General features: G+C 64.6%; 42 protein-coding genes. 36 read left to right on the top strand and 6 right to left on the bottom strand.

All coding sequences use genetic code 11. From position 1 onward, the window contains the following. The 17 genes from ACVOKO_RS14490 to ACVOKO_RS14410 all read left to right on the top strand — a co-directional run. A partial coding sequence (locus ACVOKO_RS14490; protein ID WP_346499607.1) for a fimbria/pilus outer membrane usher protein occupies positions 1-1266 on the top strand: 1266 nt, incomplete at its 5' end. Continuing rightward, complete coding sequence (locus tag ACVOKO_RS14485; protein ID WP_346499606.1) at positions 1254-2273, top strand: Csu type fimbrial protein; 1020 nt, start codon at positions 1254-1256, stop codon at positions 2271-2273. The genes ACVOKO_RS14490 and ACVOKO_RS14485, both read left to right, overlap by 13 nt. 312 nt (positions 2274-2585) lie before the next feature. Beyond that, positions 2586-3395 (top strand): 30S ribosomal protein S2, encoded by an 810-nt coding sequence (rpsB, locus tag ACVOKO_RS14480; protein WP_346499605.1) that lies wholly within the window; start codon positions 2586-2588, stop codon positions 3393-3395. Between the two features lie 134 nt (positions 3396-3529). After that, complete coding sequence (gene tsf, locus ACVOKO_RS14475) at positions 3530-4408, top strand: translation elongation factor Ts (RefSeq protein ID WP_346499604.1); 879 nt, start codon at positions 3530-3532, stop codon at positions 4406-4408. A gap of 160 nt (positions 4409-4568) precedes the next feature. After that, positions 4569-6074 carry an HDOD domain-containing protein gene (locus ACVOKO_RS14470; RefSeq protein WP_346499603.1) on the top strand — a complete coding sequence of 502 codons (1506 nt, stop codon included), beginning with the start codon at positions 4569-4571 and terminating at the stop codon, positions 6072-6074. A gap of 109 nt (positions 6075-6183) precedes the next feature. Continuing rightward, complete coding sequence (gene pyrH / locus ACVOKO_RS14465; protein ID WP_057628490.1) at positions 6184-6912, top strand: UMP kinase; 729 nt, start codon at positions 6184-6186, stop codon at positions 6910-6912. 75 nt (positions 6913-6987) lie between these two features. Beyond that, the gene (gene frr / locus ACVOKO_RS14460; protein WP_346499602.1) at positions 6988-7545 is read left to right on the top strand and encodes a ribosome recycling factor; all 558 of its coding nucleotides are present in this window, start codon (positions 6988-6990) and stop codon (positions 7543-7545) included. Between the two features lie 3 nt (positions 7546-7548). Then, positions 7549-8322 (top strand): polyprenyl diphosphate synthase, encoded by a 774-nt coding sequence (gene uppS / locus ACVOKO_RS14455; protein WP_346499601.1) that lies wholly within the window; start codon positions 7549-7551, stop codon positions 8320-8322. After that, the gene (locus ACVOKO_RS14450) at positions 8319-9137 is read left to right on the top strand and encodes a phosphatidate cytidylyltransferase (RefSeq protein WP_346499600.1); all 819 of its coding nucleotides are present in this window, start codon (positions 8319-8321) and stop codon (positions 9135-9137) included. The genes uppS and ACVOKO_RS14450 overlap by 4 nt, the downstream gene beginning before the upstream one ends. 2 nt (positions 9138-9139) lie before the next feature. After that, positions 9140-10333, top strand: a complete 1194-nt coding sequence (locus ACVOKO_RS14445; RefSeq protein WP_346499599.1) for a 1-deoxy-D-xylulose-5-phosphate reductoisomerase — start codon at positions 9140-9142, stop codon at positions 10331-10333. Between the two features lie 26 nt (positions 10334-10359). After that, the gene (gene rseP / locus ACVOKO_RS14440) at positions 10360-11718 is read left to right on the top strand and encodes an RIP metalloprotease RseP (RefSeq protein ID WP_346499598.1); all 1359 of its coding nucleotides are present in this window, start codon (positions 10360-10362) and stop codon (positions 11716-11718) included. Positions 11719-11789: 71 nt separating this feature from the next. Further along, entirely contained in the window at positions 11790-14255 is a 2466-nt protein-coding gene (gene bamA / locus ACVOKO_RS14435; RefSeq protein ID WP_346499597.1) for an outer membrane protein assembly factor BamA, read from the top strand. A 359-nt stretch (positions 14256-14614) separates the two neighbouring features. Then, positions 14615-15637, top strand: a complete 1023-nt coding sequence (gene lpxD / locus ACVOKO_RS14430) for a UDP-3-O-(3-hydroxymyristoyl)glucosamine N-acyltransferase (RefSeq protein WP_346499596.1) — start codon at positions 14615-14617, stop codon at positions 15635-15637. After that, positions 15634-16092: a 3-hydroxyacyl-ACP dehydratase FabZ gene (fabZ, locus tag ACVOKO_RS14425; RefSeq protein WP_346499595.1), complete on the top strand. Its 459-nt coding sequence runs from the start codon at positions 15634-15636 to the stop codon at positions 16090-16092. The genes lpxD and fabZ overlap by 4 nt, the downstream gene beginning before the upstream one ends. An 18-nt stretch (positions 16093-16110) precedes the next feature. After that, positions 16111-16902, top strand: a complete 792-nt coding sequence (gene lpxA, locus ACVOKO_RS14420) for an acyl-ACP--UDP-N-acetylglucosamine O-acyltransferase (protein ID WP_346499594.1) — start codon at positions 16111-16113, stop codon at positions 16900-16902. Beyond that, positions 16899-18119 (top strand): lipid-A-disaccharide synthase, encoded by a 1221-nt coding sequence (gene lpxB / locus ACVOKO_RS14415; protein ID WP_430980791.1) that lies wholly within the window; start codon positions 16899-16901, stop codon positions 18117-18119. The genes lpxA and lpxB overlap by 4 nt, the downstream gene beginning before the upstream one ends. A 29-nt stretch (positions 18120-18148) precedes the next feature. Continuing rightward, a complete protein-coding gene (locus ACVOKO_RS14410; protein WP_430980792.1) occupies positions 18149-18775 on the top strand; it encodes a ribonuclease HII in 627 nt (208 codons plus the stop codon). Positions 18776-18791: 16 nt separating this feature from the next. Here the strand turns inward: ACVOKO_RS14410 and ACVOKO_RS14405 are convergent, their stop codons facing one another. Together ACVOKO_RS14405 and ACVOKO_RS14400 are read right to left on the bottom strand one after the other, a co-directional pair. Beyond that, a complete protein-coding gene (locus ACVOKO_RS14405) occupies positions 18792-19130 on the bottom strand; it encodes a hypothetical protein (protein ID WP_346499592.1) in 339 nt (112 codons plus the stop codon). Positions 19131-19296: 166 nt separating this feature from the next. Next, positions 19297-21531 (bottom strand): winged helix-turn-helix domain-containing tetratricopeptide repeat protein, encoded by a 2235-nt coding sequence (locus ACVOKO_RS14400; RefSeq protein WP_346499591.1) that lies wholly within the window; start codon positions 21529-21531, stop codon positions 19297-19299. A 145-nt stretch (positions 21532-21676) separates the two neighbouring features. Here ACVOKO_RS14400 and ACVOKO_RS14395 point away from each other — a divergent pair, with 145 nt between their 5' ends. The 5 genes from ACVOKO_RS14395 (at position 21677) to ACVOKO_RS14375 (ending at position 28927) form a co-directional block, all read left to right on the top strand. Further along, positions 21677-22324 (top strand): hypothetical protein, encoded by a 648-nt coding sequence (locus ACVOKO_RS14395; RefSeq protein ID WP_346499590.1) that lies wholly within the window; start codon positions 21677-21679, stop codon positions 22322-22324. Positions 22325-22535: 211 nt separating this feature from the next. Next, entirely contained in the window at positions 22536-26126 is a 3591-nt protein-coding gene (gene dnaE, locus ACVOKO_RS14390) for a DNA polymerase III subunit alpha (protein ID WP_346499589.1), read from the top strand. Between the two features lie 76 nt (positions 26127-26202). Next, positions 26203-27162, top strand: coding sequence for an acetyl-CoA carboxylase carboxyltransferase subunit alpha (locus ACVOKO_RS14385; RefSeq protein WP_346499588.1), 960 nt, complete (start codon positions 26203-26205; stop codon positions 27160-27162). A 26-nt stretch (positions 27163-27188) separates the two neighbouring features. Then, positions 27189-27944, top strand: coding sequence for a tetratricopeptide repeat protein (locus tag ACVOKO_RS14380; protein ID WP_346499587.1), 756 nt, complete (start codon positions 27189-27191; stop codon positions 27942-27944). Between the two features lie 215 nt (positions 27945-28159). Then, positions 28160-28927 (top strand): alpha/beta hydrolase, encoded by a 768-nt coding sequence (locus tag ACVOKO_RS14375; RefSeq protein ID WP_346499586.1) that lies wholly within the window; start codon positions 28160-28162, stop codon positions 28925-28927. 137 nt (positions 28928-29064) lie between these two features. Here ACVOKO_RS14375 and ACVOKO_RS14370 read toward each other — a convergent pair whose 3' ends face one another. Further along, a complete protein-coding gene (locus ACVOKO_RS14370; protein ID WP_346499585.1) occupies positions 29065-29520 on the bottom strand; it encodes a CopD family protein in 456 nt (151 codons plus the stop codon). Positions 29521-29583: 63 nt separating this feature from the next. Here ACVOKO_RS14370 and ACVOKO_RS14365 point away from each other — a divergent pair, with 63 nt between their 5' ends. Further along, positions 29584-30180 (top strand): class I SAM-dependent DNA methyltransferase, encoded by a 597-nt coding sequence (locus ACVOKO_RS14365; RefSeq protein ID WP_346499584.1) that lies wholly within the window; start codon positions 29584-29586, stop codon positions 30178-30180. 81 nt (positions 30181-30261) lie between these two features. Then, a complete protein-coding gene (locus ACVOKO_RS14360) occupies positions 30262-31575 on the top strand; it encodes a polyhydroxyalkanoate depolymerase (protein ID WP_430980790.1) in 1314 nt (437 codons plus the stop codon). Between the two features lie 229 nt (positions 31576-31804). Here ACVOKO_RS14360 and ACVOKO_RS14355 read toward each other — a convergent pair whose 3' ends face one another. Both ACVOKO_RS14355 and ACVOKO_RS14350 read right to left on the bottom strand, forming a co-directional pair. Further along, positions 31805-32803 (bottom strand): sensor domain-containing protein, encoded by a 999-nt coding sequence (locus tag ACVOKO_RS14355; RefSeq protein WP_346499583.1) that lies wholly within the window; start codon positions 32801-32803, stop codon positions 31805-31807. Next, entirely contained in the window at positions 32803-33165 is a 363-nt protein-coding gene (locus tag ACVOKO_RS14350) for a PadR family transcriptional regulator (protein ID WP_346499582.1), read from the bottom strand. Before ACVOKO_RS14350 ends, ACVOKO_RS14355 begins: the two co-directional genes overlap by 1 nt. 153 nt (positions 33166-33318) lie before the next feature. Between ACVOKO_RS14350 and ACVOKO_RS14345 the strand changes: the two genes are divergently transcribed. From ACVOKO_RS14345 to ACVOKO_RS14325, 5 genes are all read left to right on the top strand, one after another. Then, positions 33319-34224, top strand: coding sequence for a peptidylprolyl isomerase (locus tag ACVOKO_RS14345; RefSeq protein ID WP_346499581.1), 906 nt, complete (start codon positions 33319-33321; stop codon positions 34222-34224). Positions 34225-34378: 154 nt separating this feature from the next. Further along, positions 34379-34705 carry a metalloregulator ArsR/SmtB family transcription factor gene (locus ACVOKO_RS14340; protein WP_057628515.1) on the top strand — a complete coding sequence of 109 codons (327 nt, stop codon included), beginning with the start codon at positions 34379-34381 and terminating at the stop codon, positions 34703-34705. A 17-nt stretch (positions 34706-34722) separates the two neighbouring features. Next, positions 34723-36135: a DUF2867 domain-containing protein gene (locus ACVOKO_RS14335; protein ID WP_346499580.1), complete on the top strand. Its 1413-nt coding sequence runs from the start codon at positions 34723-34725 to the stop codon at positions 36133-36135. 123 nt (positions 36136-36258) lie between these two features. Then, entirely contained in the window at positions 36259-36660 is a 402-nt protein-coding gene (locus tag ACVOKO_RS14330) for an OsmC family protein (protein WP_346499579.1), read from the top strand. Between the two features lie 6 nt (positions 36661-36666). Continuing rightward, positions 36667-36915: a hypothetical protein gene (locus ACVOKO_RS14325; protein WP_346499578.1), complete on the top strand. Its 249-nt coding sequence runs from the start codon at positions 36667-36669 to the stop codon at positions 36913-36915. Positions 36916-37008: 93 nt separating this feature from the next. On the opposite strand, the gene ACVOKO_RS14320 is transcribed toward ACVOKO_RS14325, so the two are convergent. Further along, positions 37009-37800 (bottom strand): DUF4349 domain-containing protein, encoded by a 792-nt coding sequence (locus ACVOKO_RS14320; RefSeq protein ID WP_346499577.1) that lies wholly within the window; start codon positions 37798-37800, stop codon positions 37009-37011. A gap of 324 nt (positions 37801-38124) precedes the next feature. Here ACVOKO_RS14320 and ACVOKO_RS14315 point away from each other — a divergent pair, with 324 nt between their 5' ends. The 7 genes from ACVOKO_RS14315 to ACVOKO_RS14285 all read left to right on the top strand — a co-directional run bounded on the left by ACVOKO_RS14315 (position 38125) and on the right by ACVOKO_RS14285 (position 44179). Next, on the top strand, positions 38125-39927 hold the full coding sequence (locus ACVOKO_RS14315) for a DUF885 domain-containing protein (RefSeq protein WP_346499576.1): 1803 nt from the start codon (positions 38125-38127) through the stop codon (positions 39925-39927). Positions 39928-40073: 146 nt separating this feature from the next. Then, positions 40074-40877 (top strand): hypothetical protein, encoded by an 804-nt coding sequence (locus tag ACVOKO_RS14310; RefSeq protein ID WP_346499575.1) that lies wholly within the window; start codon positions 40074-40076, stop codon positions 40875-40877. A gap of 168 nt (positions 40878-41045) precedes the next feature. Continuing rightward, positions 41046-42050, top strand: a complete 1005-nt coding sequence (locus ACVOKO_RS14305) for an NAD(P)H-quinone oxidoreductase (RefSeq protein ID WP_346499574.1) — start codon at positions 41046-41048, stop codon at positions 42048-42050. Between the two features lie 134 nt (positions 42051-42184). Next, a complete protein-coding gene (locus ACVOKO_RS14300; RefSeq protein WP_346499573.1) occupies positions 42185-42766 on the top strand; it encodes a TMEM175 family protein in 582 nt (193 codons plus the stop codon). Between the two features lie 77 nt (positions 42767-42843). Beyond that, positions 42844-43311 carry an iron chaperone gene (locus ACVOKO_RS14295; protein WP_346499572.1) on the top strand — a complete coding sequence of 156 codons (468 nt, stop codon included), beginning with the start codon at positions 42844-42846 and terminating at the stop codon, positions 43309-43311. A gap of 51 nt (positions 43312-43362) precedes the next feature. Beyond that, positions 43363-43860 (top strand): hypothetical protein, encoded by a 498-nt coding sequence (locus ACVOKO_RS14290; protein ID WP_346499571.1) that lies wholly within the window; start codon positions 43363-43365, stop codon positions 43858-43860. A 22-nt stretch (positions 43861-43882) separates the two neighbouring features. Then, positions 43883-44179, top strand: coding sequence for a hypothetical protein (locus ACVOKO_RS14285; protein ID WP_346499570.1), 297 nt, complete (start codon positions 43883-43885; stop codon positions 44177-44179). The last annotated feature ends 344 nt before the right edge of the window (positions 44180-44523 follow it).

Genomic DNA, 44523 nt, shown 5'->3' with positions numbered 1-44523 from the left:
ACCCGGGCGACCCAGGCCGTTGTGGCCCGCACCGTGCGGGGGGCGGGCGTGGGCGGGGCGGCCCGGGGGGGGCGCCGCGCCGGGGTGCTCGATGCCTCCTTCAGTGGCAGCCAAGCCAACGGCCAAGGCGGCAACCAGCGCACCCTGGGCTATCAATGGAATGCAGCGGGCTTCAGTATTTCGGCCCGCACCCAGCGCCGCAGCCGGCAGTTCGTCGACGCGCCGGCGCACCTGACCCGGTCACTGCAATCGCGCCGCAGCGATCAGCTGTTTGTCGGCTTCGGCACCGCGCGCAGTGGTCAGTTCAGCCTCAACTACATCCTGCAGGACTATCCCGGCAGCCCGCGCACCCGTCTGCTTGGCGCGGGCTGGTCGCGAAGCCTGCGTGACCATGCCTGGGTCAGCGCCCAGTTCAATCGCGACCTGGGCAGGCAGGGCATGGACAGCGCCAACCTGTATGTCTCCGTACCGCTGGATCGCCGCACCCAGCTCAGCACCTCGCTGCGCCACGGTGCCGATGGCGACGTGCTGGCGGTGGAAGCCAACCGCAGCCAGCCGCTCGACAGCGGTGGCTGGGGCTGGCGGGTGCAGACCCGCATGGGCGCGCAACGCAGCCAGAGCACCGAACTCAATCACCTGGACGAACACGGCCGCTGGCGTTTCGGTGTTGATCATGACAACACCGTGGGCACGCTGGCCTATCTGCAGGGCACCGGCAGTGTTGCCTGGTTCGGCAGCGGCCTGCACATGCTGCGTCGCGCCGACGACGCCTTCGCGCTGGTTTCCACCAATGGCATGCCCGGGGTGCCGGTGCGTCTGGAGAACCGCCTGGTCGGCAGCACCGATGCGCACGGCGAACTGCTGGTGGCGCCCCTGCGTGCCTGGCAGCGCAATCTGCTCAGCATCGACCCGCTGGCGCTGCCCTTGGATGTGCAGGTCGACGTGGTGCAGCAGCAGGTGGTGCCGGCTGCGCGCAGCGGTGTGCGCGCCAGGTTTCATCTGCAGCCCAGCCAGCCACTGGACCTGCGCATCCTCGGCCCGGACGGGCACTGGCTGCCCGCCGGCACCGAGGCCGTGGTTGAACGTGACAATCGCCGCCTGGCCGTCACCGTGATCGGCCATGACGGGCAGCTTTACCTGGGCAGCGCGCCAAGCGGTGCGCGATTGCGCATCCGCCATGCCGGCGGGGAATGCGTGATTGCCCTTCCCGACACAGCCACCACCGCTCCCTCAGCGCCCACCGAGCCCTTGCAATGCCGACCTTGAACGCGCGCATTCCCCCCCGGCAGCCCAGCCACCGCTTCCCGTTCACGCTGCTGCTTGCCCTGCTGCTTTGGCTGCCGTTGCTGGCCGAAGCACAACAATCGTGCCGGGTGGTCAGCTCGACGCTGATGGATTTCGGTACGGTCTCCACTGCGGGTAACACTGACGCCTCGGCCAATTTGTCCATCAGCTGCCAAGGCCTCCCCGGGGTGCCGGTGCAGGTGACGGTCTGCATCTTCGTCGAAGAGGGTTTCCCATCGGGCATGGCGCCTCGCCGCATGGGCAACAACGCTGGCGCCTTCATGGCGTATGACCTGTATGCCAATGCCGCACGCACCCAGCTCCTTGGCCCGTTCGGGCGCAACTACGATATTTTCTACACCTTCCTGTCCCTGCCGATCATCGGGTCTGCGCAGTACAGCCTCAGCGTCTACGGTCGTGTGCCGCCCGGCCAGAACCTGCCTGCGGCCTACAGGTACGAGAACGCAATGAGCCAGGGTTTGCTGCGTTACGTCTTTGCTGCCCCATTTGCAGGCGCATCCTCTGGAGAGAACTGCAGGGATGGGGTGGCGCCCATTTTCGGCAGCGCCGGCCAGAGCACGTTCACATTTGGCGAGGCCCAGGCCCACGTTGCCGACAACTGCGTCATCAACCTGGCCAGCGACCTTGATTTCGGCACCGTCTCCCAAGGCGACGCCCCACGTGACGCCACTGCCCTGATCCAGCTGCGCTGCGCCACCGATACCGACTGGTTTGTGACCCTTGGCACCGGACTGAACCCCACCTCCAGCGGTAATCGACGGATGGTCTCCAACGGCAACTTCCTGCCGTACGCCCTGTACAGGGACCGGGCCTTGCTGCTTCCCTGGGGGAGTACGCAGCTCAATGCCGTTGCTGATTCAGGAGACAATGAAGACGTCTCGCTCACGGTCTATGGCCGGGTGGTCCCACAACCGGCGACGGTACCCGGCAGCTATAGCGATACGATCACAGTCACCCTGACTTATTGACGCCCATTCAGCAGGCCCCGGCGCCGCGCCCACGGGCCAAATTGCGCCCAGGCCGGGCAACGGCTATACTTCGCCGGCTTTGTTGGGCCCCTGGCCCCTCGAAACACGCTGACACCGGGCGCCACCGGTGAATCCTCACCTGTCGCCCCCATCCGTGCCGGGGTGCCCTGTCAAACAGGGTTCGGCCACGGAGGCAACAGGGAAGCCCAACCCCGGAACTGTTTGCGCACTCTTATAAGAAGTCGCGCATCGCAGCACGATCCCAACAAACCGGACGCGCGCGGTGTCAGTTCCACCATCAGGAGTTTTGCAATGCCCCAGATCACCATGCGTCAGATGTTGGAAGCCGGCGTCCACTTCGGCCACCAGACCCGTTACTGGAACCCGAAAATGGGCCAGTACATCTTTGGCGCCCGCGGCAAGATCCACATCATCAACCTGGAAAAGACCGTCCCGCTGTTCAACGATGCGATGAACTTCATCTCGTCCGTTGCCCAGAAGCGCGGCACCATCCTGTTCCTGGGCACCAAGCGCAGCGCACGCGAATCCATCAAGGAAGAAGCAGAGCGTTGCGGCATGCCCTTCATGAACCAGCGTTGGCTGGGCGGCACCCTGACCAACTTCGCCACCGTGAAGAAGTCGGTTGCCCGCCTGAAGGAACTGGAAGCCGGTGAATCCGACGGCACCTTCGACAAGCTGGTCAAGCACGAAGTGCTGGGCCTGCGTCGCGAGCGTGACAAGCTGGAAGCCTCGCTGGGCGGCATCAAGGAAATGAACCGTCTGCCCGACGCCATCTTCGTCATCGATATCGGTCACGAAGACATCGCCATCAAGGAAGCCAAGAAGCTCGGCATCCCGGTGATCGCCGTGGTTGATACCAACTACAACCCGGAACTGGTCGATTACGCCATCCCGGGCAACGACGACGCCATCCGCGCTGTGCAGCTGTATGCCCGCGCCGCTGCTGACGCCGTGCTGGAAGGCAAGGCCGCTACTCCGAACGCCGCTAACGTGCGCGAAGAAGAGTTCGCCGACGCCCCCGCTGCCGAAGAAGCCAAGCCGGCCCGTCGCGCTCCGGCCAAGAAGGCTGCAGCCACCAAGGGTGACGAGGCTTCGGCCTGATCCACCCCGGCGGGCGCAGTCACTGCGCCCGCTCCCCCTGTACCGGCGCCAATGGTGCCGACTGCTGACAGGGCTGCGTAACAACGGCCGGCCATCATGGCCGGCCTACCCCTTTCTATTGATGAGGTAATTCCATGGAAATCACTGCTTCCCTGGTCAAGGAACTGCGCGAGCGCACTGGCGCCGGCATGATGGAGTGCAAGCGCGCTCTGTCCGAGACCAACGGCGACATCGACGCAGCGGCCGAAGCCCTGCGCAAGTCCGGCGCTGCCAAGGCCGACAAGAAGTCCGACCGTGTCACCGCTGAAGGCCGCGTTGGCGTTGCCAGCGAAGGCGGCAAGGCTGTGCTGGTCGAAGTGAACTCGGAAACCGACTTCGTTGCCAACGACGTCAACTTCAAGGCGTTCGTCGACGCCGTCGCCGCTGCCGCCCTGGCATCTGGCGCCGCCGACGTTGAAGCCCTGAAGTCGGTCAAGCTGGCCAGCGGCGAAACCGTCGAAGAAACCCGCGCCACCGCGATCCAGAAGCTGGGTGAAAACATCCAGATCCGTCGCCTGGTCAAGATCGACGGCGCCAACACCGTTGGCACCTACGTGCACAGCAACGGCAAGATCGGCGTGCTGGTCGAACTGGCTGGCGGCAACGCCGAGCTGGCTTCGGGCCTGGCAATGCACGTGGCCGCGATGAACCCGCCGCACAACAAGGCTGCCGACGTTCCGGCCGACTTCGTTGCAAAGGAAAAGGAAATCGAGCTGGCCAAGATGAGCGAAAAGGAAAAGGCCAAGCCGGCTGACATCCTGGAGAAGATCATCAGCGGCAAGATCAACAAGATCATCAGCGAAGTGACCCTGTACGGCCAGAACTACGTGCTGGACAGCGACAAGACCGTTGAGCAGGCCGTCAAGGCCGCTGGCGGCGACGTTGTCGGTTTCCAGCGTCTGGCTGTCGGTGAAGGCATCGAGAAGGTGGTGGAAGACTACGCCGCCGAAGTTGCCAAGGCGATGCAGGTCTAAGCACCCGCTGCCTGAAGCACCTGAAAAAGCCGCGGATTCCGCGGCTTTTTCTTTTATCGCAAGGCAACCACGCCATTGCACTCCCGGCACTGGACTACAGCACGCCTTCTTTGCTTAAGGCATCCTGTATGCTTGAACCACTGCCGCCTGCTTCCTTGACATGTCTCCCGAGCTTACTGCAGCCCTGTCCCTCTGCCGCAACCTGCCCTCGCCACCGGCCATCGCTGTCCGTTTGATCGAGCTTGCGCAGGATCCGGAAACCGACATCGCCAGCGCTGCGGATGTGATCGCGTTGGACATGGGCTTGAGCGCACGCATGATGCGCATCGCCAATTCCCCGCTGTACGCCAGCCGCCGCCGCATCGAGAACCTCGGCCAGGCATTGACCATGCTCGGCCTCAACGCCACCTTGCAGCTGGCGCTGGGCTTCAGCCTGTCGCGCGCCCTGCGCGAGGACCAGAACCACGCAAACCAGCTGGACGCGATCTGGCGGCGCAGCATCCTCAGCGCGTTGGCCGCACGCTACTTGGGCCTGGCACGCAATGTGCGCCGCGTCGAAGAACTGATGCTGGCCGGGCTGCTGCAGGACATCGGCATCCTGGCGCTGCTGCAGCTGCGCAGCGACAGCTACCCGGAGCTGCTTGCAAGCGCCGACAACAACGACGCACTACTGGCCCGCGAACGCACCATCCTGGATTGCAGCCACGCCGATATCGGCGCCGAGCTGTGCGAACAATGGGGCCTGCCCGCGTATCTGGTAGATGCCATCCGCCACAGCGAAGCACCGGCCGAGCCGGCCGATCTGTTCGAGCGTTGTGTCGCCCTGTCCGGAAGCATTGCCGAAATCTGGCTCAGCCAGGACACCGACCTGGCCCGCGACACAGCCCTGCGCCTTGTCCATGCGCAGCTGCAGATGGACAGCAGCCAGTTCGAGCAGGTGCTGCAGCAGGTCAGCCAGATGCTGCCAGAAATCAGCGCCCTGTTCGATGTCCCGGTGCCGTCCCCGGCGCGCATCACCTACCTGCTGGACCACGCCAGCGAACTGATGGCGCTGCGCAACCTGCGCGAGCTGCAGGACGCCAGCGCCTCCAAGCGGCGCGCCGATGATTTTGAACAACAGGCGCGCCGACTGGCCGAACAAGCCCACCTGGATGCACTGACCGGGCTGTTGAACCGGCGCCAGCTGGAAGTGGTTCTGGCGCAGGAATTCGACCGCGCCGGCCGCGCCGACCGGCCCTTGTCGGTGGCCTTCATCGACCTGGACGATTTCAAGAAGATCAACGACCAGCATGGCCACCTGGTCGGCGACCAGGTGCTGCAGGCTTTCGCCAGCCTGCTGCAGGGCCAGCTGCGCGGCAGCGATACGGTGGCCCGCTTCGGCGGCGAGGAATTCGTGGTGTTGTTCCCAGGCACCAACGAGCAGACCGCACTGGAAGTGATCCGCCGCGTACTCGGCGCGATCACCCAGACCCCGATCGTCACCGTCGCCGACACGCCCTTGCACGTCACCTTCTCCGCAGGCGTCGCCACCCATGGTGCCTACGAGCGCTTCACCGACATGCGCGACCTGCTCAAGGCTGCCGACGATGTGCTGTACCGCTCCAAGAACCTCGGCCGCAACCGGGTAATTGCCCGCGCACCGGACCCGCACCCCACCGCCTGCTGAACCGCGGAGCGATTGAGGCGCAGTTTGTCGCTGCATTGCAACAATAGATGTCACCTGAAACTGCGGCATCCGTTAGAATTCCCGCGTTTTCCAGCCATCTGAGGTCACCATGTCCAAACCCACCTACCGCCGCATCCTGTTGAAACTTTCCGGGGAGGCGCTGATGGGGGATGAGGACTACGGCATCGACCCCAAGGTGATCAACCGCCTGGCCCATGAAGTCATCGAGGCCCAGCAGGCCGGCGTTGAAATCGCGCTGGTGGTTGGCGGCGGCAACATCTTCCGCGGCGCAGGCCTGGCGGCTGGCGGCATGGACCGGGTCACCGGCGACCATATGGGCATGCTGGCTACCGTCATCAATGCCCTGGCCATGCAGGACGCGCTTGAAAAGGCCGGCGGCAAGGCACGGGTGATGAGTGCGATCAAAATAAATGATGTGTGCGAGGACTACATCCGCCGCCGCGCCATCCGCCACCTGGAAAAGGGCCGCCTGGTCATTTTCGCCGCCGGCACCGGCAACCCTTTCTTCACCACCGATTCGGGCGCCGCGCTGCGTGCGATCGAGATCGGCGCGGACCTGCTGCTCAAGGCCACCAAGGTCGACGGCGTCTATGACAAGGACCCGAACAAGCACGCCGATGCGGTCCGTTACGAGAGCCTGAGCTATGACCAAGTCATCAGCCAGGGCCTGGAAGTCATGGACACGGCCGCCTTTGCCCTGGCCCGTGACAGCGACCTGCCGCTGCGCGTTTTCGACATGAGCCAGCCCGGCGAACTGCTGAAAATCCTGCACGGCGAGCATATCGGCACCCTGGTGCACGGCCGCGACGCACACTAAACCCCGCTTCCGGCACGGTGGGCAGGGGTAATCGCCTATAATCGGCCGGTTCTAGAAACATCCAGGATTCGGCCGATGATCAACGATATCAAGCAAGATGCGCAGGCGCGCATGACCAAGAGCATCGACGCTCTGCGCCATACCCTCACCACCATCCGCACGGGCCGCGCTTCGCCGGCGCTGCTGGATGGCATCAAGGTCAAGGCCTACGGCACCGATACGCCCCTGAACCAGGTGGCCAGCATCAGTGTGTCCGAAGGCCGTTCACTGGTGATCACCCTGTTCGACAAGGGCATGATCAAGGAAGTGGAAAAGGCCATCTATGCCTCCGACATCGGCATCACCCCCACCACCATGGGCACCGTGATCCGCCTGAACCTGCCGCCTCTCACCGAAGAGCGCCGCAAGGAACTGGCCAAGTCGGTCAGCAAGGAAGGCGAAGAAACCAAGATCTCCATCCGCAACATCCGCCGTGACGCCAACCAGGAAGTAGCCAAGCTGCTCAAGGACAAGGCGATCACCGAGGATGACGACCGTCGCAGCCAGGAAGACATCCAGAAGCTGACCGACAAGGCGATCAAGGACGTCGACGAAGTGGTCAAGCTCAAAGAACAGGAATTGATGGCGGTCTGAGGCGTGTCCTCCGTCCCGCATAGCGACACAGCCGCCGCAGCCGTGCCTGGCCACATTGCCATCATCATGGATGGCAATGGGCGCTGGGCGCAGCAACGGCGGCGTCCGCGCATGATCGGCCACCGCGCCGGTGCCCGCGCGGTCAACCGCACCATCGATTTCTGCCTTGAACGTGGCGTCGGCGCACTGACCCTGTTTGCGTTCTCCAGTGAAAACTGGGGCCGCCCGCAGGAAGAAGTGGATTCGCTGATGAAGCTGTTCCTTGGCGCCCTGGACCGCGAGGTGGATGAACTCCACCGTCGTGGCGTACGCGTGCGCTTCATTGGCGACCGCAGCCGCTTCGCGGCCAGCATCGCCCAGCGCATGGACAAGGCCGAGCAGCGCACCGCGGGCAATACCGCGATGACCCTGAGCATTGCTGCCAGCTACGGCGGCCGCCAGGATATCGCCGCGGCCGCGCGCGCCCTGGCCGAACAGGTTGCCGCCGGCACCTTGTTGCCGGAGCAGATCGACGAGCAGGCCCTGGGCCAACACGTCGCCTTGGCCGACATGCCGCCACCGGACCTGTTCATCCGCACCGGTGGCGACACCCGCATCAGCAATTTCCTGTTGTGGCAGCTGGCCTACAGCGAGCTGTGGTTCACTGACGTGCTATGGCCGGATGTAGACGCGGCCGTCCTTCAACAGGCGCTGGAGGACTATGCCGGGCGCGAACGCCGCTTTGGCCTGACCAGTGCCCAGATCGCCGCCAACGCGGCACCGAGCGCACACTCATGACCAAAACCCGTGTGATCGCAGCGCTGATCATGGCCCCCGTGGCGATCTGCGCCATCCTGTTCCTGCCCTCGCAATGGCTGGCCGCCGCCGCCGCGCTGGTATTCCTGACCGGCCTGTGGGAGTGGCTCAGGCTCACCGGCGTGGTTGGCCTGCCGCGCACCGTACTGGTGGTGCTGAACCTGCTGCTGATGGTGCTGCTGGTCTGGGCTTCGGCCGGCAGCATGGTGTTGTTCCAGCTGGCAGCGCTGGTCGGCGTCGGCTTCTGGCTGCTGGCCCTGCTCTGGCTGCGCTTCTTCGACTTCGGTGCGCATGAGGAAAGCAGCGCGCGCATGCTGAAGCTGGCCGCCAGCACTCTGGCGATCATTCCGGCCTGGGCCTCACTGGTGCTGATCCACGCCGGGCCCAATGGCCACCTGTGGCTGCTGACCGCATTGACCCTGGTCTGGGCGGCTGATTCTGGCGCTTACTTTGCCGGCCGCACCTTCGGCAAGCACAAGCTGGCGCCCCGCATCAGCCCCAACAAGACGATTGAAGGCCTGCTCGGCGGGCTGGTTGCCGGCCTGCTCACCGCTGGCGTGTTCGGCTGGTTTGCCGGGGTGCAGATGTCGCAGTTCGGCTGGCTGATGCTGGTCAGCGCCGTCGCGGTACTGGCCTCGGTACTGGGCGATCTGTTTGAAAGCCTGCTCAAGCGCCATGCCGGCGCCAAGGACTCGGGCCACATCATTCCCGGCCACGGCGGCGTGCTGGATCGCATCGACGGCGTGCTTGCAGCCCTGCCGGTGTTTGCGCTGGGCAAGGAAATCTTCGGTTTCTGAACATGTCCACCTCTCGCTTACGTCAGGTCGCCATCCTTGGCGCCACCGGTTCCATCGGCACCTCGGCGCTGGATGTGATCGCCCGCCACCCGCAGCAGATGCGCGCCAGCGTATTGGCCGCGGGCAGCAATGTGGATGCCCTGCTCGCGCTGTGCCGCCAGCATCGCCCCGACCATGCCGCCATCGCCGAGCCCGCGCTGTTCGCGCGCCTGCGGGATGGGCTGAAGGACGCAGGCCTGGCGACCGAGGCCCACGCCGGTCACGCCGCGATTGATGCGCTGGCCGCCAGCGACCACGCCGACACGGTGATTGCCGCCATCGTCGGTGCTGCCGGCCTGTCCTCGACGCTGGCCGCCGCCCGTGCCGGCAAGCGCCTGCTGCTGGCCAACAAGGAGTCGCTGGTCCTGGCCGGCGAACTGCTGACCCGCGAGGCAGCCGACGCCGGCGCCGAGATCATCCCGATCGACAGCGAACACAACGCCATCTTCCAATGCCTGCGCTCACGCGATGCGCGGCTGGAAGCCGGCGTGCGTCGCATCATCCTGACCGCCTCCGGCGGCCCGTTCCGTGGGCGCAGCCGCGCCGAGCTGGAAGCGGTGACCGTGGCGCAGGCCGTTGCCCACCCGAAGTGGTCGATGGGGCCGAAGATCTCGGTCGATTCGGCGACGTTGATGAATAAAGGCCTGGAAGTCATCGAGGCCCACCACCTGTTCAACGTGCCCGCTTCGCGCATTGACGTGCTGGTGCACCCGCAGAGCCTGGTGCACTCGCTGGTCGAGTTCATCGACGGCTCAACCCTGGCCCAGCTTGGCCTGCCGGACATGCGCACCACCCTGGCAGTAGGCCTGGGCTGGCCACAGCGGATCGAATCCGGCGTCGCCGGGCTGGATCTGTTGACTCAGGGCCGGCTGGATTTCGAAGCGCCGGACATCGACGCCTTCCCCTGCCTGCGCCTGGCCTGGCAGGCGATGGAGGCCGGCGGCAGCGCCCCGGCCATCCTCAACGCCGCCAACGAAGTGGCTGTTTCAGCGTTTCTTCAGGGGCGCATAGGCTTCCTGTCGATCCCTGCGCTGGTGGAGCACACCCTGTCCACCCTGCCTTACGTGGCGGCCGATACACTGGACGCCCTGCTGGCAGCCGATGCCCAGGCCCGCCATATCACCGAAACCGCCATCGCCCGCCTGCCGAATGTCTGATCCCACCCTACAACCGAGCTGCGCCCATGGCTGACTTTTTGGGGTCTGTGTGGTGGATGATCGTCAGCCTTGGCGTGCTGGTGACGTTCCATGAATTCGGCCATTACTGGGTTGCCCGCCGCTGCGGGGTAAAGGTACTGCGCTTCTCGGTGGGCTTCGGCAAGCCGCTGTGGAGCCGCCGCAACCGCAACGGTACCGAATTCGCCATCGCCGCCATCCCGCTCGGTGGCTACGTGAAGATGCTCGACGAACGCGAGGTCGAGGTCCCGGCCGGTGAACGCGCGCTCGCCTTCAACAACAAGACCGTCTGGCAGCGCATCGCCATTGTGGCTGCCGGCCCGATTGCCAACCTGATCCTGTGCATCGCCCTGCTCTGGGCGATGTTCGTGATCGGCCGCCAGGACTACTCGGCCACCATCGGCCGCACCACCGGCATGGCCGCGCAGGCCGGTTTTGTCGCCGGCGACCGGGTGCTGGCGGTCGAAGACCGCAGCGTCGACACCTGGGCCGAGGCCAGCATGGCCTTCACCACGGCTGCAATGGACCGCCAGGATGCGCATGTACGCGTGCGCGACGCGCTGGACAACGAGCGCACCCGGGTGCTGCCGCTGTCGCAGCTGCCTGCCGGCTTCGATGAACGCCAGGTGCCGGTACAGGCGGGTTTCATCTGGCAGTTCTGGCTACAGCCGGCGCGGATCGACTCGGTGTCGGCGGATTCGGCCGCCGCCAATCTGCTGCAGCCCGGCGACCTGATCCTGGCCGTGGATGGGCAGCGCGTGGACAGCGCCGACCAGGTCACGCCGCTGATCCAGCAGCTTGGCCAGCGTGGCGGCCCGGGCATGATCGAGGTCGAACGCGGCGGTGACCGTCTTGCACTGGAGCTGACTCCCCAGGCCGGGCAAGGCCCGGACGGCAAGCCGCGCTGGTTGATCGGCGTGGGCTTCGCCACCGGCCAGACCCCCGCCTACGACGCCCGCCAGCAATACGGCGTACTGGCCGCTTTCCCGGCCGCCGTGCGCGAAACCGGCAAATTGGCCAGCGATTCGCTGGGTATGATGCGGCGCATGCTTACCGGGGCGGCCTCGGTCAAGAACATATCCGGGCCGATCACCATTGCCCGGGTGGCCAACGCCTCGGCTGAACGCGGGGTGGACTGGTTCCTGTATTTCCTGGCTTTGCTGTCGCTGAGCCTGTGCATCATCAACCTGTTGCCCATCCCCGTCTTGGACGGCGGGCACCTGCTGTATTACCTTATCGAGTTGGTCAAGGGCAGCCCGCTTAGCGAGCGTGCCATGGCTGCCGGCCAATACATCGGTCTGGCGCTGTTGGCCGGGTTGATGGGACTGGCGTTCTACAACGACATTCTCAGCCTGGTCCCGCGATGAACTTTTTCCCGTTGTCGTCGTCTTACGCCGGCACCCACGCATTATCGAAATCGACTCCAACCGGACGTGATATGACGCGACTTCCCAATCGCCGCTTGCTGGCCCTCGCACTTGCTGCTGGTCTGGCCCTGCCTGTGCTCGCACAGGCAGCCGAGCCCTTTACCGCCAGCGACATCCGCGTGGACGGCCTGCAGCGCATTTCCTCCGGCACCGTATTCACCTACCTGCCGGTGGAACGCGGCGACGTGGTTGACGACGCCAAGACCGGCGACACCATCCGTGCGCTGTACAAGACCGGCTTCTTCGAAGACGTGCAGCTGGACCGCCAGGGCGACATCCTCGTCGTCACCGTCAAGGAACGCCCGGCGATCAACAAGTTGACCGTCACCGGCAACAAGGACATCAAGAGCGAGCAGCTGCTCAAGGGCCTGAGCGACATCGGCCTGAGCGAGGGCGGCACCTTTGACCGCCTGAGTCTGGACCGGGTGACCCAGGAGCTGCGCCGCCAGTACAACGACCGTGGCAAATACAACGTGGAAATCACCCCGACGGTGAGCCCGCTGGACCGTAACCGCGTCGACGTTGCCATCGCCGTCAAGGAAGGCAAGGCGGCCAAGATCCGCCACGTCAACCTGATCGGCACCGAGAAGTTCCCGGCCGAGGACATCCTGGACCTGTGGGAATCCAAGGAGCACAACTGGGCTTCGTGGTACCGCCGCGACGACCAGTACTCCAAGGAAAAGCTGTCCGGCGACCTGGAAAAGCTCAACTCCTGGTACCTGGACCGTGGCTACGTCGATTTCAGCATCGACTCCACCCAGGTCTCGATCAGCCCGGACAAGCGTGACATGTTCGTCACCGCCGGCGTGACCGAGGGCGAGCAGTACAAGATTTCCGACATCAAGGTCACCGGCGACACCGTCCTGCCGCAGGAAGACGTGGAGAAGATGGTCATCCAGAAGAGCGGCGATACCTTCTCGCGCGCCCTGCTGGAGTTCAGTGCCGACGGCATCACCAACAGCCTGTCCAACGTTGGCTATGCCTTCGCCAAGGTCAACCCGATCCCGACCAGCAACCGCGCCGACCGTACCGTGGCGGTGAACATGCAGGTCGTGCCGGGCCCGCGCGTATCCGTGCGCCGCATCGTGTTCAAGGGCAACTCGCGCACCAGCGACGAGGTCTTGCGCCGTGAAATGCGCCAGTTCGAGAACAGCTGGTACTCGCAGGCCGCGATCGACCGTTCCAAGATCCGCCTGCAGCGCCTGGGCTACTTCGAGTCGGTCGACGTCGAGACCCAACCGGTCACCGGCAGCAACGACCAGGTCGATGTGGTCTACAACGTCAAGGAAACCACCTCGGGCAGCTTCGTGTTCGGCCTGGGCTATTCGCAGTCCTACGGCATGACCACCTCGGTGCAGCTGTCGCAGAACAACTTCCTCGGCGGCGGCAACCGCGTGTCGGTCGAAGCGTCGCGCAGCAGCTATCTGCAGCGCTATGGCTTCTCCTACACCAACCCCTACTTCACCGACGACGGCGTCTCGCTGGGCTACAACCTGTCCTGGCGCGAGCTCGATTACTCGGACTTCAACACCGCCCAGTACAACAGCACCAACGGTTCGGCGCAGGTGGTGTTCGGCATTCCGATCACCGAGAACGATGCGTTCTCGCTGATGTTCGGCATCGACAGCAACCAGATCACCACTTACTCGGGCTATACGCCACAGTCGATCATTGATTACATCGATGCGGTCGGCACGCGTACGTTCCACTCCTGGCGTTCGGAGCTGGGCTGGGCACGCGACACCCGTAACGATTACTTCATGCCGACCCGCGGCACCTACCAGCGCCTCGGCCTGGAAACCACGCTGCCGGGTTCGACGGTGGAGTACTACAAGCTCAGCTACCAGTTCTCCAAGTACTGGCCGATCATCCCGTCGCTGGTCATCAATACGCGTCTGGAACTGGGCTACGGCGACTCCTACGGCAGCGACAAGGTCCGTGATATCTGCTGGAACGACATCCCGGGCACCCCCGGTACGCCGGCCACCGGTACCACCCCGGCCGTACCTGGTACCTATCCCACCACCGAGGTGGTCGACTGCGGCACCAACCCGACCGCCAACCACCGCCAGGTGCGCGCGACCGGCCTGCCGTTCTTCGAGAACTTCTACGCCGGCGGCACCAACTCGGTGCGCGGCTTTGAAGACAACACCCTGGGCCCGCGCTCGGAAATCATCGGTGGCTATTACAACGGCCAGCCGCTGGGTGGTTCGGTGAAGACGGTCGGCTCGATCGAAGCCTACTTCCCGAAGCTGTTCGACAGCCCGTCGGCGCGCGTTTCGGCGTTCTTCGACTTCGGCAACGTCTACAACGGCACCAAGAACTTCAAGGCCAACGAACTGCGCGCTTCGGCCGGTGTCGCCCTGCTGTGGCGCGCCCCGGTTGGCCCGATCTCGATCAGCTATGCCTTCCCGTTGAAGAAGGAAGACGGCGATGAGATCGAGCGCCTGCAGTTCACCTTTGGTGGTCAGTTCTAAATAGAACTGACCCGCTCACCCGGGGTGAAGCCCCGGGTACCGAAGATTGCGCCATGGCGCAATCTTCGGGCGCGGTTCGGTCTTCCGATTCCCCGCGCCTGTCGGCGCGCCCCCTTTACCAAAGGGGGCTTTACACCAGATTTACCGCCTCAGCCGGCCCCGGGAAGCGAATCATTCCCGGGGTTTGTTTTTAAGGGTCCCGCGCTTGCACTCCGCGGAAACTGACTTTCGTGGCAACGCTGCGCACCCTCCAGAACACCTGCACTTTCGGGCCCCTCGCCCACCCGCTGCCCTTGCCTCGCAAGGGTGATAACGTCCGCTCGCATGACCGCCATCGGCGCAAACGGTAAACTTGCTGCGTGAATACTCCTACCTATACCGCTCAGGAACTTGCCGACCGTTTCGGCCTGCAGGTGCACGGCGACCCGTCGGTTGCCATCCATGGCGTCGCCACACTGGCCCACGCCGGCCCAGGGCAGCTGACGTTCCTGGCCAATCCGCGCTACCGGGCACAGCTGACCGACAGCAAGGCGTCAATCGTGCTGCTGCGCGCCGATGACGCCGAGGCTGCACCGGGCACCGCCTTGATCGCCAAGGACCCGTACACCACCTTCGCCAAGATCGGCGCACTGTTCGAGACCGTGCCAGTACGCGAGCCCGGCATCCACCCCAGCGCGGTCATCGACCCCAGCGCGACGGTGGCGGCCAGCGCGCATATCGGACCGCACGTCTGCATCGGCGCGCGCAGTGTGATCGGCGAAAGCTGCATCATCGGCGCCGGCAGCATCATCGGTGACGACTGCGTGGTCGAGGCCGGCAGCGAACTGCTGGCCCGCGTCACCCTGGTTGCCCGGGTCAAGCTGGGCAAGCGCGTACGCATCCATCCCGGTGCCGTGCTCGGCGCCGAAGGCTTCGGCCTGGCGATGGACAACGGCCACTGGATCAAGGTGCCGCAGCTGGGCGGCGTTCGCATCGGCGACGACTGCGAAATAGGCGCCAATACCTGCATCGATCGCGGCGCACTGGAAGACACCACGCTGGACGAAGACGTGCGCGTGGACAACCTGGTGCAGATCGCACACAACGTACAGATCGGCGCACACAGCGCCATCGCAGGTTCCACCGGCATTGCCGGCAGCGCCAAGATCGGCCGCTACTGCCTGCTCGGCGGTGCGGTGGGTGTCGTTGGCCATCTGGAAATCTGCGACCACGTCGTCATCACCGGCAAGTCGGTGGTGCGCAATTCAATTACCGAACCGGGCGAGTACTCGTCCGGCACCCCATTGACTGACAACCGCACGTGGCGCAAAAACGCCGCGCGCTTCAAGCAGCTCGATTCGCTGGCACGGCGCATCCTGGCTGTGAGCAAGGAGAAAGAATGAACGCACCACTGCAGATGCCCATCGACGTCAACACCATCCAGACGTTGATCCCGCACCGCTATCCATTCCTGCTGGTCGACAAGGTCGTCGACCTCGATGTGGAAGCCAAGCGCATCATCGCCCACAAGAATGTGACCATCAACGAGCCCTACTTCCAGGGTCACTTCCCGGGCCAGCCGATCATGCCGGGCGTGCTGATCATCGAAGCGCTGGCGCAGGCCGGTGGTGTGCTCACCCAGCTCAGCCTGGGCCGCGACGCGCAGTCCAAGCTGTTCTACCTGGTCAAGGTGGACAACGTGCGCTTCATGAAGCAGGTCGTGCCCGGTGATGTGCTGGAACTGCACGTGCAGGTCAAGCGCATGATCCGCAACATGGCGGTCTACTACGGCGAAGCCAAGGTGGACGGTGAAATCGTTGCACACGCCGAAGTGCTGTGCGCCGGCACCCGCGAATAACCTGGCTGGAGCAACCCGATGAGCGACAGCGCCCCTCTGATTCACCCTACCGCGGTCATTGACCCTTCGGCCAAGCTCGGCCAAGGCGTGCGCGTGGGTGCATTCACCCTGATCGGCGCCGATGTCGAAATCGGCGACGGCACCGAAGTGGGCCCGCACTGCAGCGTCCACGGCCCGACCCGGATCGGCCGCGACAACCGTTTCATCGGCCATGTCGCCGTCGGCGGCGAGCCGCAGGACAAGAAGTTCGGCGGCGAACGCACCGAGCTGGTGATTGGCGACCGCAATGTATTCCGCGAGTTCGTCACCCTCAGCCGCGGCACTGTCGGCGGCGGTGGTGTCACCACCATCGGCAACGACAACTGGATGCTGGCCTACGTGCATGTCGCCCATGACTGCCATGTGGCTGATCACTGCGTGTTTTCCAACAACACCACGCTGGCTGGGCATGTATCGGTCGGCAACTGGGTGATCATCAGCGGCTTCGCCGGTGCACACCAGTTCTGCCGCATTGGCGATCATGCCTTCCTCGGCATGGGTGCATTGGTCACCGGTGACATCCCGCCGTTCACCATGGTCGGCATCGACGGCCACGGCCGGCCGCGCGGCATCAACAGCGAAGGCTTGAAGCGTCGCGGTTTCGATGCCGAACGGATCAGCGCGATCAAGCGCGCCTACCGCACCATCTACGTGGCCGGCGTGCCGCTGGCCGAAGCCAAGCTGGCCTTGGCCGAGCAGGCGCTCAGCAGCGATGACGTCAAGCAGATGCTGGACTTCATCGAGCACGGCGAGCGCCCGCTGCAGCGATGATGAGCACCGCAACCCGGGATACAGGCTTTGCCGCAGGCCGCAGGCCGCGCATCGCGCTGGTGGCAGGTGAAGCCTCGGGCGACCTGCTTGGCGCGGGCCTGATCAAGGCGTTGCGTGCACGCTACCCCGATGCCGAATTTGCCGGTATCGGCGGCGATGCGATGCGCAATGCCGGCTGCGAAACCTGGTTCGACGCCAGCGAACTGGCGCTGATGGGTCTGGCCGAAATCCTGCGCCACCTGCCGCGCCTGCTGAAACTGCGCAAGGCATTCCGGCAGCGCGTGCTCGACTGGCAACCGGATGTATTCATCGGCATCGACGCACCGGATTTCAATCTTGGCGTGGAGAAGTGGCTCAAGCAACGCGGCCTGCGCACCGTGCACTACGTCAGCCCGTCGGTCTGGGCCTGGCGCGAGAAGCGTGCGGAGAAGATCGGCGCCAGCGCCGACATGGTGCTGTGCCTGTTCCCGATGGAACCACCGATCTACGCTCGTCACGGCATCGATGCACGCTTCGTCGGTCACCCGATGGCCGACGAGATCCCCTTGCACAGCGACCGCGAGCAGGCGCGCCAGGCGTTGGGCATTCCCGAACACGCCAAGCTGCTTGCGGTGCTGCCCGGCAGTCGCCTTGGCGAAGTGAGCCGGCTCGGCCCGCCGTTCTTCGCCGCGGCCTGGCAGTTGTGCGAGCAAGACCGCAACCTGCACATCGTCGTACCTGCGGCCAATGCCAAGTGCAAGGCCTTGATCAGCGAGCAGATCCGCGCCGGCGCCCTGCCCAGCGCGCGCGTCCACCTGCTCGATGGCAAGGCGCGTGAAGCAATGACCGCCGCCGATGTGGTGATGCTGGCCTCCGGCACCGCCACCCTGGAAACCATGCTGGTCAAGCGCCCCATGGTGGTGGGCTACCGCGTGGCCGAGCTCACCTACCGCATCGTCAAGGCGCTGGGCCTGATCAAGGTCAACCGCTACGCCTTGCCCAATGTGCTGGCAGGCAAGGACCTGGCGCCGGAGCTGATCCAGCACGACTGCACCCCGGACAGGCTGGCCGCCGCCGTGAGCCATTGGTTCGAACATCCCGAACAGGTTGACGGCCTGCAGGCCGACTACCGCCAGCTGCACCAGCAACTGCGCCAGGATGCCTCGGCACGCGCGGCGGTGGCCATCGCCAGCCTGCTGCAGCCTGCGAACCGGCCCGCCAAGGGACCTGCACCGTGAAGCGTGCGCGCCCGACGCCGGGTGAGTCGCTGATCGGGCAAGCCTCGCTGTTCTCCCCCGCAGCAATCGCCGACCCCGAATTCCGCCTGCATGCCGGCGTCGATGAAGCCGGTCGTGGACCACTGGCCGGGCCCGTCGCTGTGGCAGCGGTGGTATTCGATCCACAGCGGCCACGCCTCAATGGCCTGGACGACTCCAAGGCGCTGACCGCACTGCGCCGCGAGCAGCTCTACGACCGCATCATCGAGCGTGCTCTGGCCTACAAGATCATCATGGTCGACGTGGCGCAGATCGACAGCCTCAACATCTTCCAGGCCACCATGCAGGGCATGCGCCTGGCGGTGGAAGGCGTGGCGCATGTAGCGCGCTTGGCCCGCATCGACGGCAACAAGATTCCCAAGGGCCTGCCCTGCCCGGCCGAGGCACTGATTGGCGGCGATGCACTGGACCGCAGCATCATGGCCGCCTCCATCCTGGCCAAGGTCAGCCGCGACCGCTACATGCTGGAACTGCACCAGCAGCATCCCGAGTACGGCTTCGACCAGCACAAGGGCTATGGCACGCCGTTGCATATGGCCGCACTGCGGGCACATGGCCCGTGCCCGCAGCACCGTCGCAGTTTCGCCCCGGTCCGTGCCTGCCTGGAACCTTGCTGAGGCCGCGCCTTGCCGCTCAACGCGGCATGATCTTGATACCTGGATCGAGGTGATGTGAGCCGATACGCACGTCGTATTTGATATCGCTTTCGGCGCTCACTTCCTTGGCGGTGATCAGTACTTCCTGTCGCCGGCCCATGCGCTGGGAAAGGAAATCCTTCTGCCCATCACTTCCCGCCACGCCTTGACGTGCGGGATCCACCGGTGACTCGGCGAACGCCAACTCGAAGGGCTCCAGCGCATTCTCCGCAGTGCGCCACAGCACCCGGGTTCCGCTGCGTACCACACAGGTTTCCGGCGTTATGACCGGCCCTCCCGGGCCAAGCACCACGTCTACGTAAACCAGCTTGAGCATTTGTGCCGGCGGGCTCGCCGGACACGGTACAGGCTCGCTTGGCGGTGCTGCCGGCAGCGTGCAGCAAGCCGCAACACCCACGGAAAGAACAACACAGACCCACACTCTGTAGTTCATGACGACAACTCCTCGATGAGGTCCGCCGCCCCGGACAGGAAAAACCGGTTCACTCCCGCCGCTCTCCATTGCCTACCGCCGCATAGCGCTGCAATGACAGCAGTGCATCGATGCGCTGTTGCGGAATGCCCTGCTTCAACGCGGTCTCAACACAGCCATGCGCGCCAGGCCGGTCGCCGAGCAGGGTCAGTGTCTGCGCACACCACAGCGCGACCTCGGCTGTCTGCGTGCCCAGCGTACGCGCCGCCTGCAGATCGGCCAGCGCGCGCGCACGTTCGCCAAGATTGGCCCGGTACCAGGACAGCACCGCCAGCGCGTAGGCATCGTCGCGGCGCACATCCACGTATTGCTGGGCCAGATGCGCCGCGCGCAGATAGGGCGCCTGCGCCTGCGCAGCGGTAGCCGGCGCAGCGGCCAACGCATCGGCCAGATTGCCCCAGTGCAGATAGTCTTCCGGCTCCAGCATGGTTGCCTGCTGGAACAGTTCAGCGGCGAGTGCGTACTCGCCATGATCGAATTTCATCGTGCCGAGGTTGGTCAACGCACCGGCATTGGGCTCGATAGACAAGGACATGTTGAACGCGTGCCCGGCCTGCACGGTGTCGCCCTGGGCCAGATACAAGCCGCCCAGGCTGCCCCACAAGCGACTGTCCTCCGGCTGCAGCACGGTGGCGGTGACAAACGCATCTATCGCCTTGGGCACATCGCCGCGCAGCCAATGGTGGTAGCCGAGCAGGCGGAAGATCTGCGCATCGCTGGGCCGCGCCGCGATCGCCTGCTGGAAGGCCTGCAGGGCCTGTTTCTCCTGGCCGAGCGCGGCATAGGTGCGGGCCTGCCCGACCAGCCCATCGGCGCGCAGTGCCGGGTCGTCGATGACCTGCTGGTAAAGCCGCAGCGCTTGTTCGTTCTGGCCACTGACCCGGGCGATTTCCGCCATCGCCAGGCTTACCTCGCGCAGATCCGGGTCCATTGCCTGCGCCCGCGCGCAGGCCTGTCGCGCGCGGGTAAACGCCTCCGCGTCGCTGACCCCTTCCAGGCGCGCGATCTGCGCGCGGCAGATGCCGGCCTGCGCTCGCGCAAAATGCGGGTCGATCGCCAACGCCTGGGTAAACGCCGCCATTGCCCGCTCATTGCCGGCCTCGCCAACGGGGCGTTGCAACAACGCCAGCCCACGCAGATAGGCGTCGTAGGCGTTGACGTCGTTGGTCGGGGTAAGCCGCTGGGCGATCCCGGATGTTTTCCCCGGCAGATGACCCAGCAAGGCGTGCACCACCTTGTTGGCTATCTCGCCCTGCAGCGCGAACACATCATTGATCTGGCGATCATAGGTTTCCGCCCACAGGGTGAAACCGGTATTCGTATCGGACAGCCGCGCACTGATCCTTACCCGCCCACCCTCGCGGCGCACACTCGCATCGAGCAAGGTCGCCACTCCCAGCCGCTGCCCGATCCGCCGCACATCGTCGCCTTCGGCGTCGCCATTGCCCGCGGCGGTGAGCTGCCGCGCTGCCACTTTCAAGCCGGGCACATTGGTCAGCGCATCGTGCATCTCCACCGCCAGCCCATCGGCAAAATAGCGATCGTCGGCAAAATAGCGATCGGCCGCATCATCGCTGAGGCTGCTGAATGGCATGACCGCGATGGAAGCACCGGCCACCACCGGACTGCGGCTCCACCACCAAACTGCAGCGACCAGCAGCATCAGCAACAGCAAGCCGGCGCCGATCAGCAATGCCCGCGACCGCAGCCACGTCGGCAACGACAGCCGCGGTGCCTCCCGCCACCATTGCAGAAACCGGTGCCGTGGCAACGGTTCGCGCGGCGGGTCCGCTTCGGCGGTGGCCTCCGCATTCAACTCAGTCGTGGCGTCGGCACCGGCCACATCTGAATCGGCGACCGGCGGCGCAGCCGAGGCTTCGACAGCGGCTGGCTCCGGCGGCAGCAAGGTGCCGATGAAGCGATAGCCCAAGCCATGTTGGGTCTGGATGTAGCGCGGCTCGTGCGAATGGTCATCCAGCGCGGAACGCAACTGGGCGATGGCCCGGGTCAGTACGCCCGGAGTGACATGTCGGTGGCCCCAGACCGCATCAAGCAGTTGGTCGCGCACCAGCAATTCATCGGCGTGACGAAGCAGCAGCAACAACACCGCGAACGCTTTGGGCTCCACCGACAGGAACTTGCCGTCACGGCTGAGCGTATGCGCCACCGTGTCCACCACGATGCCGTCAAAACGATAGCGATGGAGCAATTGACCTGTGTCACCAGGGTCTTCGACCGCACCCATCGGCAAGCCCTCATGAATTCCTCAGAAACCAGCGCAATGACTGTCTGAAGGCTCCGCCTGCCATCATGACCAATGCTACGCCCAAGCGGATGCTGGCGCTGCGTCCCACCTTCACGGACGCCCCTCCCCCCGCAGGAGCAACACCATGTACGCCATCCCCGACTCCCGCCTTCCGCTGCCGCAGGTATTGGACCGGTTCCCGTCCGGCGTCCCGCACCGCCGCAATCACGTCAACGACTATTTGTTGGTTCCGCGTGAAGTCGAATACTTCAACGGCTTCCTGGCGCTGCTGGGCCGCGCGCAACCGCCGCTGCAGACCGACCAGCTGGCCACCGCCGCCCGCAGCCTGAACGACGTTGCCTCAGGCGACGTGCCGTCGCCGTGCATCCAGCAGCGGATACGGCACGCCCATCTGCTGGAACAGCTGCTGCAGGACCGCGACTGGGAGCCCAACGCCGATATCAGCCGCGAACTCAAGCTGGTGGTTGCCTATCTTCATGCCAGCCGGCAACTGATCCCCGACACCGTCCCGGGCGTAGGCCATCTGGACCTGGCCATCGTGATCGACACCGCCTGGCCGAAACTGGCCACCGAGGTCGCCAACTTCGTCGACTACCAGCGCCTGCGCCACCTGGAGGCCGAACGCCAGGGCCGCAGCGACGATGCGATCACCTTCAACCGCAGCAGCTGGCTGGAGCTGCGTGAGATCGAAGCCCGGCTGCATGAGCACCAGCGCAGGGTCCGTGAAGGCAGCTATGCACCTGAACCGTTTACCTACTTCCGCATCCACTGACCGCAACACCCTCCGGCCCCAGCCAGAACGACCGCGCGCATGCTGGGGCCCCACGGGCCGGGCGTTGCCGGCACTGCCGCCAACGCCGGCGCAAGGCTGGCGGCCTGCTGGCAGGGGCCAGGCGCCGGGCCGGCGAGCGCGGCGGGGCATGTCAAGCCTTGCCCCACCCCGCCCCCGTCGCTACCCTGCATCGGCATAACTCTGGCCCCGCATGTCTACTTCTTCCCGTTTCGTCCATCTCCACGTCCACACCGAATTCTCGATGGTGGACTCCACCATCCGCGTGCCCGCCAAACCGGATCAGGCTGATCCGAAGAAGGCCAAGCAACCCAACCTGCTCAGCCGTTCGGTCGAAATGAAGGCGCCTGCGCTGGCGGTCACCGACCTGAACAACCTGTTCGCGCTGGTCAAGTTCTACAAGGCCGCCGAAGGCGTGGGCATCAAGCCCATCGCCGGTGCCGACCTGCTCATTGCTGAGGAAGGCCAGGACCCCTGGCGCATGACCTTGCTGTGCCGCGACCGCGAAGGCTATCTGAGCCTGTCGCGGCTGCTGACCCGCGCGTGGATGGAAGGCCACCGCAACGAAGGCGGCGTCGCCGTGCATCCGCAATGGCTGAAGGACGGCTGCAAGAACCTGTTTGCACTGGCCGGCCGCCACAGCCTGGCCGGGCGCCTGGCCGCCGAGGGCCGCCACGATCTGGCCGAGCAGCAGCTCGCCGACTGGCAGCGCGTATTCGGCGATGGCCTGCATCTGGAACTGACCCGCACCAAGCGCGATGGTGAAGAAGCCTTCAACCAGTTCGCGCTGATGGCTGCCGGCCAACGTGGCTTGCCGGTGATTGCCAGCAACGATGTGCGCTTCCTGTCGCCCAATGATTTCGAGGCGCACGAAGCGCGCGTCTGTATTTCCACCGGCCGCGTGCTCGACGACCCCAAACGGCCGCGCGAGTACAGCCGCGAGCAATACCTGAAAACGCCGGAACAGATGTGCGAGCTGTTCGCCGACATCCCCGACGCCATCGACAACACGCTGGCGCTGGCCGAGCGCTGCAACGTCGAGATGCGGCTGGGCACTTACTTCCTGCCCAACTACCCGGTGCCCGACGATCAGACCCTGGACACCTGGATCCAGAAGATCTCGCGCGACGGCCTGGAAGAACGCCTGCAGGTGCACCCGCTGGCGGCCGGCATGACCCGCGAGGATTACAACGCGCGGTTGGAGTTCGAGCTCGACACCATCATCAAGATGGGCTTCCCCGGCTACTTCCTGATCGTTGCCGACTTCATCCAGTGGGGCAAGAACCAGGGCATTCCGATCGGCCCCGGCCGTGGTTCCGGTGCTGGCTCGCTGGTGGCCTGGGCGCTGAAGATCACCGATCTGGACCCGCTGCCCTACAACCTGCTGTTCGAGCGCTTCCTCAACCCCGAACGCGTGTCGATGCCCGACTTCGACATCGACTTCTGCATGGACCGCCGCGACGAGGTGATCGACTACGTCGCGCGCAAGTACGGCCGCGAGCGCGTCAGCCAGATCATCACCTACGGCACCATGGCGGCCAAGGCAGTGGTGCGTGATACCGGCCGCGTGCTGGGCTTCCCGTACGGCCTGGTCGATGGCGTTTCCAAGCTGATTCCCAACATCCTGGGCATCCACCTGAAGGATGCACTGGGCAAGGGCAAGGAAGGCGCGAATTCGGAAATGGCCTCGGCCGAGCTGATCCAGCGCTACGAATCCGAAGACGACGTCCGCGACCTGATCGATCTGGCCCTGCAGCTGGAAGACCTGACCCGCAACGCCGGCAAGCATGCCGGCGGCGTGGTGATCGGGCCGGAGCCGCTGAGCGAGTTCTGCCCGCTGTACGCCGAACATGACGAAGGCGGCATCGGCCGCAATCCAGTCACCCAGTTCGACAAGAACGACGTCGAAGAAGTGGGCCTGGTGAAGTTCGACTTCCTCGGCCTGCGCACGCTGACCATCATTGATTGGGCGGTGAAGGCGATCAACAAGCGCCACGAGCGCGCCGGCATTCCGCCGGTCGATATCGCCCACATCCCGCTCGACGATGCCCCGACTTACAAGGACATCTTCGCCAACGGTAATACCGGTGCAGTGTTCCAGTTCGAATCCTCGGGCATGCGCCGCCTGCTGAAGGACGCGCGGCCCGACCGCTTCGAAGACCTGATTGCGCTGGTGTCGCTGTACCGTCCCGGCCCGATGGACCTGATTCCCTCCTTCAACGCGCGTAAGCACGGCCAGGAAGAAATCATCTATCCCGATCCGCGCACCGAAGCCATCCTGAAAGACACCTACGGCATCATGGTGTACCAGGAGCAGGTGATGCAGATGGCACAGATCGTCGGCAACTACTCGCTGGGCGGCGCCGATCTGTTGCGCCGTGCGATGGGCAAGAAGGTGCCGGCGGAGATGGCCAAGCACCGCGAGATCTTCCGCGAAGGTGCGGCCACCGGCGGCGTCGACGGCCCCAAGGCCGACGAAATCTTCGACCTGATGGAGAAGTTCGCCGGCTACGGTTTCAACAAGTCGCATGCTGCGGCCTACGCACTGGTCAGCTACCAGACCGCCTGGCTCAAGCGTCATTACCCGGCCGAGTTCATGGCCGCGACGCTGTCCTCGGACATGGACAACACCGACAAGGTGGTGGGCTTCCTGGCCGAGGTGAAGAACCTCGGCCTGACCGTGCTGCCGCCGCGCGTCAACGACTCGGCCTATATGTTCGAGGCGGCCAACGCCGACACCATCCGCTACGGCTTGGGTGCGATCAAGGGCGTCGGCCAGGGCGCGTGCGAAGCCGTGGTCGAACAACGCGAGCGCGGCGGCGAATATGCCTCACTGCTGGATTTCTGCGCGCGCGTGGAGTCGGGCAAGCTCAACCGGCGCACGCTGGAAGCCATGATCAACTGCGGCGCCTTCGACGGCGTCGGCAAGAACCGCGCAACCCTGGCCTTGCAGCTGCCGGAGGTGATCAAGGCCACCGAGCAGATCGCGCGCGAAAAAGCCTCCGGGCAGAACTCGCTGTTCGGCGCACCGGACCCGGTCACCACCGCCAGCCAGCTTGACCTGCCCGAGAGCAAGGAATGGCCGCTGGCACAGCTGCTCAACGGCGAGCGCGAAACGCTGGGCTTCTATCTCAGCGGCCACCCGTTCGACCCGTATGCCGATGACGTCAAGGAACTGGTCGGCACCGACCTCGGCGGCCTGGACAAGCTGATTGCACCAGCCTTCCCCTCCAAGGACGGCGAGAAGCGTGCCTGGCGCCAGGAATCCCCGGTGATCCTGGCCGGCATGGTCATTGGTGTACGCCGCAAGGGCGACAGCCAGGTCTTTGTGACGCTGGAAGACGGCAAGGGCCGGGTTGAATGCAGCGCGTTCTCCGATGGCTTGGCCGAGTTTGGCCATCTGATGACCAAGGACCGCATCCTGGTGGTCAAGGGCGGCCTGCGCGAGGACGAGTTCAATGGCGGCTATGCCCTACGCATGCGCCAGTGCTGGGACTACGAGCAGCTCTGCGCCGACCACGCCCTGCGCTTGTCGATGCGCGTCGATGGCCGTGGCGGCCCGATCTGGCAGCGTATCGACGCGCTGCTGGCGGCGCACCGCCCCGGCCGCACGCCGTTGCGGCTGGACCTGCTGCTCAACGGCAAGCCGGGCAGCATCGCCGGCATGCTGGACCTGGGTAGCAGCGGCTCGGTACGGGTCACGCCCAAACTGCTGGACGCCCTGCGTGAAGATCCGGCCGTACGCCGGGTCAAGGTCAAGTACAGCCCGCCTTGGGCCAACTGATTGTCCGGACGGACGCGTACGGGTTGATACGGCGCGTTCGGCTACACTTCCCCCCTTTCATTGCTGACGGTTTCCGATGAATCCGAATTACCTCGATTTCGAGCAACCCATCGCCGATCTGGAATCCAAGATCAAGGACCTGCGCAATGCCAGCGCTGGGCCGGCGGTCAATGTCGATGCCGAGGTCAAGGCGTTGGAAGACAAGCTGCGCCTGCGTACTGCCCAGATCTTCCGCAACCTGTCCTCGTGGCAGGTGCTGCAGGTGGCCCGCCACCCGTCGCGCCCCTACCCGCTCGACTACATCCGCATCTTCTGCGATGAGTTCCAGGAACTGGCCGGCGACCGCGCCTTCTCCGACGACAAGGCCATTGTTGGCGGCCTGGCCCGTATCGGCGGCCGCTCGGTGATGCTGATCGGCCACCAGAAAGGCCGCGACACCAAGGAAAAGGTCCGCCGCAACTTCGGCATGCCCAAGCCCGAGGGTTACCGCAAGGCGCTGCGCCTGATGAAGATGGCCGAGCGCTTCGGCCTGCCGGTGCTGACCCTGATCGACACCGCCGGCGCCTGGCCGGGTATCGATGCCGAAGAGCGCGGCCAGTCCGAAGCCATTGCCCGCAACCTGATGGAAATGGCCGAGCTGAAGGTGCCGGTGATCTGCACCGTGATCGGCGAAGGCGGCTCCGGCGGCGCGCTGGCACTGGGCGTGGGCGACCGTACCCTGATGCTGGAATACAGCGTCTACTCGACCATCAGCCCGGAAGGCTGCGCCTCCATCCTGTGGAAGGACGCCGGCAAGGCCAAGGATGCCGCCGAACAGCTGGGCATGACCGCCCCGCGCCTGAAGAGCCTGGGCCTGGTCGACAAGGTGATCCGCGAGCCGATCGGCGGCGCGCATCGCAACCCGACCCAGATGGGCAAGCGTTTGAAAGCCGTGCTGCTCAATGAGCTGGACATGCTGGAGAAGCTGTCGGTCGAGGAACTGCTGGCACGGCGCTATACCCGCCTGCGCAGCTACGGTGCCTACGAAGCGGCCTGAGCCGCTTCCACATCGGGGACACAGGGATGAGTCCGATCATTCTGCTTTCGTTGGTCCTGCAGGTTGCCTGCTGCGTACACGTCGTGCGCACCGGGCGGCCGCTGTACTGGGTTTTCATCCTGCTGGTCTTTTCGTACCTGGCGGTGCTGATTTATTTCATCGCCGAAGTACTGCCTGAGCTGCGCAACAACCCCAGCGCACGCCGCGGCCTGCGCCAGGTCCGCGACCAGATCGACCCGCAGCGCAGCAAGCGTGCGGCTGGCCAGCGCCTGCGCGTATCCGATACACCCGACAACCGCATGCGCCTGGCCCAGGAACACCTGGGCCGTGGCGAATACGCCGAGGCCGCGGCTTTGTACGAAGGTGCCTTGCGCGGGCTGCACCGCGAAGACCCCGACCTGATGCTGGGCCTGGCCCAAGCCCAGTACGGCCTGCAACAGCCAGCACAGGCGCGCAGAACGCTTGAAGCGCTGATCGCCGCCAATCCCAGTTTCCGCTCGCATGACGGCCACCTGCTGTACGCACGCACGGTGGAAGACAGTGCTGACATCGCGGCTGCCGTGCACGAGTACGAAGCACTGATCGGTGGCTACCCGGGTGAGGAAGCACGCCTGCGCTATGCCCTGCTGCTCAAACGCGCCGGCCGCGACGATGATGCTGCCAAGCAGCTGCAGAACATCCTCGACCGTGCCGAAACCTCGCCACGCTATTACCAGCAGGCGCAACGCACCTGGATCGATGCCGCACGCAAGGAACTACGGCAGCTGGCGCCGGCGGGCTGAGCCCTCCTGTTGGCTTGTGGGAGCGGCGTCAGCCGCGAAGCTGACCCTACCAAAGCCCTTGGCACCCATGCCATCTGATGATGTACTTGCTTCGCGGCTGACGCCGCTCCTACAAACGTCTCCGGCGCCTGCGCGCTGGCATCGGATTGTGGCGACGCGATAGGCAAACGGACCGCATCACCTGCCTTCCCCCCTCCCCGGCGAGGTCAAGCAGCATGATCACCAGCCTGAAAATCCTGTTGATCGTCATCAGCCTGCTTGCCAGCACGTACCTGATCACCTGCGCCTTGCTCGCCTTCAATGCACGCGGCATGCTTTACCACCCGGCACCGCGCACTGCCGATGTACCGCACTGGACCCTGCCACGCGGCGATGCGGACATCATCGTGTCCAGCAACCGACAGCACAGCACCCAGCTCGTACTGTATTTCGGCGGCAACGCCGAAGACGTCTCGCAGGCGCTGCCTATGTTGCAGCAGGCATTTCCCGCAGCCGCCATCCATGCCATGCACTACCGCAGCTATGGTGGCAGCAGCGGCTCACCGACCGAAGCCACACTTGTTGGCGATGCGTTCGCGCTCTATGACGGCACCAGCAACGCCCAAGCAAACGACATTGTCGTGGTTGGCCGCAGCCTGGGCTCGGGCGTCGCCGTACAACTCGCTGCTGCGCGCCCCGTTCAACGCCTGGTCTTGATCACGCCTTACGACAGCATCGGCGGCTTGGCTGCGCGCATGTTCCCGGCCTTCCCGGTGCGCCTGCTGTTACGCGATCACTACGATTCATGGCGTCACGCAGCGCGGATCAGCGCGCCCACCACGCTGATCATCGCCGGCAGGGACGAAGTGATTCCGAATGCGAGTTCGTTGCGGTTGCTGCAGCAATTCCAGCCCGGCGTGGCGCAGGAAGTAACCATCGCGGAGGCCGCTCACAACGATGTGTTTGCCTATGCGCAGTTCGCAGAGGCATTGCGGGGGCGGTAGCGCTTGAAGCCTACCCCTCCCCAACCCTCCCCTGCGCTACGCGCAAGGGAGGGGGCAGAGCTTGAGCCCTCCCTTTGGCGCAGCCAAGGGGAGGGTTGGGAGGGGTGTTTTTGATCTTCGCAGCCCCCCAAAAAAACTCAGAAAGGCTTGGCCAGCACCAGATACACAATCGCAATGAACAGCACCAGCGGCAGCTCATTGAACCAGCGCAGCGCGCCCGAGGACGGCAAGGCCTTGCCCTTGATGGTCCCCTTCAACCAGCGGCCGGTGAAGGTGAAATACACCAGCAGCAGCACCACCAGGCCCAGCTTGGCATGCAGCCAACCGGCAGCGCCCGGCGCCACCATGGTCGGGAACTCCGGCAGCACCTTGTAGCCCAGCCACAGCACCAGCCCCAGAATGAAGGCAATGCCGAACATCACGTGGCCGAAGCGATACAGGCGTTTGCCCATCAACTGCAGGCGCTCCACCACCGGCGGCTGGCCCGCCGCCTCGGCGATGTTGACCAGGATCCGCGGCAGGTAGAACACCGCCGCCATCCACGCCACCACGAAAACAAGGTGGAAGGTTTTTACCCAAAAGTACGACTGCATGCGCTGGCTCCATCGGCGGCGTAGGATGAGCGCCATTTTCGCCCATCCGCACAAGACACGCACATGCAGGACAAGCAGTACGACGCCGACTACTTCCAACGCTGGTACCGCCGCGACGATATCGGCGGCCCGGCGCGCCTGGCGCGCAAGGTGCAATTGGCCGTGGCCGCGGCCGAGTATTACCTGGAGCGCCCGATCCGCAGCGTGCTCGATATCGGCGCCGGCGAAGCGGCCTGGCGCGCGCCCCTGCTGAAGCTGCGGCCCAAGCTGCAGTACATGGGCTTTGACAGCAGCGAGTATGCGGTGCGCCGCTATGGCCGTACCCGCAACCTGCACCTGGCCAGGTTCGGCGACTTCCAATGGCTGCGGCCCTGCGCGCCGGTGGACCTGCTGGTCTGCTCGGACGTGATCCATTACGTGCCAAACCGTGAGCTGCGCCAAGGCCTGCCCGGTCTGGCCGAGCTGTGCGGCGGGGTCGCCTTCCTGGAGCTGTTCACCGCCGAGGACGAGTTCCATGGCGACCATGAAGGTTTCCAGCAGCGCCCTGCCCGCTGGTACAGGCGGCAGCTGCGCGAGGTGGGCTTCCGCGCGGTCGGCTCGCATTGCTGGCTGGCGCCGGCGTTCAGCGAGGACATCGCCGCCCTGGAAAGCTCCGACTAAAGGCCGATACCTGCTTAACGCCCGCTCTGCGATAGTGCGCTATGCTGCACAGCATCATATGACTGTACATATTGGGACGTCATGCTTTATCAACTGCATGAATTGACCCGCAATCTGCTTGCGCCCTGGGTTCACCAGGCGCAGGCCAATGCGGCGTTCTTCAATAATTCGGGCCACTGGTGGTCGTCGATGCCGGGCGCTGATCGCTTTGCGGCGATGAACGAGCTGTTCCACCGCCTCGGCAAGGATTATGAGAAGCCCGAATGGGGCATCCACGAGCTGGAACTTGATGGCGAGATCGTGCCTATCGCCCAGCTGACCGAGGTCGAAAAGCCGTTCTGCAAGTTGCTGCGCTTCAAGCGCCACAGCAACGAAACCTCCAAGGTCGAAGCCCTGCTGGCACAGCCCATCGTGCTGGTGGTGGCGCCGCTGTCCGGCCACCACGCCACGCTGCTGCGCGATACCGTGCGCACCCTGCTGCGCGACCACCGCGTCTACGTCACCGACTGGGTCGATGCGCGCATGGTGCCGGTGGAACAGGGCGAGTTCGGCCTGGACGACTACATCGAATACGTGCAGGAGCTCATCCGCCACCTCGGCGCCGACAACGTGCACGTGGTCAGCGTCTGCCAGCCGACTGTGCCGGTACTTGCTGCGGTGTCGTTGATGGCCAGCCGTGGCGAAGCCACGCCGCGTTCGCTGGTGATGATGGGCGGCCCGATCGATGCCCGTTGCAGCCCGACCGCGGTCAATAATCTGGCCACTCGCAATCCGATGTCGTGGTTCGAGAACAACGTCATCCACACCATTCCGGCGCCGTATCCGGGCCAGGGCCGCCGCGTCTATCCGGGCTTCCTGCAGCACGCTGGTTTCATGTCGATGAACCCCAGCCGCCATCTGATGTCGCACTGGGATTTCTATACCGACCTGGTCAAGGGCGATCTGGACGATGCCAACGCGCATCGCCGTTTCTACGACGAATACAACGCAGTGCTGGACATGCCGGCGCAGTTCTATCTGGACACCATCCGCGTGGTGTTCCAGGAGTTCCTGCTGCCGCGCGGCGAGTGGTATGTGCGCGGTGAGCACGTCGACCCGTCGGCAATCCGCGACACCGCCCTGCTTAGCATCGAAGGCGAGCTGGACGACATCGCCGGGCTCGGCCAGACCGAAGCCGCGCAGGCACTGTGCACCGGTATCCCGGCCTCGCGCCGCGACCATTTCATCGTAGAAGGCGCCGGCCATTACGGCATCTTCAGCGGCCGCCGCTGGCGCGAAGTGGTGTACCCGAAGATGCGCGACTTCTTCAGCGCCCAGTCCACGCAGCCAGCGGCAAAGAAACCAAAGAAAGCCAGCAGCAACGTCACCCCGCTGCGCCGCCGCGCCCAACGCTGACAAGCCGTAGCGCCGAGCCATGCTCGGCAGGGGCCTTACCGGTAACGCCCAAAAAGCCGCCCTCACCCCAACCCCTCTCCCGTAAACGGGAGAGGGGCTGGCACCGGTAGTGCCGAGCCATGCTCGGCAGGGGCGTTACCGGGAAGGCCTCTGCCGAGCATGGCTCGGCACTACAAAAAAACGAGGGCGCCGGCGGCGCCCTCGTCTGCATTCACTCACTGCAGCTTGCTTACAGCCGCACCAGCAGATGCTTGGCCATCGCCCCGTGCAGCTTGCCGATACCGTGCGCCAGATGCAGGGTGCCGAAAAGCAGCAACACGCCTGCACCCACCGACACCGGCCACATCCAGAACGGAGTGCCGACATTGACGCCGTCGATCCATATCCCAACCGGCAAATTTGTCAGCAATGCCACCAGCGGTGCGAATACCAGCGCCAACGACGTCGACAGCAAGGTTACTGCCAGGGTGAAGTACAGAATCCCCAGCGGCAGCATCAGCACGAAGTACAGCATCGTCAGCCAGGTGCGCCCATCCGAGAACATCGCACCGATGCGCTGCAGCCAACCCTGGCTCCGGTCCGTATAGGCCGGGCGGCGCGGCATGCGCACACCCAGCATGGTTTCGATGAGGCGCCCTTCGACCAGCGACAACACCCGCACCGAGCCCAGAAACAACAGCAGGATCGGGATGCCGATGATCAGGATCAGCAGCGATACCGACAGTGACAAACCGGTCACCACCCAGGTGAAGAAGAACGTGCCGGTGGCGAGTGACAACAGCATGTAGAACAGCGCGCCATAGGTATGCGGGTCCATCGCCACACCGAAGAAACGCGCTACCAGGGAGCGTGGCGCAGGCTCGCGAAGCGGCGCAGCTGCGAGGGGCTCCGCAGACGAGTCAGCGGACTGTGCTGCCGCCGCTTCAGGCGCAGGAGCCGGCCGCGCCGCTGGACGCGGCGTGCGCAAGGCACGGTTCACCGTCACTTCGGTCTCGCGGTAGATCTCCGCAACTTCCTCGGGTGCGCCATAGCTGCCGGCTACCCCGGCAATCACTTCGGCCTCGCCCTTGCCCGGCTGTTCGGCCAGCTCCGAACGCAGGTACTCCTCGGCGTCGTACAGCGCATCCTGGATCATTGCCGGGTCCGCGCCAGCCAAGGCAGCACGCAGTTGCTCCAGGTACTCGGGGATGGTCGTGGGCAGCGCTCGTGCGTTGTATTCGGTATTCATCACTTGATTCCTTCCAGTACCGACTCGACCGAGTCGCGGGTGGCGTTCCAGGCAGCGATCCATTGCCGCAACGCGGCGCGACCGTCGTCATTGATGCGGTAGTAGCGCCGCGGTGGTCCCGCCACCGATGGCTCGACATAACTCTCCAGCAGGCCGGCGCCCTCCAGGTTGCGCAGTACCGGGTACAGCGCGCTCTGCTTGCCGCTCAGCACCCCATCGCCAACCCGCTCCAGCTCCTTGGCGATCAGATAGCCGTACAGCGGCTCTGGGGCCTTGGCCAACACCGCCAGCAATGCCAGCGACACCGTGCCTGTGCTCAATTCCTTCTGGAACTTGCGCAGATGCGCATCCAATTCAGTCATGGCCTTCACTCCTGCCGACTAGCCTGAAGCAAACACTAGTGTTTAGTTCGCTATAGCGAATGTGCCGGTAGTCACCCCCACCGCCGTCATGGCGCTGGCAGGCACGCTGCGCAATCGCGCAGAATCAGGCCACACCCAACTGGAATGCGCCCGATGACGCTACGTCCCTGCCTGCTCGCGCTGGCCCTGTCGCTGTCCCCGCTGCCGCTGCTGGCCGCTGACGCCCCCGCCAAGTACCGCAGCGCGCAGGAGATCATCGACGCCGCGCCGGCCAGTGACTGGCACACCCCGGCCGCCGAAAACACCGTGTACATGGACCTGGAAGGCGGCCGCGTCATCATCGAACTGGCGCCCCAGTTCGCGCCCGAACACGCAGGCAATATCCGCACCCTGGCCAAGCAGCACTTCTGGGATGGCCTGAGCATCTACCGCTCGCAGGACAACTTCGTCGTCCAGTTCGGCGATGCCGATGCCGACGATGCGGCCAAGGCCAAGTCGATGGGCAGCGCCAAATCCCATCTGCCGGCGGAGTTCCAGCGCCCCGTTGCCGGCCTGGAATTCACTGCCCTGCCCGACCGCGATGGCTGGGCCGCCAAGACCGGTTTTGTCGGCGACTTCGCTGTGGGCAGTGATGGCCAGAACGCCTGGTTGGCGCATTGCTACGGCGCCGTCGGCGCAGGCCGCAACAATGATGAAGACAGCAGCCTGGGCGCCGAGCTTTATGTGGTTACCGGCCAATCACCACGCCAGCTGGACCGCAACATCACCCTGGTTGGTCGCGTGCTCAAGGGCATGGAGCTGCTCAGCACGATCACGCGTGGACCCGAGCCGATGGGCTTCTATGAGGACGCCGCGCAGCGCACGCCGATCAAGGCGATCACCCTGGCCAGCGAGTTGCCGGAAGCACAACGGGTGAAACTGCAGGTGCTGCGCACCGATTCCAAGACCTTCGCCGATGCGGTGGAAGCGCGCCGCAATCGCGTCGACGGCTTCTACAAGCGCGCGGCTGGCCATATCGACCTGTGCAACATTCCGCTGCCGGTGCGGATCATCAAGTAAGCCGGCCACCGTACCTGTAGTGCCGAGCCATGCTCGGCAGGGGCTTTACCGGTAATCCCTCTGCCGAGCATGGCTCGGCACTACATTTGTGTCGCTTGACGTGGCGGGTTATTCATGCAATTAATTAATTAACGAATTAGTTAATTGATTTACCATGCCTGCCGACCAGATTTTTGAAGCCCTTGCCTCGCGCCCACGCCGGGAGATTCTGGCCTATCTGTCGGCGCAGGAACTCACCGCCGGAGAAATCGGTCAGCGCTTCGCGATGAGCGCACCGGCCATCTCGCGCCATCTCTCCGTTCTTGCGGCCGCTGGCCTGGTCATCAGCGAGCGTCGCGGCCAGTTTGTTTTCTACCGGCTTACCCCAGACAACCTTGTCAATACCTTGAGCCGCTTCGCCTTCGAGGTTTGCCCAACGGCCGGCCCGTTGCAGCGCGAATCGCGAAGCAACGCCAAGCGCAAGACCAAGCCCGCTACCTGAGCACACCGAGGCCCCGCATGGACCGCAGTCGCAGCCGCCGTGAACGCAGTTTCCCCCATGCATCAATCACCACCGCCGATGGCCGTCGTGTAGTGGAAGTCACGCTGCTGACACAACTGGGCGTAGGCGCTGGCGACTCCCTGGCACTGAGTGCCGGTGCATTGCAGGCCCGCCACCCGCACTTCAATGACGCCCTGGATGAGCCCTCCGCACGGCTGTCCGCACCTGACCTGGACGCAGGCGACCCTGCTGCGCTGTATACGTTCTCCGTCGGTGGCAACGGCCATCCTTTCCACCGGCATGCGGCACCACGTCTGTTCACCGCAATCAGTGGCAGCGGTGGCGCGCGTCTGCGTTTCATCCCCGCCGATACGCGCCTGGGCAGCACCGAAGCAGCGCTCGCCGGTCTGCAGCATGTCGAAGTGCCTGCAGATTGCCTGTTCACCGTGCGCATGGCTGCCAATACCTGGCATCAGTTCCAGCCACTGCATGGCAATGGCAGGCACCCGGCGTTGTTCGCGGTGTCCTGTCACCCCGACGAAACCGGCGGCGCACTGGATAAGGACTTGCATGCGCAGGTCATGCGCGGCGACGCCGATCTTGCCAGCCTGACCGAGCTGATGCCCGAAGCCTTGCGGCACACACTGCGGCACGCCACGCCCTACAGTCCGGCAGTACCAACCCACATGCTCGGCTTCGATCCACTTCCCGGCCATGCCTGGGCAGCTGCAGCCTGCACACCGCTTCGCCACCATGTCGGCCGGCTGCGGCAGGCGCTGCTGCAGCGCTTTCCACGCTCCGGCAGTGCCCGCCACGGACTGCCGCCACTGCAGGCACGCAGCCTGCGCGCGCTGCCGGACGATTCACTGCTGGCCGCGCAACTGCCGCACTACCATCACCAGGACTGTGTGCAACTGCAGATCGATCAGCGTTGGCTTCCTGCCATTGGCACCGAGCAGTTGCTGGTACTGCTGCTGACAGCCTTCATGAACCAACCCGCCAGCAGCATCAGCGGCCTGATGCGTCTGCGCAACTTGCTGGCGCGTCCACTTCGGCTGCGCACATCGCCGCTGGGTTGTCCGGTTTCGTCGCTGCTGAACGACACACCCGGGCAACGCTTTGCACAGCGCTTCCCGGTATTGGCCAGCGCCGGCAGTGCAGACGCGCAGCAGGTGTTGCTGGGGGCCGATGATCGCCACCTGCAGTTCCGCTCCTGTGTCGCGGTGCGTCGCCAGCACGACCAGATCGTTTTCAGCCTGTCCACACGCGTGCGTTGCTACAACCCATTCGGGCACCTGTACATGGCAGTCGTCGACCCCGTGCATCGCCACTTCATCGCCCCCAAGATGCTGACGACCGCCGTTGCGCAGGTGTTGGAAGATGCGCTGGCAGCCCGGCACAGCAATGCCACGGCGGTGGTTACGGGCTGACTTTCGGCGCGTCTCTTTCAAACCGTCATCGTTCAGGCAGTGGGACAATGAGGGCAATAAACAGCAACTACCGCCATCGGCGATCTGCAGTTACTTTGATGGCTCATTGCACAGGAATTCGCCATGGCCCAGGTCACCATCGAGTCAACCGCCGACAACTACGCCCATCGCATCAGCAACGGCCTGCATACGCTGCTGGCCGACGAGCCGCCGCGCCTGGGCGGCAAGGATGCGGGGATGGCACCGTTCGATCTGTACCTCGCATCACTGGCCGCCTGTACCGCCATTACCCTGCGCATGTATGCAGAGAAAAAAGGCTGGGAGCTGGGGCAACTCAACGCCGAGCTTACATCCAGCCGCGATGAAGCCGGTAAGCTGCAGGTGCATCGCATTCTTTCCGCGACCGGCGCGCTGAGCCGCGAACAATGGGACCGGTTATTGGATGTTGCCAGCCGTACACCTGTCACCAAGGTGATGAGCGAAGGTGCAGTCATCACCAGCGAACACCGCCCTCTGAAGAGTTGAGACGCCATGTTTACGATTGTTGTTATCTGGGATGCAGACAACGCCGAAGTGACGCAATGGGATGAAACCCCGTGGGTCGCTACCTGGAAGGATCGCGAAGTGTCATTGCGCGCGGGTCCGCGCGAGCGGGTGGATGCCAATGGCGTCAGCAGCCAGGTGGCGGTCTATCTGCCCGATGAGTTCAACGAGGAAGAGTTCCAGGAACTGTTTGCCGCGCATGAGAAGCGCATTCCGGAGCTGCATCTGCACGGCTGATGCAGGCCCTTGTGGGAGCGGCGTCAGCCGCGAAGCTGACACCGTTTCAGGTCATCGGCTTCGCGGCTTACGCTGCTCCCACAAAGCCGAGGATTACTTCTTCTTGCGGCGGCGCCACCACAGCCGCAGCAACCACGCCAGCATGCCGCCGACCAGCAGCACAGGCAACAATCCGGCGGCAATGCGGATCACATACGCCAGACTGGTGGTGAAGATCTCACCGAAGTCGCCGAACGCCTGACCGATCTCGCTGCGGTTGCGCTGGCTGTTGGTGGATTCGATGTTGATCGTCACCAGCTGCGTATCGATGCGACGGTGTTGCTGCGCCGAATCACGGTTGGCCTGCTGCAGACCGGCTTCGATCTCCGACAGACGCTGCGAAATCGTCAGCAGGTCCGCCACCGCCAGATCGCGGCGCTGCTGGTACTCGATCAGCCGCGCATGCTCGGCCTTGAGCCGGTCCTGCATCAGCTGGGTATCGGCAACCTGCTGCGCCAGATCCTCGGCCTCGGTATTGCGCGTGGTCACCTCGCCCTTGTCACTGGCCAGCGCGATCAGCGGCTCCACGCCCTTGGGCGCGACGCGCACCTTGATCAGGCCGCTCGGCGTATCGCCGCCCTGCTGGGAGACGTTGAGCACCGCACAGTCACCGTACTTCGCGCTTTGGCAGGCATCGGCCACCGCCTTCACCCGCGGGGCAATCTCCTTGCCCGGCAGCTGCAGCTGCACCGTGTGCTCGTAGGCCAGGAAGGCGCCCTCTGGCGACTGCACCGCATCGGCGGCAACGGCCGCGCTTTCGGCCGACATCTCGTGCTTGGCGCAGCCTGCCAGCGCCAGCAGCGCGCCCAGTGCCAAGACCAAGGTACTTCCGTGCAATTGCTTCATGCTTCCCTGTTTCCGGAATGGAGTGGCGGCAGCATAACGACATGGCTGAATACGAAGGCTAAATTTTTGTGCAGGGCGCTGTAGCCCGGGTAAGCGCAGCGCACCCGGGGTTGTAGTTCCTGCACCGGGCCACCTCCCCGGGTGCGCTGCGCTTACCCGGGCTACATGAATTTGAGCCGATTTTGCGGTGGCGCTGCGTCCACCTGGCGCAGGGTTCGGCGCTGCCCAACCGCCCGGGTCGGCAAGCTGCCACCAACCAACGGCATGTGCGGCAACGGCCGGCTCCGCCTATGCTCGTCGATTCCCTCAGTAACAGGATCACCGATGCGCAAGCACCTGCTCGCCGCCGCCCTGCTCGCCAGCCTTGCCGGCTGCCAGAGCGGCGAGGCCCCGACCGCTCCGTCCACCTCCACCGAGCAGGCTGGCCAAGCCCAGGCCGACGCCCAGTTCGCCGAGCTGTCGAAGAAGGCACTGGACACCTGGATGCAGCTGTCCCCAGTCAGCGCTACCCAGATCGGTGACCACCGCTACGACAGCCAGCTCGATGACCTCAGCGCCGCCGGCCAGCAGAAGAGCCTGGAGGCCAGCAAGGCCCTGCTCGCCGAACTGGACAAGCTCGACGTCAGCAAGCTCGGCCGCGAGAACCAGGTGGATGCCGCGATCCTGCGCAACCAGCTGCAGTCCGACATCTGGTCCAACGAAACCATGCAGTCCTGGAAGTGGGACCCGCAGGTCTATAACGGACTGGCCGGCAGCGCCATCTATGGCCTGATGGCGCGTGAGTTCGCACCGCTGCCCGAACGCCTGAAGTCGGCCACCGCGCGCATCGAGCAGATCCCGCAGATCTTCGCCGCGGCCCGCGCCAACCTCGACCCGGCTCGCGTGCCGAAGATCCATGCCGAGACCGTGTCCAAGCAGAACCGCGGCATCCTCAGCCTGGTTGAAACCTTCATCGTGCCGAACATCGGCCAACTTGAAGCCGCTGACCAGGAGCGCCTGAAGACCGCCATCGCCAACCTCACCAAGGCGGTGGAAGAACAGCAGACCTGGCTGGACAAGACCCTGGTGCCCAACGCCAAGGGCGAGTTCCGCATCGGCGCGGAAAAGTACGACCAGAAGCTCAAGTTCTCGCTCAACTCCTCGCTGTCGCGCGCCGAGATCGGCGAGCGCGCCCGCGCCGAACTGAGCCGTGTGCGCAAGGACATGTACGGCATCGCCCAGGTGGTGCTGAAGGACAAGCCGGGCGCGCCGGAAATGCCGGCCAACCCGACCGATGACCAGCAGCAGAAGGCGATCGAAGCCGCACTGGAACTGGCCTATGCCGACAAGCCGGCCCGCGACAAAGTCGTGGACGATGCCAAGGCGGCACTGGACCAGTCCACCGAGTTCGTGCGCAAGCACGACCTGATGACCCTGCCCGACGCGCCGGTCGACATCATCCTGATGCCGGAATTCCAGCGCGGTGTGGCCGTGGCCTATTGCGACTCGCCGGGCCCGCTGGACAAGAACCTGAAGACCTTCTACGCGGTCTCGCCGATTCCGGACGACTGGAACGACAAGCAGGTGGATTCCTTCCTGCGCGAATACAACAGCCGCATGATCCACCTGCTGTCCATCCACGAAGGCACCCCGGGCCATTACCTGGAAGGTTGGCATTCGGGCAAGTTCCCGTCGACGCTGCGTGCGGTGCTTCGCTCGGGCCTGTTTGCCGAAGGCTGGGCGGTGTACACCGAGCGCATGATGCAGGAACAGGGTTACCTGGATAACGACCCGCTGTTCCACCTGGTGCAGCTGAAGTTCTACCTGCGCACCATCTCCAACGCCATCCTTGACCAGGGCGTGCACGTGGACAACTGGACGCGTGAGCAGGCGATGCACCTGATGATCCACGACGCCTTCCAGCAGGAAAGCGAAGCCTCGGGCAAGTGGGTGCGCGCACAGCTCACCTCGGCCCAGCTGCCGACCTACTTCGTCGGTGCGCAGGAGCACTTCGACACCCGCAAGGCAGTGCAGGACAAGCAGGGCGCCAACTTCAACCTGAAGGCCTACCACGACCAGATCCTGTCCTACGGCGCGCCGCCGGTGCGCTTCGCCCGGCAGCTGATGCTGGAACAGCCGATCGAGTAATCGATCGGCCAACACTCGCGATCAGCAGAAGCCCGGCATCCGCCGGGCTTCTGGTTTCGCATCACGCCGCACCGCCGGGCTATCGCTGCGGCCGCTCGGCACCGGCCGCAGTCATCTGTCGCCGCCACCTTCTGGACCTACCTGACATGAAGTCCCTGCTCACCTGCCTTACCACCGCCTGCCTCAGCCTTGCTGCGTCGCAGGCCATCGGGCAAGTACCAGCAAACCCCCACGCCGCCTACATGGAGGCCGGTGCAAAGATGCAGGAGCGCATCGCACAGAGCGCCGCCAAGGGGGATATGCCCCGCATCACCGAGCCTGAGACGCGTGCACTGCTTGAAGTCCTTTCCGACAGTGATCGGTTCCTGGAATCACAGGTTTACGACGCCGGCAACATCGGCCAGCTGATGGAAATATGCGGGCAGGCCAACCGCGTCTCGATGGCCTATGCGTTATCGGGATTGAAGGAACATGTTGCCCCCCAGGCAACCGCAGAAGACATCGCGAGGCAGATGGTCTCGTTGATGGAAGCGAACATCATGTCATTCCCGCAGGAGCTGGAACGCCTGCACCCCTTTCTGCTGCGCTGTCTGGCCACGCAGATCCAACCCCTGACAACATTCATGGCCGACTTGCCACCACAGGAACTTACACCCGTGCGCCTGGCCGGGTTGCACCAACTGCGTGGTGGTCTGGTGAATTCCTATGCCGGCAACCTGAGCAGCATAGGCAACCAAGCCTTGGCGCCGAGCTATCGCAGGCGGGTACTGCGGGCAATGGCGGAGAGTTCGCCGATATTTGCGTCCGCGCTGCAATTGCCGACGCGGCAACAGATCGTCGAGGCCGCCACAGCCATTCTTGCCGACGCGCCAGCTGACAGCCGCCCGGATATCGAGACCATCATCAAGGCCATGAGTGATCCCGATTGCACGGGGCTGTGCGCGTATTGATCCTTCGGGGAATCCTCCATACCCAGCCGGCGATGGGCCGGCAGTTCCACTGCAATCCAGACCGCACATGCCCGCGCTCAGCAGATAAATTCATATGCACGTTCGTGCCTGTGAACAGAGGCGAACGTTATTGTCGAAGCCTTCGACTCTCAGGCTGTCGCAGGCACGATGAAGATCCCCGGCACGATGCAGTTGATCCAGCTGTCGGCAACTGGCGATGCCGACAATCTAAAAATTGCACGCGGGCCAACGCCGAGACCGCGCAGCGGCGAGGTACTGATCCGCGTCGCGGCCGCAGGCATCAACCGCCCCGACCTGCTGCAACGGCGCGGCCTGTATCCACAGCCGCCCGGCGCGTCGGAAACACTGGGACTGGAAGTCGCCGGCACCGTGGTCCGGGCGGCAGCCGGCGTGCAATGGCCACGCGTGGGTGCGCAGGTCTGCGCCTTGTTGGCCGGTGGCGGCTATGCGGAATATGCAACCGCGCCAGCGACGCAATGCCTGCCCATTCCTGCCCGCCTGTCGCTGCTGGAAGCCAGCGCATTGCCGGAGACATTTTTCACCGTCTGGTCGAACCTGTTCATGGCCGGCAACCTGGGCGCGGATGAAAGCATCCTCATCCATGGCGGCAGCAGCGGCATAGGCATCACTGCCATCGCCATCGCCCACGCTTTTGGTGCGCGGGTCATCGTCACCGCCGGCAGCGAGCTGAAGTGCCAGGCCTGCCTGCGGCTGGGCGCAAACCACGCCATCAACTACAACACGCATGATTTCGTCCAGCAGGTGCGCAGCCTGCAGGATGGCAAGGGCGTGGATGTAGTGCTGGACATGATCGGCGGTTCGTACTTCGCCAGGAATCTTGAGCTGCTGAACATGCGCGGGCGCATCATCCAGATCGGCTTGCAGCAGGGCTCGGAAGTCATGCTTCCCTTGCTTACGCTGATGCAGAAGCGTGCCTCGGTAAGCGGCTCGACCTTGCGCCCGCGCAGCGTCGGCGAAAAGGCCGTCATCGCCCAACAGCTGCGCCAGCAGGTATGGCCGCTGATCGAGTCTGGCAAGATCCGCCCGCCGCTGATCGACAAGGTGTTCCCGCTTGCCGGCGCCGCACAGGCGCATGCGTGGATGGAGCGCGGCCAGCATATCGGCAAGATCGTCCTGCAGATGGCGCACTGAAAGCCGCACCGCCGCCGGCAGTACCGCGCCGCCACCGGCCCTGCCTTCCGGCCGCAGCACAAACACATCGCCAGCACAGTCCGGCGTGCTAGGTTTCGCCCCAGACAGCGGCGGCAAACCGCCAGGAGCGGACGATGGGCAAGGGGCGACTTGAGGCATTCAGTGACGGCGTACTGGCCATCATCATCACCATCATGGTGCTGGAGATGCGGCCACCGGAGGGTGCTTCGCTCGACGCGCTGCGGCCGCTACTGACCACCCTGCTCAGCTATATCCTGAGCTTCGTCTACGTCGGCATCTATTGGAACAACCACCACCATCTGCTGCAGGTCTGCCAGAAGGTCACCGGCAGCGTGTTGTGGGCCAACCTGCACCTGCTGTTCTGGTTGTCGCTGCTGCCCTTCGCCACGCATTGGATGGACGACTACAACACCCAGCCGCTGCCCACTGCGTTGTACGGCTGCATCCTGCTGGGGGCAGCGATTGCCTACTGGATCCTGCAGCGGCGCATCGTCGTCGCCGATGGCGAGAACTCCCGCCTGCGGCATGCGCTGGGCGGCGACTGGAAGGGCAAGTTGTCGCCCCTGCTGTATATCAGCGGCATCGCGCTGAGCTTTGTCGAAGTGCATCTGGGGCAGGCGCTGTATGCCATCGCCGCCTTGCTGTGGCTGATTCCGGACCGGCGCATCGAACGCGAACTCGGCCAGCCTGACTGATCAGCACCGGCCTGCGTTTCACACACATCCGCTCACCGCACGGTATAAACCGAACTCCGCCCGCCCGAGCCAGTGCCATGCCCGACTCCAAATCCAAAGCCAAATCCAGTGGATTTACCGCCGCAGAACAGGCGGCGATGAAGGAGCGTGCGCGCGAGCTCAAGGCCGAGGCCAAGACCGGCAAGCTGAAGGCCGATGGCGAAGCCGAGCTGCTGGCCAAGGTCGCCGAAATGCCCGCCGCCGAGCAACAGATGGCGCGGCGCCTGCACGCCATCGTGACCGCCACCGCACCGTCGCTGTTGCCCAAGACCTGGTACGGAATGCCCGCCTATGCGCGCGACGGCAAGGTGCTGGTGTTCTTCCAGGGGGCAAGCAAATTCGGCTCGCGCTATTCCACCCTGGGTTTCAACGACACCGCGATGCTGGATGACGGCCCGATGTGGGCCACCGCGTATGCGCTGGCCGAACTTACGCCCGAAGTCGAGAAGAAGATCACCGCCCTGATCAGGAAAGCCATGCGCGCTACAGGTAGCAGCCTGCAATAGCCAGCGCCCGCGTGTACAGCTATCGTGTCCTGCCCGGCAACGATAGAACGCATGTCTCTGTGGACCTGGTTGTTCCCACGCCTACCCGCCGTTTACAGCAGCCCGCTGTCGCGCGAACAGGCCGTGCAGGCGCTGCGCGCGACCACCGCACGCGGCAACATCACCGCCACCGGCACCATCGCCGGCTCGGTGGATGCGGACCGGGTGCTGCTGTATCACCGCCGCGCCATGCGCAACTCGTTCAAACCCCATTTCCGTGGCCGCTTCGTTGCCAGCACGCAGGGCTGCGAACTGCGGGGCGTATTTGCGCCACCGCTGCTGGTCATCGTGTTCCTGTCGTTCTGGATCGGCTTCTGCCTGTTGGGGACGGTTGTGAGCGTGCTGCAGCTTGGCCAGCAGAGCTCGTTGCAGATGGCCACAGCAATACCGGGGCTGGTGATGGCCGGCTTCGGCGTGGGGCTGGTCCGGCTGGGCCAGCACCTGTCGGCCGAGGACCCGGCGATCCTGTCACGGGTGATCCGGCAAGCCTTGCAGTCTCCTTCTGCCTGATCCCAACCGCGAGGGTTCCCACTTGTCCAATCACAACCACACCGCACTGGAACTGCAGAAGCTGCAGTTGGAAGTGATGCAGCAGTTGGAAGTCATTGCCGAGGACATCAAGGCTGGGCGGCTTGGTGCCGATGAGGGCTCGGCCAAAGCCAAGGCCGTCATAGCGGCCAGCGAGCAGCAGCGCGTGGCCATGTTCAACGCCGCGATCAGCGCGACCCAACGCCAGCGCAGGCGCGGCTGGCTGCTCGCGCTGGCGGCAGTGGTCGCCATCGCGGTGGTGCTGGCCGGCCTACTGCTGGCACGCATTGGCACAGCGTGATGCGTAGTGCCGAGCCATGCTCGGCAGAGGCTTTCCCAGCAATGCCCTCTGTAGTGCCGAGCCATGCTCGGCAGAGGCTTTCCCAGCAATGCCCTCTGTAGTGCCGAGCCATGCTCGGCAGAGGCTTTCCCAGTGAACCTGTAGGAGCGGTGTAAGCCGCGAAGCTAATACTGCATCAGTCCGCAAAGAGCTTACCCCTCCCCAACCCTCCCCTTGGCCTTCGGCCCAAGGGAGGGAGCGTAGTGCCGAGCCATGCTCGGCAGAGGCTTTCCCAGCAATGCGCCCTGTCGTGCCGAGCCAGGCTCGGCAGGAGCTTTCCCGGTAACGCCCCTGCCGAGCATGGC

Source organism: Stenotrophomonas sp. STEN240 (assembly GCF_056756175.1).
The sequence above is the reverse complement of the archived record's forward strand: the minus strand, read 5'-3'. Positions and strand labels throughout refer to the sequence as shown.

Coding starts and splice junctions, on each gene's coding strand:
- ACVOKO_RS14485 (WP_346499606.1), top strand. CDS start 1,254: ATGCCGACCTTGAACGCGCGCATTCCCCCCCGGCAGCCCAGCCACCGC.
- rpsB (WP_346499605.1), top strand. CDS start 2,586: ATGCCCCAGATCACCATGCGTCAGATGTTGGAAGCCGGCGTCCACTTC.
- tsf (WP_346499604.1), top strand. CDS start 3,530: ATGGAAATCACTGCTTCCCTGGTCAAGGAACTGCGCGAGCGCACTGGC.
- ACVOKO_RS14470 (WP_346499603.1), top strand. CDS start 4,569: ATGTCTCCCGAGCTTACTGCAGCCCTGTCCCTCTGCCGCAACCTGCCC.
- pyrH (WP_057628490.1), top strand. CDS start 6,184: ATGTCCAAACCCACCTACCGCCGCATCCTGTTGAAACTTTCCGGGGAG.
- frr (WP_346499602.1), top strand. CDS start 6,988: ATGATCAACGATATCAAGCAAGATGCGCAGGCGCGCATGACCAAGAGC.
- ACVOKO_RS14450 (WP_346499600.1), top strand. CDS start 8,319: ATGACCAAAACCCGTGTGATCGCAGCGCTGATCATGGCCCCCGTGGCG.
- ACVOKO_RS14445 (WP_346499599.1), top strand. CDS start 9,140: ATGTCCACCTCTCGCTTACGTCAGGTCGCCATCCTTGGCGCCACCGGT.
- rseP (WP_346499598.1), top strand. CDS start 10,360: ATGGCTGACTTTTTGGGGTCTGTGTGGTGGATGATCGTCAGCCTTGGC.
- bamA (WP_346499597.1), top strand. CDS start 11,790: ATGACGCGACTTCCCAATCGCCGCTTGCTGGCCCTCGCACTTGCTGCT.
- fabZ (WP_346499595.1), top strand. CDS start 15,634: ATGAACGCACCACTGCAGATGCCCATCGACGTCAACACCATCCAGACG.
- lpxA (WP_346499594.1), top strand. CDS start 16,111: ATGAGCGACAGCGCCCCTCTGATTCACCCTACCGCGGTCATTGACCCT.
- lpxB (WP_430980791.1), top strand. CDS start 16,899: ATGATGAGCACCGCAACCCGGGATACAGGCTTTGCCGCAGGCCGCAGG.
- ACVOKO_RS14405 (WP_346499592.1), bottom strand. CDS start 19,130: ATGCTCAAGCTGGTTTACGTAGACGTGGTGCTTGGCCCGGGAGGGCCG.
- ACVOKO_RS14400 (WP_346499591.1), bottom strand. CDS start 21,531: ATGGGTGCGGTCGAAGACCCTGGTGACACAGGTCAATTGCTCCATCGC.
- ACVOKO_RS14395 (WP_346499590.1), top strand. CDS start 21,677: ATGTACGCCATCCCCGACTCCCGCCTTCCGCTGCCGCAGGTATTGGAC.
- dnaE (WP_346499589.1), top strand. CDS start 22,536: ATGTCTACTTCTTCCCGTTTCGTCCATCTCCACGTCCACACCGAATTC.
- ACVOKO_RS14385 (WP_346499588.1), top strand. CDS start 26,203: ATGAATCCGAATTACCTCGATTTCGAGCAACCCATCGCCGATCTGGAA.
- ACVOKO_RS14380 (WP_346499587.1), top strand. CDS start 27,189: ATGAGTCCGATCATTCTGCTTTCGTTGGTCCTGCAGGTTGCCTGCTGC.
- ACVOKO_RS14375 (WP_346499586.1), top strand. CDS start 28,160: ATGATCACCAGCCTGAAAATCCTGTTGATCGTCATCAGCCTGCTTGCC.
- ACVOKO_RS14370 (WP_346499585.1), bottom strand. CDS start 29,520: ATGCAGTCGTACTTTTGGGTAAAAACCTTCCACCTTGTTTTCGTGGTG.
- ACVOKO_RS14365 (WP_346499584.1), top strand. CDS start 29,584: ATGCAGGACAAGCAGTACGACGCCGACTACTTCCAACGCTGGTACCGC.
- ACVOKO_RS14360 (WP_430980790.1), top strand. CDS start 30,262: ATGCTTTATCAACTGCATGAATTGACCCGCAATCTGCTTGCGCCCTGG.
- ACVOKO_RS14355 (WP_346499583.1), bottom strand. CDS start 32,803: ATGAATACCGAATACAACGCACGAGCGCTGCCCACGACCATCCCCGAG.
- ACVOKO_RS14350 (WP_346499582.1), bottom strand. CDS start 33,165: ATGACTGAATTGGATGCGCATCTGCGCAAGTTCCAGAAGGAATTGAGC.
- ACVOKO_RS14345 (WP_346499581.1), top strand. CDS start 33,319: ATGACGCTACGTCCCTGCCTGCTCGCGCTGGCCCTGTCGCTGTCCCCG.
- ACVOKO_RS14340 (WP_057628515.1), top strand. CDS start 34,379: ATGCCTGCCGACCAGATTTTTGAAGCCCTTGCCTCGCGCCCACGCCGG.
- ACVOKO_RS14335 (WP_346499580.1), top strand. CDS start 34,723: ATGGACCGCAGTCGCAGCCGCCGTGAACGCAGTTTCCCCCATGCATCA.
- ACVOKO_RS14330 (WP_346499579.1), top strand. CDS start 36,259: ATGGCCCAGGTCACCATCGAGTCAACCGCCGACAACTACGCCCATCGC.
- ACVOKO_RS14325 (WP_346499578.1), top strand. CDS start 36,667: ATGTTTACGATTGTTGTTATCTGGGATGCAGACAACGCCGAAGTGACG.
- ACVOKO_RS14320 (WP_346499577.1), bottom strand. CDS start 37,800: ATGAAGCAATTGCACGGAAGTACCTTGGTCTTGGCACTGGGCGCGCTG.
- ACVOKO_RS14315 (WP_346499576.1), top strand. CDS start 38,125: ATGCGCAAGCACCTGCTCGCCGCCGCCCTGCTCGCCAGCCTTGCCGGC.
- ACVOKO_RS14310 (WP_346499575.1), top strand. CDS start 40,074: ATGAAGTCCCTGCTCACCTGCCTTACCACCGCCTGCCTCAGCCTTGCT.
- ACVOKO_RS14305 (WP_346499574.1), top strand. CDS start 41,046: ATGAAGATCCCCGGCACGATGCAGTTGATCCAGCTGTCGGCAACTGGC.
- ACVOKO_RS14300 (WP_346499573.1), top strand. CDS start 42,185: ATGGGCAAGGGGCGACTTGAGGCATTCAGTGACGGCGTACTGGCCATC.
- ACVOKO_RS14295 (WP_346499572.1), top strand. CDS start 42,844: ATGCCCGACTCCAAATCCAAAGCCAAATCCAGTGGATTTACCGCCGCA.
- ACVOKO_RS14290 (WP_346499571.1), top strand. CDS start 43,363: ATGTCTCTGTGGACCTGGTTGTTCCCACGCCTACCCGCCGTTTACAGC.